The sequence below is a fragment of the Parafrankia irregularis genome (assembly GCF_001536285.1).
Lineage (GTDB): Bacteria > Actinomycetota > Actinomycetes > Frankiales > Frankiaceae > Parafrankia > Parafrankia irregularis.
Genome location: NZ_FAOZ01000030.1, coordinates 1 through 57,671, shown reverse-complemented (window position 1 = coordinate 57,671; position 57,671 = coordinate 1). Strand labels below are relative to the sequence as shown.

Annotated in this window: 47 protein-coding genes (1 of these 47 running past the window's edge); 15 read left to right on the top strand and 32 right to left on the bottom strand. The window is 71.5% G+C overall.

The window, feature by feature from the left end:
- Positions 1–635 carry the 5' portion of an iron-containing redox enzyme family protein gene (locus AWX74_RS30690; RefSeq protein WP_091283903.1) on the bottom strand. It extends 121 nt beyond the left edge of the window, so only the first 635 of its 756 coding nucleotides appear in the window; it begins with the start codon at positions 633–635; its stop codon lies beyond the left edge, outside the window.
- Positions 636–691: 56 nt separating this feature from the next.
- Positions 692–964, bottom strand: coding sequence for a 2Fe-2S iron-sulfur cluster-binding protein (locus AWX74_RS30685; protein ID WP_006545839.1), 273 nt, complete (start codon positions 962–964; stop codon positions 692–694).
- Positions 965–1,733: 769 nt separating this feature from the next.
- On the opposite strand from AWX74_RS30685, the gene AWX74_RS30680 reads away from it, so the two are divergent.
- Positions 1,734–2,576 carry an SDR family oxidoreductase gene (locus AWX74_RS30680; RefSeq protein ID WP_091283902.1) on the top strand — a complete coding sequence of 281 codons (843 nt, stop codon included), beginning with the start codon at positions 1,734–1,736 and terminating at the stop codon, positions 2,574–2,576.
- Between the two features lie 68 nt (positions 2,577–2,644).
- On the opposite strand, the gene AWX74_RS30675 is transcribed toward AWX74_RS30680, so the two are convergent.
- Entirely contained in the window at positions 2,645–3,733 is a 1,089-nt protein-coding gene (locus AWX74_RS30675) for a hypothetical protein (RefSeq protein WP_091283900.1), read from the bottom strand.
- A 65-nt stretch (positions 3,734–3,798) separates the two neighbouring features.
- Between AWX74_RS30675 and AWX74_RS30670 the strand changes: the two genes are divergently transcribed.
- Positions 3,799–4,392, top strand: coding sequence for a TetR/AcrR family transcriptional regulator (locus AWX74_RS30670; protein WP_091283898.1), 594 nt, complete (start codon positions 3,799–3,801; stop codon positions 4,390–4,392).
- A gap of 19 nt (positions 4,393–4,411) precedes the next feature.
- Here AWX74_RS30670 and AWX74_RS30665 read toward each other — a convergent pair whose 3' ends face one another.
- From AWX74_RS30665 to AWX74_RS30650, 4 genes are all read right to left on the bottom strand, one after another.
- Complete coding sequence (locus tag AWX74_RS30665) at positions 4,412–6,199, bottom strand: DUF2207 domain-containing protein (protein WP_226931300.1); 1,788 nt, start codon at positions 6,197–6,199, stop codon at positions 4,412–4,414.
- A gap of 189 nt (positions 6,200–6,388) precedes the next feature.
- Positions 6,389–6,814, bottom strand: coding sequence for a type II toxin-antitoxin system VapC family toxin (locus tag AWX74_RS30660; protein ID WP_091283895.1), 426 nt, complete (start codon positions 6,812–6,814; stop codon positions 6,389–6,391).
- Complete coding sequence (locus AWX74_RS30655; RefSeq protein ID WP_242666488.1) at positions 6,811–7,041, bottom strand: type II toxin-antitoxin system Phd/YefM family antitoxin; 231 nt, start codon at positions 7,039–7,041, stop codon at positions 6,811–6,813. Before AWX74_RS30655 ends, AWX74_RS30660 begins: the two co-directional genes overlap by 4 nt.
- 248 nt (positions 7,042–7,289) lie before the next feature.
- Positions 7,290–7,721: a winged helix-turn-helix transcriptional regulator gene (locus AWX74_RS30650; protein WP_091283893.1), complete on the bottom strand. Its 432-nt coding sequence runs from the start codon at positions 7,719–7,721 to the stop codon at positions 7,290–7,292.
- Between the two features lie 48 nt (positions 7,722–7,769).
- Between AWX74_RS30650 and AWX74_RS30645 the strand changes: the two genes are divergently transcribed.
- Entirely contained in the window at positions 7,770–8,666 is an 897-nt protein-coding gene (locus AWX74_RS30645; protein WP_091283891.1) for an MBL fold metallo-hydrolase, read from the top strand.
- A gap of 226 nt (positions 8,667–8,892) precedes the next feature.
- Here the strand turns inward: AWX74_RS30645 and AWX74_RS30640 are convergent, their stop codons facing one another.
- A complete protein-coding gene (locus AWX74_RS30640) occupies positions 8,893–9,447 on the bottom strand; it encodes a DUF3592 domain-containing protein (RefSeq protein WP_165615849.1) in 555 nt (184 codons plus the stop codon).
- Between the two features lie 426 nt (positions 9,448–9,873).
- Here AWX74_RS30640 and AWX74_RS30635 point away from each other — a divergent pair, with 426 nt between their 5' ends.
- Complete coding sequence (locus AWX74_RS30635) at positions 9,874–10,485, top strand: class I SAM-dependent methyltransferase (protein ID WP_091283887.1); 612 nt, start codon at positions 9,874–9,876, stop codon at positions 10,483–10,485.
- 296 nt (positions 10,486–10,781) lie between these two features.
- On the opposite strand, the gene AWX74_RS30630 is transcribed toward AWX74_RS30635, so the two are convergent.
- The 6 genes from AWX74_RS30630 to AWX74_RS30605 form a co-directional block, all read right to left on the bottom strand.
- Positions 10,782–11,804: a zinc-binding metallopeptidase family protein gene (locus AWX74_RS30630; protein WP_091283885.1), complete on the bottom strand. Its 1,023-nt coding sequence runs from the start codon at positions 11,802–11,804 to the stop codon at positions 10,782–10,784.
- 61 nt (positions 11,805–11,865) lie between these two features.
- Positions 11,866–12,369 carry a hemerythrin domain-containing protein gene (locus AWX74_RS30625; protein WP_054569513.1) on the bottom strand — a complete coding sequence of 168 codons (504 nt, stop codon included), beginning with the start codon at positions 12,367–12,369 and terminating at the stop codon, positions 11,866–11,868.
- 504 nt (positions 12,370–12,873) lie between these two features.
- Complete coding sequence (locus AWX74_RS30620; RefSeq protein WP_242666487.1) at positions 12,874–14,232, bottom strand: winged helix-turn-helix domain-containing protein; 1,359 nt, start codon at positions 14,230–14,232, stop codon at positions 12,874–12,876.
- Positions 14,233–14,615: 383 nt separating this feature from the next.
- Positions 14,616–16,100, bottom strand: a complete 1,485-nt coding sequence (locus tag AWX74_RS30615) for an AAA family ATPase (protein WP_091283882.1) — start codon at positions 16,098–16,100, stop codon at positions 14,616–14,618.
- Positions 16,101–16,293: 193 nt separating this feature from the next.
- Positions 16,294–16,749 (bottom strand): nitroreductase family deazaflavin-dependent oxidoreductase, encoded by a 456-nt coding sequence (locus AWX74_RS30610; protein ID WP_091283880.1) that lies wholly within the window; start codon positions 16,747–16,749, stop codon positions 16,294–16,296.
- Positions 16,746–16,973, bottom strand: coding sequence for a hypothetical protein (locus AWX74_RS30605; protein WP_165615848.1), 228 nt, complete (start codon positions 16,971–16,973; stop codon positions 16,746–16,748). The genes AWX74_RS30610 and AWX74_RS30605 overlap by 4 nt, the downstream gene beginning before the upstream one ends.
- A gap of 182 nt (positions 16,974–17,155) precedes the next feature.
- On the opposite strand from AWX74_RS30605, the gene AWX74_RS30600 reads away from it, so the two are divergent.
- A complete protein-coding gene (locus tag AWX74_RS30600; RefSeq protein ID WP_131799577.1) occupies positions 17,156–17,512 on the top strand; it encodes a hypothetical protein in 357 nt (118 codons plus the stop codon).
- Between the two features lie 43 nt (positions 17,513–17,555).
- On the opposite strand, the gene AWX74_RS30595 is transcribed toward AWX74_RS30600, so the two are convergent.
- From AWX74_RS30595 to AWX74_RS30585, 3 genes are read right to left on the bottom strand one after another with little or no spacing between them, the layout of a single operon-like run.
- Entirely contained in the window at positions 17,556–18,176 is a 621-nt protein-coding gene (locus AWX74_RS30595; RefSeq protein ID WP_091283874.1) for a dihydrofolate reductase family protein, read from the bottom strand.
- Positions 18,176–18,682 carry an SRPBCC family protein gene (locus AWX74_RS30590; protein WP_091283872.1) on the bottom strand — a complete coding sequence of 169 codons (507 nt, stop codon included), beginning with the start codon at positions 18,680–18,682 and terminating at the stop codon, positions 18,176–18,178. Before AWX74_RS30590 ends, AWX74_RS30595 begins: the two co-directional genes overlap by 1 nt.
- A gap of 3 nt (positions 18,683–18,685) precedes the next feature.
- Entirely contained in the window at positions 18,686–19,036 is a 351-nt protein-coding gene (locus AWX74_RS30585; protein WP_226931297.1) for an ArsR/SmtB family transcription factor, read from the bottom strand.
- Positions 19,037–19,296: 260 nt separating this feature from the next.
- On the opposite strand from AWX74_RS30585, the gene AWX74_RS30580 reads away from it, so the two are divergent.
- The gene (locus tag AWX74_RS30580) at positions 19,297–19,725 is read left to right on the top strand and encodes a hypothetical protein (protein WP_091283870.1); all 429 of its coding nucleotides are present in this window, start codon (positions 19,297–19,299) and stop codon (positions 19,723–19,725) included.
- Positions 19,726–19,923: 198 nt separating this feature from the next.
- Here the strand turns inward: AWX74_RS30580 and AWX74_RS30575 are convergent, their stop codons facing one another.
- The 6 genes from AWX74_RS30575 to AWX74_RS30550 all read right to left on the bottom strand — a co-directional run bounded on the left by AWX74_RS30575 (position 19,924) and on the right by AWX74_RS30550 (position 26,359).
- Positions 19,924–21,378 (bottom strand): lamin tail domain-containing protein, encoded by a 1,455-nt coding sequence (locus tag AWX74_RS30575; protein ID WP_091283964.1) that lies wholly within the window; start codon positions 21,376–21,378, stop codon positions 19,924–19,926.
- A 208-nt stretch (positions 21,379–21,586) separates the two neighbouring features.
- Entirely contained in the window at positions 21,587–22,906 is a 1,320-nt protein-coding gene (locus tag AWX74_RS30570) for an acyl-CoA dehydrogenase family protein (RefSeq protein WP_091283868.1), read from the bottom strand.
- Positions 22,885–23,898 (bottom strand): branched-chain amino acid transaminase, encoded by a 1,014-nt coding sequence (locus AWX74_RS40295; protein ID WP_091283865.1) that lies wholly within the window; start codon positions 23,896–23,898, stop codon positions 22,885–22,887. The genes AWX74_RS30570 and AWX74_RS40295 overlap by 22 nt, the downstream gene beginning before the upstream one ends.
- Before the next feature lie 18 nt (positions 23,899–23,916).
- On the bottom strand, positions 23,917–25,542 hold the full coding sequence (locus AWX74_RS30560; protein ID WP_091283863.1) for an AMP-binding protein: 1,626 nt from the start codon (positions 25,540–25,542) through the stop codon (positions 23,917–23,919).
- Complete coding sequence (locus tag AWX74_RS30555) at positions 25,539–26,114, bottom strand: ferritin-like domain-containing protein (RefSeq protein WP_165615846.1); 576 nt, start codon at positions 26,112–26,114, stop codon at positions 25,539–25,541. Before AWX74_RS30555 ends, AWX74_RS30560 begins: the two co-directional genes overlap by 4 nt.
- Positions 26,111–26,359 carry an acyl carrier protein gene (locus tag AWX74_RS30550; RefSeq protein WP_091283859.1) on the bottom strand — a complete coding sequence of 83 codons (249 nt, stop codon included), beginning with the start codon at positions 26,357–26,359 and terminating at the stop codon, positions 26,111–26,113. Before AWX74_RS30550 ends, AWX74_RS30555 begins: the two co-directional genes overlap by 4 nt.
- A 181-nt stretch (positions 26,360–26,540) precedes the next feature.
- Between AWX74_RS30550 and AWX74_RS30545 the strand changes: the two genes are divergently transcribed.
- The 6 genes from AWX74_RS30545 (at position 26,541) to AWX74_RS30520 (ending at position 35,112) form a co-directional block, all read left to right on the top strand.
- Positions 26,541–26,789, top strand: coding sequence for an acyl carrier protein (locus AWX74_RS30545; protein WP_091283857.1), 249 nt, complete (start codon positions 26,541–26,543; stop codon positions 26,787–26,789).
- Positions 26,786–27,565, top strand: coding sequence for a thioesterase II family protein (locus AWX74_RS30540; protein WP_207550451.1), 780 nt, complete (start codon positions 26,786–26,788; stop codon positions 27,563–27,565). Before AWX74_RS30545 ends, AWX74_RS30540 begins: the two co-directional genes overlap by 4 nt.
- Complete coding sequence (locus AWX74_RS30535; RefSeq protein WP_207550450.1) at positions 27,562–28,395, top strand: SDR family oxidoreductase; 834 nt, start codon at positions 27,562–27,564, stop codon at positions 28,393–28,395. The genes AWX74_RS30540 and AWX74_RS30535 overlap by 4 nt, the downstream gene beginning before the upstream one ends.
- A 38-nt stretch (positions 28,396–28,433) precedes the next feature.
- Positions 28,434–31,391, top strand: coding sequence for a non-ribosomal peptide synthetase (locus tag AWX74_RS30530; RefSeq protein ID WP_091283855.1), 2,958 nt, complete (start codon positions 28,434–28,436; stop codon positions 31,389–31,391).
- Between the two features lie 10 nt (positions 31,392–31,401).
- Complete coding sequence (locus tag AWX74_RS30525; protein ID WP_091283853.1) at positions 31,402–34,569, top strand: non-ribosomal peptide synthetase; 3,168 nt, start codon at positions 31,402–31,404, stop codon at positions 34,567–34,569.
- Between the two features lie 273 nt (positions 34,570–34,842).
- Positions 34,843–35,112, top strand: a complete 270-nt coding sequence (locus tag AWX74_RS30520; RefSeq protein ID WP_091283852.1) for a hypothetical protein — start codon at positions 34,843–34,845, stop codon at positions 35,110–35,112.
- On the opposite strand, the gene AWX74_RS30515 is transcribed toward AWX74_RS30520, so the two are convergent.
- From AWX74_RS30515 to AWX74_RS30490, 6 genes are all read right to left on the bottom strand, one after another.
- Positions 35,040–37,385 (bottom strand): lantibiotic dehydratase, encoded by a 2,346-nt coding sequence (locus AWX74_RS30515; RefSeq protein ID WP_091283850.1) that lies wholly within the window; start codon positions 37,383–37,385, stop codon positions 35,040–35,042. The genes AWX74_RS30520 and AWX74_RS30515 overlap by 73 nt on opposite strands.
- A complete protein-coding gene (locus tag AWX74_RS30510) occupies positions 37,382–38,704 on the bottom strand; it encodes a condensation domain-containing protein (RefSeq protein WP_091283848.1) in 1,323 nt (440 codons plus the stop codon). The genes AWX74_RS30515 and AWX74_RS30510 overlap by 4 nt, the downstream gene beginning before the upstream one ends.
- Positions 38,701–40,077, bottom strand: coding sequence for an MFS transporter (locus AWX74_RS30505; protein WP_091283846.1), 1,377 nt, complete (start codon positions 40,075–40,077; stop codon positions 38,701–38,703). Before AWX74_RS30505 ends, AWX74_RS30510 begins: the two co-directional genes overlap by 4 nt.
- A 4-nt stretch (positions 40,078–40,081) precedes the next feature.
- A complete protein-coding gene (locus AWX74_RS30500; RefSeq protein ID WP_165615844.1) occupies positions 40,082–44,782 on the bottom strand; it encodes a non-ribosomal peptide synthetase in 4,701 nt (1,566 codons plus the stop codon).
- A 116-nt stretch (positions 44,783–44,898) separates the two neighbouring features.
- On the bottom strand, positions 44,899–49,461 hold the full coding sequence (locus AWX74_RS30495; RefSeq protein WP_091283842.1) for a non-ribosomal peptide synthetase: 4,563 nt from the start codon (positions 49,459–49,461) through the stop codon (positions 44,899–44,901).
- A 60-nt stretch (positions 49,462–49,521) separates the two neighbouring features.
- Positions 49,522–49,794, bottom strand: a complete 273-nt coding sequence (locus AWX74_RS30490) for an MbtH family protein (RefSeq protein WP_091283840.1) — start codon at positions 49,792–49,794, stop codon at positions 49,522–49,524.
- 684 nt (positions 49,795–50,478) lie between these two features.
- Here AWX74_RS30490 and AWX74_RS30485 point away from each other — a divergent pair.
- Both AWX74_RS30485 and AWX74_RS30480 read left to right on the top strand, forming a co-directional pair.
- Positions 50,479–53,469 carry an AfsR/SARP family transcriptional regulator gene (locus tag AWX74_RS30485; RefSeq protein WP_131799575.1) on the top strand — a complete coding sequence of 997 codons (2,991 nt, stop codon included), beginning with the start codon at positions 50,479–50,481 and terminating at the stop codon, positions 53,467–53,469.
- A gap of 113 nt (positions 53,470–53,582) precedes the next feature.
- Positions 53,583–54,677 carry a sulfite oxidase gene (locus AWX74_RS30480; protein ID WP_165615843.1) on the top strand — a complete coding sequence of 365 codons (1,095 nt, stop codon included), beginning with the start codon at positions 53,583–53,585 and terminating at the stop codon, positions 54,675–54,677.
- Here the strand turns inward: AWX74_RS30480 and AWX74_RS30475 are convergent.
- Positions 54,623–55,180 carry an MmyB family transcriptional regulator gene (locus AWX74_RS30475; RefSeq protein ID WP_226931296.1) on the bottom strand — a complete coding sequence of 186 codons (558 nt, stop codon included), beginning with the start codon at positions 55,178–55,180 and terminating at the stop codon, positions 54,623–54,625. The genes AWX74_RS30480 and AWX74_RS30475 overlap by 55 nt on opposite strands.
- Before the next feature lie 510 nt (positions 55,181–55,690).
- On the opposite strand from AWX74_RS30475, the gene AWX74_RS41655 reads away from it, so the two are divergent.
- Positions 55,691–56,200: a hypothetical protein gene (locus AWX74_RS41655; RefSeq protein ID WP_226931295.1), complete on the top strand. Its 510-nt coding sequence runs from the start codon at positions 55,691–55,693 to the stop codon at positions 56,198–56,200.
- 298 nt (positions 56,201–56,498) lie between these two features.
- On the opposite strand, the gene AWX74_RS30465 is transcribed toward AWX74_RS41655, so the two are convergent.
- Together AWX74_RS30465 and AWX74_RS41650 are read right to left on the bottom strand one after the other, a co-directional pair.
- Entirely contained in the window at positions 56,499–56,966 is a 468-nt protein-coding gene (locus AWX74_RS30465) for a hypothetical protein (RefSeq protein ID WP_207550449.1), read from the bottom strand.
- A gap of 35 nt (positions 56,967–57,001) precedes the next feature.
- The coding region (locus tag AWX74_RS41650; RefSeq protein ID WP_242666485.1) for an RHS repeat-associated core domain-containing protein at positions 57,002–57,671 on the bottom strand (670 nt) is incomplete at its 5' end.

The following is a 57,671-nucleotide window of genomic DNA, read 5'->3' as shown; positions in this document are numbered from 1 at the left end:
ACGAAGAGGCTGAGGATGTTCCACATGTCCTGGGTGTGGTCCTCGACGAGGTCCGTGTTCAGGTGCGCGGCCTGGCCGACAATCATGTCCTTGCCGAGCGACGTGCGCATGGCCTTGATCTGCTTCGGGGTGATCTTCTGCGTGGTGTATTCCACCAGATAGCTGTAGCAGATCACGCCGAGCACCTTCTCGTGCTCCGCGACGAAGTACAGGTAGCCGGCCAGCAGGCGGGTGTAAAGATTCGGCTCGGTCGCGAAGATGTCCTCGGCCGAGAGCCCCACCTTCTCGGCGTCCTTCATGAAAAGGACGTCGTGCAGCATCTCCTCGTCCTGATAGGCGGCGTAGAGCTTGGCCGCCTCCGCGTTGACGCGGGTGATCTTGTGGAGTGCGTAGGACTGCGCGGTGCGCATCAGCCGGATACGCCAGGCGTGCTCGATCAGCGTCTGCCGGTAGTACTGCATATGAATCTCGGTGCCTTCAAGGTGTCTCGCGAACGGTACGGTCGCGTTCCACTCCTCGATCTTCGCGTCCAGGAAGGCGTCGATGTCCTGCTTGGCCCGGGCGCTGTCGGCGCTGGAAAGGAACGGCTTGCGGCGCAGCAGGGCGCTGTGGGTGAGGCGGTTCGAGGTCTGCATGTCACTACTCCCGGTGCTGGTAGAAGCTGGTAGAAGCTGGGTTCGGGGGGTCGCGCTCAGTTGATCTCGTCCAGGACGGCGTCGCCGTAGGCCCTGCTCTGACAGGCCAGGCGCATCGCTGGGCTCTCTTCGCCGAGGAGCCCGAAGAGGCGTTCCTCCCGGGCCGTTCGCGGCGACAGGTTCTCGCCGCCGCTCACGATCCGTACGACGCAGATCCCACACCTGCCGGATCTGCAGCCGAACGTGATGATGTCGTCCATCTCGATGAGCTCAACACAACCATCGAATTCGACAGTCTCATCGGCGTTGACAAATTTCAGACTTGGCATTCGGCACCTCCATGCCGTCCGGTCGGGCCGTCAGCCGACCAGCCAGACGCAGAACCGTCGTCGACCACAGTGACTCCTTCAGTGCTCCGGCCCGGCTCCCCCACACAGGGGAGATCCGGCGCCTTCTCTTCGGACAGTCCCGGTGACTACAAGATCTTCTGAACCGATCGCGCCCGCTTCGGCATCCGGCAGAACATCACGGTAGATGCCGCGCAAGGAAACACGACAACGCTTGGCAATCCCTTTTGGTGAGCGGCCTTGAATACGCCGGAACCATTGCCGCATGCACTGTCCAGGAGGTTTTCCGTAACCGCCTTTCGGCAGACCCGGGTAGCGTCGGCCAGCTACACCGAAACCATCCGGGTCATCGTTCGATGACGGGCTACGCGAATTACTTTACGTGCCGCTCCCCGGAACCATCAGCTGACACGGCGTCACACGTCTGTCCAGCGCGTGACACGCCGGGCCAGATGGACCCACGATCGGTGGGTTAACAGGCTTGACAGGACACGGAACCCGGCCACCGGAGCGTCGCTCTGTCTTTGTGGGTCCTTTTCGGGTCGGGCCGTCGGCCCACCGAGAACGGGCCGGTTCCGGATCCTGTCGTGGGCACGACGATCCCCGACGCCTGGTGGCCTCGGGTCACCGTCCACATCGCCGCCACCGTCCACGCCCGCCGACCGTTCGCCCCGCGGCGCGTACACCCGGACAATGGGGAAGGGCCCACACATGACGCCCGAAGGGCCCGCCGGAGGACACGGAGGACACCATGCCGAAGACCGCTGTCATCACGGGCGGCGCGGGCGGCATGGGGCTCGCGACCGCCAGAATCCTCGGCCACGACCATCGTGTGGTCATCAGCGACGTCAACGGGCAGCGGCTCGACGACGCCGTCACCGAGCTGAAGGAACTGGGCGTCGAGGCGGACGGCGTCGTCTGCGACATCACCGACCGGGCCGCGGTCACGGCCCTGTTCACCCGCGCGGGCGAGTCGGGACCGGTCACGGCCGTCGTGCACACCGCCGGCGTCAGCCCGCAGATGGGCTCGGCCGACACCATCATCCGGATCAACGCGCTCGGCACGATCCACGTCACCCAGGCCGCGCTGGCCGTGGCGGGCGAGGGCTTCGCGCTCGTCAACGTGGCCTCGATCGCCGGGCACATGCTCCCCGGCTTCCTCATCCCGAAGCGGGCCTACAAGCTGGCCGACGTGGACGTCGAGAGGTTCACCCAGAAGTTGGTCGCGGCCGCGAGCCGCGGCCCGAAGGCGTCACGCCCCGGCTCGGCCTACTCGCTCAGCAAGAACTTCGTCATCTGGTACTCCCAGCGACAGGCCGCGGCGTTCGGCGCGAAGGGCGCCCGCATCCTGTCCGTCTCCCCCGGCTCGTTCGACACCGCCATGGGCCGGCTCGAGGAGGCCAGCGGCGCCGGGAAGCTCCTCGACCACGCCGCCCTCAAGCGCTTCGGCCGGGCCGACGAGATCGCCGAACTGCTCGCCTTCTGCGCCGGCGACCGACCCGGCTACCTCACCGGCACCGACATCCTCTGCGACGGCGGGACCAGGGCCGGCCTCACCCTCAAGGGCATGATCGCGATGGCCCGAGGCGCCTGAACGGCCCTGGCGCCGCAGCAGCCCGGCGTGGCCAGCAGCGGCCAGAAGCGGGAGAACACCGACACTCGTCATGCGACGGCGGGGGTTTCACCGATGGCCTCCTCGATCTCGGACTCGAGGTGCTCGGACTCAAGCTGGTCGCGGTTGCGGCGCACGCCGAGCCAGAAGCACAGGCAGCCGCCCGCGAGCCAACCGAGCAGGACCAGGAGTGGCTGGGTGCTGCCGTGGCCGTCGAAGAGGGCGAGGTCGCGGAGCAGCGTGCCGACTGCGCCCGGCGGAAGGAACTGGCCGAGGGCACCCCAGGGCCTCGGCAGCATCTCGGGCGCACTCGCCAGGCCCGAGAGCGGGTTGCCGAGCACGACGAGAGCGATGGCGGCGATCCCGAGACCGAGTCCGTTGAGCAGGTTACGCAACCCGAGGACGGTCATGGCCGTGGCGGCCAGCCCGAGCATCGCCCCCGTCGAGGTGATCAGATAGTTGGTGTCGAAGGTCCCGATGACGAACCGGATGACCGCGGTGAGCGCGAGACCGCCCGCGACCGCGAGGCCGAGAGCAGCGGCGACGCGGCGGCCCGGCGTCTGGATGAGGAGCATGATGACGACCGCGCCGATCCAGCCTCCCAGCGCCATCGGCAGGGCGCCAGCCGAGAGGCCGGCTCCACGCGTGTCGTCAGCTGGGAAGGGCCGGACGTCCTGGACCGTCGTGGTCGCCCCCCGCGACGAGGCCACGGCGCCGGCCGCCTGCTCAACCAGCTGGGCGGCGGAGTAGCTCGATGCCGAGGCGACCTGCACCCGCACCGTGCCACCCGAGCTGAGGTCGAGGGCGCCGTAGATGTCACGGCGCAGGATCGCGGTCCGGGCCGCGGCGGCGGTGTCGTACCGGGTCACGGTGAAGCCGTGGAGCTGGTCCGCGGCCTGCTCGGCCCCGGCGACGTCGGCGACAACGCCGATCGGGACACCGTGCGCCCCGGTGTTGGACGCCGGGAGCCCGAACGCGAGCAGCAGCAGGGCCAGAAGGGCGGTCAACCCGAGGACAACCGTGACGATCTTACGTACCGATACCGATACCGAGGCTGCGGCTGCGGCGCTCACGGCGGGGGCGGTCTCCGGCCCGGTCTGGCGGTCATCAACGGGCGCGGCAGGTGGAGTGCTGGCCATGAGACGCCTCCCCATAAGAAACGGATCGTATCTTAATTTAGAAACGTAGCGTATCCTACAGGGCTGTGGCGAAGACAACCAGACGACGTGGCGAGGCCCTGGAGCAGGCGATCCTCGAAGCGGTCACCGCCGAGCTCGCCGAGCACGGCTACGCCGGACTCACCTTCGAGGGCGTCGCGGCACGCGCCGAGACCAGCAAGCCCGTGCTCTACCGCCGCTGGCCGACCAAGGCCGAGATGGTCGCCGCGGCCACCGTGCGAGCGAACGCGACGACAATCGTGTCGCCCGACACCGGGAGTCTCGCCGGCGACCTGCTGGCGCTGCTGGAGCAGGTGCGAACGGTCGTCGACGCCAGTGACCGCTCTGTGCTGCTCACTCTGATGGCCGAGCTGCCGCCCTCAGCCGCCGAGTCGTTGCGGGAGCTGCTGGTGGCCCGTGGCACCCAGCTGGTCCAGCCGATCGTCGACCGCGCGCGGCAACGCGGCGAGCTCGGCGACGCGCCCCTGCCCAGCCGTCTGCTGGCACTCCCGATCGACCTCGTCCGCCACGAGATACTCGTGACGGGGACACCGTCGGACGCCGCCCTGCGGTCCATCGTCGACGTCATCCTCATGCCGCTGCTCCGAGCAGCCGCCGGTCACGGCCGGCGGCCCGGCTGACCAGTGCCAGGTGGAACGGCTACGAAGGCGATGCCGGCGACGGCCGATCCTCTTCGGTGCCGGCGGGGCCGGCGGTGTCGACAGGGCCGGCGGGGCCGGAGTGGCCGGAGAGGGCTGGAGGAGGGTCGCCGACGGGCGCGCCGAGCCGGGCGGCGATGAGCCAGATCAGGGCGGCGATCGTGTCCTGTCGATCCGTCCTGTGCCGGTCGATGGCCAGCACGAGAGCGGTGACGTCCCCGACACGGACGATGGCATGGTGGCGGCCCGCGACGTCCGCCGTGCCGGGTGTGGGCTGGTGGCGGCGCCGGCCGCCCAGCGCCAGCAGGAGCCTGCCCGGCGGGCGCCGACTCCCCCACAGGCTGACCCTGATCAGCACGGTCGGCGCCTGCGGATGACGGACCACCCATCGCCCCCAGCCGTTACTCCTGGCCTTGCCCCCGGGTAGCAGCCGCTCCAGTTCGGCGATGGACAGAAGGTCGCGGAGTGCCACCCAGGACACCGGTGGTCCGGGGGCGTGTTCGAGGGTGCTCACCACCCAGGTGGTCTGACCGCTGTGGCGGGTCAGGCGTACCCGGGCGTGGCGTCTCGGCAGGGGGCCGACGAGGCCGCCGATCGGGCGGGCGGGTGTCCGGTCGCCGCGGCCGTCGGCTTCGTCAAGCGCAACCCACATTCCGGACGAGTCGGTCCACGAACGCAGCACGTGGCCGACCACGGTCTCGGAACCAGCGATGTCCGCGTCGGTGGACGGCGACGGCGACGGCGACGGCGACGGCGACGGCGACGGCGACGGCGACGGCTGGTCGATGGTGACGAACCGGGGTGTCCCTCCGTGGGAGGTCCAGGATCCTGTGCCGGATGCGGCGGCGCGGGTGAAGGGAGCGGCCGCGGCGGGAGCGCGGCCGAGCGCGGCCGCGTACACGAGTGCGATCCCGAATCGCTCGATCTCGTCCGCGGTGGCTGTCGCCAGCGCGGGTTCGGCGTCGATCGCTCTCGTTGTCCGCTTCAGCTGTGCGTGGTGGAGCGAGCGGCGCCACCCGCTCGTCCAGGCGTAGAAAACGCCGGTGACCACCGCGGTCAGCAGCGCTCCCCAGAAGAATCCGTTGAACCACGCCTGAAAGCGTGAGTTCAGCGTGTCCTCCGTGCGGACCTCGGGGGCGACCCAGAAGTCCGCCTCGATCAGACCGTTGATCATCGCGTAGGTCAGCCCGAACAGCGCGGATGCCACCCAGAGCTTCGTCACCAGCCGCTGATACTGCCGTGGCCGGTGCAGCGCATCGGCCGTGACCCGGTCGTGCCATTTCTCGCCGTCGGGCTGAGCCTCGGTGAGCAGGACGTCGGCGGGAAGCGGGCCGGTCGCCGTCTCCGCGCTGATGAGGTCGAGCACGGTGCTCTCGTGCCCGGCCAGCGGTTTTTCGACGGGCTTGGCTGACCGCTGGACCAGCAGACCATGTCGGGCGTCCCGCGAGATGTGGAGGTAGCCCCGGTGCGCCAGGTCCAGGACGGTCGCCGCGACAGCCGGCCCCCAGAACCTGTCCCTCCATTCGGCTCTTCGCCGGGCGAGTTCCGCCTCCAGCCGCTCCTCCCGTTCGCGCGCCTCCGAGCCCTCGCCGCCATCGGTGTTCATGGAAGGCTCCGGCGGCGCGATCTGCGACGGGGGTGGCCCCCAGCGGAGGCGGAACCACAACGCGAGCCGCAGACGCAGGGCCATCAGTTTCAGCCCCAGGACGAACAACACGAGTGCGGGGCCGGCCAGCACGACATGGCTGACCACCCCGAAGGGGCTCCACGAGGAGAAAGCCTCCGACATGGCGACAACCATGACCGGCACGGGCGAGGTGCGCAATGTCGGGAATACGTCACCGACCCGCATCCCACACCATTGATTCCGCGACTCCGAGTCAACGACAAAAAGGGATACCTGCATTGCTCCCACTGACCCGCGCACGGTCAGGGATGCCGCGACTCCACCTCGATGAGGAAAGAAGCTCGGGTCCGCCTATGGCTGGGACGTCCAGGGGTTGACGAGTGCGACACCCATGGGAGCGAAATCGGACTCGTTGCGCGTCACGAGCACGAGGGCATGGACCTGCGCCGTGGCGGCGATCAGCGCGTCATGGGCGGGGCGCCGGTCAGGCACGTGGAGCCTCGCCGCCGAGTCGGCGACGGCCTGGTCGACGTTGAGCAGCCGGCCTACGTAGGCGGGAAGAACGCCATGGTCCAGCCAGGTATCCAGGACAGCCGCCTGCCGGGCATCCTGCCGCCGTTTGTTCTCGATACCGGCGCGCAGCTCAAGCAGGGTGATGACCGAGAGGAAGGTGTCCGACGGCGAGAGGCTCTCGGCCCAGGCGTTGAATCGGTCATCCCTGCGTTTCGCGGGCTTGCGGAGCTCGGAGATGACGTTGGTGTCGAGCAGGAAGCTCACAGGTCAACCCCGCGCGCCGAGTCCCTCGGCCGCACCGGCTCGAAGTCGATCTCCTCGTCCAGAATGAACGCATCCGCCAGACTGCCAGCGGTGCCGGTGAGCCGCTGGTACTCGGCGAACGACAGCAGGACGTGCGACGGCCGGCCATGATCCGTAATGATCACGGGGCCGCTGGCGGCGGCGCGCTTGACCGCGCTCACGTCCCGGTTGAACTCTCGCGAGGTCACGATGGCCACCACAACCGCCTCCCGGTAGGTACGTACCTACATTATGCTCCGCGCGTCGTTCGGGCGGCGGACCGCCGAGGCCAGTTCGCGCTTCTCGTTTCGACCAGGGTCGCGCGGCCCCAGCCGCCTCTGTAGTCCCGCTGCTGACGGCCGGCGACGTGCCGCCACCGCCCATCCGGTGATGGCCCTCGGCCCGGAGGATGCCCAGGCCGTGCGGACCGCAGACTGGATCGACCCGACGACTCAGCTCAGTCGGAGGTCGTCTCGGCTTCGAGGACGGGACCCGGGCGGTGGGCGATGGCCCACTGGCCGAGCACGAAGAGCAGTTCGCGCAGCGAGGCCCCCTGATCGGTCAGCGAGTACTCGACCCTGGCCGGAGGAGCGCCGAGCGCGGCGCGCCGGACGTATCCCTCTGCTTCCAGCGCCCGCAGCGTCCGGGTCAGCACCCGGCGGCTGATGCCCTCGATGGCACGGTCGAGCTCGTTGTAGCCGTGGGGCCGCTCACCCAACAGCCGCAGGACCGCAGGGCTCCATTTGTCACCCACTCGGCGCAGTACCGCGGTCACCGGGCATTCCTCACGCTGCCGCCCCGTCACGACCGTCCGCTCGCCGGGCGTCGAAGCAACGACCGGCCGGGCACCGGGATCACCGACCGCAGGACCGGCTGCGGCAGTGGACATCAAAGTGCCTTCTTCTCGATGCGCCCTGCGCCGGCCAGGCTTCCCGCCATGGACACCCTCCAGGTGGGCGACGTCTCGCTGACGCGTATCCCGCACATTGAACACTGGACGCTGACGGCGACCGAGTTCTTCCCCGACATGAATCCGGGCACCTGGACCGAGCACCGCGACCGACTGGCACCCGCGCACTGGAACCCGGCGACCGAGCAGGTCCGGATAGCCGTGCAGACCTGGCTGCTACGCAGCGACGATCGGCTCGTGCTCGTCGACACCGGCCTCAGCGCGGCGACCACACGGCCTAACGCGCCAGCGGGCGGCGACCTGCCCGCGGCCCTCGCCGCCGTCGGTGTCACGCCCCGCGACATCGATCTGGTGATCTGCACGCACCTGCACGCCGACCACGTCGGCTGGAACACCCGGCCGGACGGCGACGGAGGCTGGACACCGACGTTTCCCCTCGCGCGTTACCTGTTCTCCGAGCCCGACCTGCGCTTCTTTCACCCCGACACGCTCGTCGAGCAGCCAGGACGCTCGGCCGCCGTCTTCACCGAGTCGATCGAGCCCGTCCTCCGCGCCGGCCGGGCCGACATCTGGGACAACACCCACACGATCGACGGCAGCCTTCGGATCGACCTCGCTCCCGGCCACACACCCGGCACCGGCGTCGTCACGGTCGACTCGGCCGGCGACCGGGCGCTCCTCGTCGGCGATCTCCTCCACAGCCCCGCCCAGTTCTGGGAGCCGCAGGCGTCCAGCTGTTTCTGCCATGCCCCGAGGCAGGCGGCCCAGACCCGTCAACAGATCCTCGGCCGCGCCGCGGACCTGGACGCGCTGGTCATCCCGGCCCATTTCGCCGGGGAGCGGGCGATGCGCATACGCCGTGACGGCACTCGGTTCACCCCCCAAGCGGACCATCGCGCGTTCGGCGGCGGACATCGGCCGTAGGAACGGATAGAACCGGCCGAGGTCGAACGGGGACACCGATGGGCCGGGAACCGCACCGGCCGCCGGGGCCGCCGGGGCCGTCGAGTCGCCGCCCGCCGTACCGGCCATCAGCGTGGCCAGCTCAAAGGTGGGGACGCGGCCCAGCCGCGCCCGATCGTGGGTGAACAGTTTCCGCTTGTTGCTCAGTCCACCGCGACGGCATTTCTCGCGGCGGATTCCGGCACCTTTATTCACCAACATCCGGCGAAAGATCGAGGACCCGGCCGCCGCCGAAGTGGACCTCGTCGACACCGATCAGGATCAGTACACCGAGACTGGCCATCGTCAGGCCACCGGCGACGAGGAAGGGGAAGAACAGGATGATCCAGAGGCCCTGGGAAAAGTCCGCGACGAAGACCTGGGTCTGGTCGTGCGGCCGGTAGAAGACTCGGACACGGTCCCCCACGCTGCACTCATTGATCGTCGCGTACAGCACCTTCTCGACCCGCCGTTCACCCCTTCGAGTGACGAATTCAACCGTCGGCGTGTACTGCGTGTAGCGGTCCGGATCCTCGACCACATCGACGTCGACCACGGTACCGGTCACATAGTTGCCCCGGACGCGTAGCCAGATACGTTCCAGGAACGCTTTCATGCCAGCGACGGCGTTAAGCACCAGGGCGCAACCAAAGCCGATCATGATGATGCATCCGATGACCTTTCCGATCAACCCCATACCGGAATAATAAAATCCACCGGCCGGACGGCGTCCGATTCCTGGCCGGGAAAAGGTCCGGCCCACGCGGCGCATCCGATCGCGGGCAGGAATCCGGCCCGCCGCAGCGACTCCACCACTCGACCGACAAGCCCGTTCGTCCCGGAGAGACTTCGACACCCACCAGGCCACCGACCTGCCGCGGCTCCTCGCCCTCGTCGCCCTCCAGGTCACCACCACGGTTCTGCCGCACTCGATCGCCACCCGCTACCCGCGGCCACGTATCACCTACGTACCGATCACCGACGCCCCGCCGGCGACACTCGCCATCGCCTGGCACGAGCACTCCCGCTCCCGAGGCATCGCCGCGCTGGTCCGCGCCGCCAGCGCGACCGGTGCCCACAGCGCGAATGCGGGGCATCCCGCTCACGAGCAGCCTTGCGCCGGCCCGCCGCCTGCTGTTACCACATGAACACTGATCCGGCCGACGGCGATCCGGGTAAGGAGCGGGGTATGGGGTTCTACGACGACCAGGTGCTGCCGCGAATCATCGACGTGGTGCTCGGGCGAATGGTCGACCCGGCACGGGCCCGAGCGGCCGCCGGGCTGAGCGGGGAAGTACTGGAGATCGGTTTCGGCTCGGGGCGCAACCTGCCGCACCTGCCGGCGCAGGTCACCCGGCTGCTGGCGGTCGAGCCGGCGGCAACCGGCCAGCGGCTCGCGCAGCGGCGAATCGCCACGACGGCTGTACCGGTCGAGTTCGTCGGCCGGGACGGGCAGCGGCTGGACCTGGCCGACGCCTCGGTCGACCACGTGCTGGTCACCTGGACGCTGTGCACGATCCCCGACGTCGACCGGGCGCTGCGGGAGGTCCATCGCGTCCTGCGGCCCCAGGGGACACTGCATTTCACCGAGCACGGCCGGTCCCCGCGGGCGCGGGTCGCCCGCTGGCAGACACGGCTCACCCCGGCGTGGGGCCGGCTGTTCGGCGGCTGCCACCTCGACCGCCCCATCGACGAGCTCGTCACGAAGGCCGGGCTGACGTTGGAGAGCCTCGACAACTACCGGATCGGCCCGGAGATCATCGGGTTCGGCTACGAGGGCGTCGCGGTCCGACGCGACTGACCAAGCCGGTCATCTCTGTCCACCACCTCCACCGGCGGCTGGCCACCGACCGACCCTGATGGAATCAATCGACCTACCTCGACGACGTGCACAGCCCGTTCCTCGGCCGACGGGCTCGTCGAACGCCGGCGCATCTCCTCGATCACCAACCGGCTCGACCCTGGCCGGCGTCGTCGCCGACCACAGCCCACTCGGGTGCGACAGCCTCACCGACCTCTGTGACCGGATCCTCACCCGCGTCGCCGAACCAGCCAAACGGGAGGACGACCTCTGCCTCCTGGCCGTCCAGTGATCTCTCACGCCATACTCCCGGCGTCACGCTCGGCGGTGACAAGCTCGTGCACAAGGCGCATCTTGTCCAGCGCAGGGGCCGGGAGGACGAACGGATAGAGGTCCGGGCGCCCCATCGACCTGTTGATCATATTGAGTGACCACGCGAGCGGTAGCCACAGGTCGACGATGCGGCCGAACCCGACCGCGCCGGGCAGCGGCGTCGTCAACGCGGCGGCGGCGGGAGCGAGTCCGAACGCGGCGGCGGTGTCGAGAGCGTCGCGAACATGCAGGTAGTGCGCGAAGGTCTCGGCCCAGTCCTCGGCCGGGTGCATGGTGGCGTATGCGGAGACGTAGGTCTGCCGCCAGTCGCACGGAGGTCCTTCCTGATAGTGGCGGTCCAGGGCCGCCTGATAGTCGGCGTCGGGATCGCCGAACAGCTCCACAAACCGGGCGTGGCCGGCTGCGGTTTCGGCCAGCATCGTGAAGTAGTAATGACCGACCTCATGCCGGAGGTGGCCGAGCAGAGTGCGATAGGGCTCGCCCATCGACACCCTCAGCTGCTCGCGGTGCACGTCGTCGCCCTCCGCCAGATCCAGGGTGATCACCCCGCCGGCATGGCCCGTGACGACGGGCTCATGGCTGCTGGAGAGCAGGTCGAAACACAGTCCGGTCTCGGGATCGACGTCCCGCCCGCGGATCGGCAGGCCCACCTCGATCAGCTCGAAGATCAGTCTCCGTTTGGCCGTTTCGGCCTCTGCGAAGGCCGGCAGCGCACGGAGATCGGCGTCCGCGGGGCGCGTGCGGGTGAGCGCGCACGACACACACAGCCCGGACGACCGCCCGACCGGAGCGAGCCAGTTACAGACGGCGATCTCGCGGTTCGCGCACCTGGAATCGCCGGAGCCCCCGGCACGCACCCCCTCCGGCGTCAGGACGGCGAACGAGCGCGTTTCGGGGTCGAAGCCGACGGTGCTCCGGCAGCCCAGGCACAGCGAGTTCTCGAACGTCAGCCGCTGCCCACAGCTGGGGCAGAGAAATTCACGCATCGCCGCCTTTCCTCCTCAGGTCCGCCCGGCGTCGGCGGCCGAACGCCACAGCCCCGGCCGGTCAGCTGTTGACCTCGATGTAGCGCGCGGCATCCCTGCTTTCCGTGTTCACCCCAGCCCCGGCCTGGTGCTCGGCGTAGAACCGCAGCCATCGCATCGCCAACTCGTGGCGCAACTCAGGCCCGGTGCTCTTGATGAAATCCGGGAACGCCTCGCGCTCCTCCTCGTCCAGATGCTCTCCGTTCTCCGTCCGGGCCCTGCCCACCGCCTCGAACCAGGCCCTGCTTCCGACGCCGTGCGAACGAGCGTCGGCGACAGCGGCGCGGATCTTGTTGTGGTCCTCGATCGCGTCCTCGGTCTCGTCCTCCGGCTCACCGGCCTCCCCCTTCTTCAGCAGAGCCGGGTAGAACACGGTCTCCTCCGCCTCGGCATGGGTGTCCAGCCGGGTCGCCAGTACCTCCCACACCGCCTTCAGCTCGGCATTGCTGGTCGCATAGTCCAGATACAGAAAATGGCGCCGCAGCCAATCGTGATCGGCATAGATCAGATCCACGATGTCAGCCATTCATCTCGCCACCTCATATAGGTCGAGATCCTCGACTACCTTGAGATCATCGCTAACATCCGCGATCACGCCGCAAACGCCTCCGGGCTTGGCTGAACGGCTGATCCCGGACTCCTCAGACCTGTCTGCGCCCTCAGTAGCGCGGGTTACGGTCCGGGTGCTCGGTACGCCGACGACGACGCAACCGGACTCGCCGTATGTCGCCCTTGAGACGTTCCAGAAGTTTCATGGTGATTCCTCTCCGATCGACGGTATGCCGGCTTCTGTCCCCTCTGATCGGCCACTCAACCCTCCCGACCGGCAACCGCCGATCCCCGCCGGAGCGGACGGCCCCCCGGCTGATAGCCGAGTCGCTGCCGATCTCGTGCGGGCTTTGGAACGGCCCTTCTACGACCCGGCCCAGGTGCAGGGTGAGAGCGGCGTCGACAGCCGCGTGATCAAGCTCGAGACCGCGGGTGAAGGAACGGGGTGGGCACGCAGCCAGGCCTCGACTGACCAAGCCGATCATCCACCTCGCGCGGCCGGAGACGCAGCCAAGGCGCGGCGCAGCGGGCCTGCGAGAGTGCCCCGTGCGGTCACCTCGACCGGGCCGAGTTCCAGCCAAGCCGACATGCCGAGCAGCTCGGTGGCGAGCGCCTCGACCACCACCGCCGACGACGGCTGCCCACCGGCCGGCGGCGCCGGGGCGCTCGCCACCACAGGGGCCGCCGTCGGCGCACCGGCGGCGAGTTCGGCTGGTTCGGTGGGATCATGTGCCCAGGCGGCGAGAACCCGCAGGACACCGGCGGCCCGGTCGGCTTTCAGGTCGACCCGTGCGACGAGCTGGTCACCCAGCAGGAACGGCAGCACGTAGTAGCCGTAGCGACGGCGCGGTGCCGGCGTGTAGATCTCGAGCTTCACCTCCATGCCGAACAGCCGCCTGGTCCGCGAACGCTCCCAGATCAGCGAGTCGAACGGTGACAGCAGTGCGGCGGCGTCGACACGGCGCGGTATGACGAGCCCAGGGCGCAGGTAGGCCGGTGACGACCAGCCCTCCACCCGCACCGGCAGCAGGTCACCGGCCTCGACGAGCTCGGCCAGCCGGGGCCGGGCCAACCTGGCCGGGAGCCGGAAGTAGTCGGCGAGGTCACCGGCGGTGGCCACGCCCAGCCGGTCCGCCGCGTGCAGCAGCAGAGCGCGGTGGGCCTGGGCCGGCTCCGGCGTGGGCACGGCGAGCACGTCGGCGGGCAGCACCCGCTCGGGCAGATCGTAGACGCGCTCGAAGGTCGCCCGGCGCCCGGCCGCGCACACCTGCCCGGTCCAGAACAGGTATTCCAGCGCCCGTTTGCCGTCCGTCCACCCCCACCAGGAGCCGCCGCCACGACCCGGGCCGGGCAGCTCGGCCGCGGTGATCGGCCCACGTCGGGTCACCTCGGCGAGTGCCGCCGCGACGTAGTCGGCGCGTTCCCGCCCGAAGGCCGCGACGCCTCGCCACATCCCAACGCCTGCCAGGGCCGCCTCGGCTCGCCACCGCAGCAGCGGCTGCCAGGCGACCGGCACGACGGACGCCTCGTGCGCCCAGTACTCGAAGGCGCGGCGCTCCCGGTGGACGTAGTCATCCAGGGCGGCCCGCGGGTACGGCCCGAGGCGCGACCAGCCCGGCAAGTAGTGCGACCTGGCCAGCACGTTCACCGAATCGATCTGGAGGAGGCCGACCCGGTCCAGCAGCCCGCGCAGGTGGCGGCGCCCAGGCGGCGCGGTGGGCCGGGGCCGCCCGAAGCCCTGGACGGCGAGCGCGAGCCGGCGGGCCTGCGCGGCGCTGAGCTGTTCGGGCCTCACCCGGGGCGCCCGCGGGCCCGGCGGCACCACCGGAACCGGCTCCACCACAGGCTCCGGCGCCTGGGCCGGCAGCCGCCTTCGCGCCTCGGGCGGTGCGACGGCCAGGCCCTCGCCCGATGCCGCCGGTGGGGGCACCATGGGCATGGTGGGTTTACCAGCCGAGTCGCCGGCCGCCTCGCAATCACCCCGAACAGTCACAGCCGCACCGTACGACCAGGCACCGACAGGACGCCGCCACCCGGCCTCAACGCATGACGATTCCGCGCGGTGCGGCGGTTTGGTCCAGTTCCGCTGATGACCGACACCACCCGCCGGCACCGGAGCCGTGCCACAGATGGTCCAGCGTCTGCCGGATGACCATCCCGCACGAAGCGCGCCCTGCCACGATCACGCCGACATCCGCGCGCTCGTGGGCGGGGCTTCATGCGTCACGCGCCCTGAAGTGGTGACGGCACCTCGTAGAGCTGGTCAAGGGTGATGGCCGCAGTACGGTCGGCCGTGGAGGCGGTGGCCGACGGGTCGAAGCCGGAGCCGCTGTAGCAGGTCAGGGTCGTGTCTCGGGTGTCGTAGCCGCGGGCGGCAAGCAGGTCGCGGGCGCGGCGGAGTCGATCGACGTGGCGGGAGCCCATGACATCGCCCCATTTCGCCTCGCCGAGGGACAGGACGCGGCGCGGTTCGCCGGGCACCTGTGGCGCCAGCACCGCCACGTCGATCTGGATCTGGGTCCTGCGCTCGGGGTCGGCGACGACACCGGCACCGACCTCTCCCGGGAGCTCGCCGAACAGGTCGGACGGAGCGAAGGCCGCGTGGTCGCGACAGAGCTGCTCGAAATGGGGGCCGAGGACCTGCGCGGAGAACCGAGGACGGGCGTCACGCCAGACCGCGGCGGCCCGCCCACTCTCCAGGAAGCCCCAGCGGGGCCTCATGACGACCTGGTAGAAGACGATCAGCGGCTCGGCGATCCGGTATACCGCACGGCCCTGGCGGAACAGGTCCTCCTCCCTTCGCAGCAGCCCACAGTCCTCCAGGACGCCCAGATGGTGGGAGATGTCGGTGGCCTTCCGGCCGACGTAGCTCGCGATGCCGCCGCGGGTGTTGGAACCGCTGGCGACAGCCGCGAGCACCGAGTGGTACATCGCCGTATCCCGGACGCCGGCCTCCTCGTCGAGGAGGTAACGGGCCTCCCGGAACAGCGGGCTGCCCGGGTTGAGAACCGTGCGCAACACCCAGTCGTCGAAGTCGCCCGGACCTGCGGGGACGTCGTCGTTGACGAACCTGCGATACGCCGGGGTGCCGCCGACGACGGCGTGCTGTGCGACCGCCAGCCGCGGATCCGTGATGCCCCAGAACCGGGCCGCCAGCGGGTACTCGAACGGGCGGACCACGATTTCCAGGTTCGCCCGGCCACGCAGCGGCGCGCTACCGGCCAGCAGCCGGCCCATCACCGACAGCGCCGAGCCACACAGCAGCAGGGACAGTCCCGGCTCGCCCCGCTGTACTGCCGAAGCGGCGCGGTCGAGCTCCCGCTGCAGAATCGACGGCAGCGCCGGCGACGCCGCGCTCAGGTAGGGGAACTCGTCGATCACCACCGGACCCGGAAGGGCCGCACCGACCGAGAACAGGTACCGAACGGCCTCGTCCCAGGTTGCGAACCGCGGCGGCGCCGGCAGCCGGGTCGCCTCCGCGAGCGCCTCGCCGAACAGCGCCCGCGACTCGGTCTCGGTCGCCTCGGTGGCACCGAAATAGAGCCCACCGGTCTGGCGGGCCAGTGCCTCCAGCAGGAACGTCTTACCCTGCCGCCGCCGCCCGCTGACCACCCCGAGCTGCGCGGGCCCGCCGGCGCGGGCCGCGAAGCGAGCCAGGTGGCCCCACTCGAAGTCGCGATCGAACACGTGCGCAGGCTTTTCGATCACATCCGTCACCACCGCTCACAGACAAGCTAGAACTGTACTTCTAAGAAGCGTACTTCTAGATCTCTGGAGGCCCCGCGCCCATGCGGCCCGCCTCGGGCGCGATGCCGGGCTGGCACCGCCTCAACCACGGCGACCTACACCCGGCTTCGTCCGCCTTGCCTGTCAGCCGGTCCCCGGCTCGGCTCGGCTCAGCTCAGATCCGTTCGAGTAGCACGATCGGGATGTCGCGATCCGTACTGCTCTGGTATGCGTCGTAGTCCGGCCAGAGCGCCGTCATCGTGGGCCACAGGCGGGCTTTTTCAGCGGGCTCCGCCACGCGTGCCTTCGCTGGGAATCGTTCCGCCCCGACCTGCAGCTCGACCTCCGGGTGGGTGAGCAGGTTCAGATACCACAGCGGATGCTCGGGAAATCCGGCCTTCGACGCGACGATGATGTAGTCGTTCCCATCCCGGCCGTAGATCAGGGGTGTGCGGCGCAGCTTGCCGCTGCGACGGCCCCGCGTCGTCAACAGCAGCGTCGGGGCTCCCTGGGTGAACGAGCCGTCGATGCCGTGCCAGAGGTGCCCATCGGTACCGTCGCTGTCGAGATAGCGGCGGGTGTGATCGGCAATCCAATCCATCGGGCTGTCGCTGGGAGTCGTCTCGGTCATGCGATCTCCAGACGAGTTGGCGGCGCCGCCATCGCGGCGACGGCTCCGGTACCGCTGATCCTCGCATTCGCTGTCGGGGCGCGGTGTGGCGTCACCGCGATGCCCCGGGCTCGCCCGCCGGCGTACCTCCGGTCGCTCACGGTACGCAGCATGCTCCGTTCCAGCGCCCCGTCCAGGCCGCCGGTCAGCATGTCGTGGGCGACCGGAGGCTCGATGCGGCGCACGACGGTGCGCCACACCGCCGCCGCGGGTGCGGACGTCGGGAGCCCCCACTCGAGGATCCCGATCAGGCCGTCGGCTGCCAGCCTCTCCCGGGCGCTTGTCAGAACCCGCGCCCGGGCCTCGGCGCCGAGACCTGCCGGGGCCGGCCGAGTTCGCCGCGTCCTTCGCCCGGCTGCTGGTCGAGGTGAACGACGCGCCCGTGCACCGCGTCACCTACAACAACGCGCCGCCGCTGCCCCGCACGCAGGAAATGACCGAGGCCCTGGTCGCCGAACTGGCCGACGAAGTGGCGATCCACCTCCGACGCTGGAAAACGCCCGGCCCGGCGGAACTGCGCGCCAGGACCCTCGTGATCGCAGTACTCGCCGTCATTCACGAACTGGTCATCCAGACTCCCCCGGGGCCGGCGAGAACGGCCGCGCAACAACAGGCGGCCGAACTTGCCCGCGGTTTCATCACCCCCGCTCCCTCGGGCAGCCGGCACGCGCCAGAAGACGCAACGGTCGATGCGGCGCGGCGAAACGAGTACGACGTCCAATAGCAACGCTGCGGGCCTCGGTGGGAGAGCGATGGGGTCGGGGCAGTCACCGCTCCCGGACTGCGTACGTCAGGTGCGTCACCCGCGGCGAGGTCTCCGCGCGAACCGGCTCCAGGGCGACGCGGCCCGCGTCCACACCCTCGAACAGGCGGATTCCGGAGCCGAACAGCACAGGTGAGAGCGCGATCGTGAACTCGTCGACCAGGCCGGCGTTCACATATTCCAGGATCGCTGCGCCGCCGCCCGCGATGCGGACATCCCGGTCGCCGGCGGCCTCGCGAGCCTGGTCGAGCGCGGGCTCGATGCCGTCGTTGACGAAGTGGAAGGTGGTCCCGCCCGGTCGTTCCCAGGGGTCACGCCTCTCGTGGGTCAGGACGAAGACCGGCGTGTGGAACGGCGCCTCCTCCGGCCACGCGTGCTCGCCGGCATCGAACATTCGCCTGCCCATGACGCTCGCGCCGGTGCGCTCGAACGTCTCCCGCGCGATGTCGTTGTCGCGGCCCTCCTCACCGCCCTCGCCGAGCTTCAGGTTCTCCCGGAAGAACCGCAGCGGGAAGGCCCACTGCTGCAGTTCCATCCACTGCCGCCCCATCAGCTCCTCGGCGGACCCGGGCGCGATGAACCCGTCCAGTGACATGGAAACGCTGAAGAACACCTTCCCGGCCATCAGCGCTCCGTGCCCTTCGCAACAATCTCGGTGACGTACGCAGCCAGGTTGCCCAGGGTCTGCTGGCCGCCCTCGATCGCGTGGTACTTCTCGACCGCCTCGTCGCGCAGTTCCCTGGTGGGGAACACTGTGCGCATCTCGATCCGGGTCGCCGCACCGGCGGGCTCGAACGTCAGAACCGACTCGAAGGCGTTCGGGTCGCCGCGCCGCTCACCGTGCAGCAGCGCGATCCGCTCCGGCGGGGCGATCTCGGTCCAGGAGATCCACTCCTGGTAGTCCGTCCCGTCCGGGCCGTGCATCACGAAGTCCCACTCCGCGCCGACGCGGAACTCGAACGCCCGCGTGGTCGTGGTGAACCCCTCCGGCCCCCACCACCGCGACAGGTGCCGCACCTCGGTGAACGCCTCGAACACCAGCTCCCGTGGGGCGTCGATGACCCGGGAGATGACGATCTCGCGGTCGGCTGTCGCGGACTGCGCCGGCGCTCCTCGTCCCGTCGTGCCCATCAGCTACTCCTCCTGCCTTGCCTGCTTGAGGTCCTGCACGTATGCGTCCAGCCGGTCGAAGCTCTCGTTCCAGAACCGCTCGAACCCGCCGATCCACTCGTGGACCGGCCGCAGCCCGCGGGCGTCGAGGCCGTACAGGCGCTGCTTGCCCACCCTGCGGTCCCGCACCAGCCCGACCTCCCGGAGCACCCGCAGGTGCTTGGACGCTCCCGGTTGGGTCATCCCCAGTTCCTGGGCCACCTCCGTCACCGGCCGCTCACCCGCCCGCAGCAGCACCAGGATCTGCCGGCGCTGCGGCTCGGCGATCGCGTTGAAGACGTCCGACGTCGTCGCTGCTCGCGCCACGGTCGACATCATATTCCCATATCGGCATGCGTCAACCCGGGGGCACGGGGTGCCACTGGTGCAGCCCGTGGTGCTTTGCGTGCGTTGGGCGGCCTCAGCGTTCATGCTTGATGCGGATCGTGATGATCCGATGTCATGCGCGCGACCTCGACCCCACGAGGCAGGAGGCGGTTCCGGGGCCGCCTCGGGCGAGGTCGGACGGACGTATGGCCTGTTTCCGCGGCTCCCGGTCCCTGCACAGGCAGGATCTCCGCTGGAGGGGAAAAGTCATGCGTCCACGTGCTGCCGTCGTCGTCGCAGCCCTGTTCTTCGCGCTGTTGTCCGTCGTGCTGACGTCTCCCGCGCACGCGTCCGGAACCTGTTCGGGGGCTGCCAGCCTCCCCGGCTGGTCGGTCACCGTCTCCAAGAACCCGAGGTCGTGGTCCGGGAACCCCGTCCTGGACGCCGGCATCCAGGTGCAGGTGCTGCAGAACACGACTACCGGGACGAAGATGATCCGTTTCCGGAACATCTCCACTGTTCCCCGGTCACCGGTGAACGGTTCCGCCTACGCCACACCGGGCGGAAACGAGTACGGGCAGACGAGCACGATCGTGGCGGGCCCCGACGGGGGATGGTGTTCCGACGAGGCTCCGGCGAACACCACGATCTACGGGTTCCTCGGGTACGGGAACCTGTTCGCCGGCGTCAGCGGCTGACCCGCGGGGTCGGTGGATGACGCCGGCCGCTCCCCTTGCTCGGCGAGCTGACGGCGTCAGGTCGCCCGCCAGGCCTGGGAGCCCCTGACCGAGAGCGGGGCCGATCGAGCGGGACCGCGAAGAGGGGCCTCGACGACATTGTCGAGGCCCCTCGCGTTCGGCGTGGACCGAGGTCAGGTCATGCCGGTGGATCGGGGCTCAGTACACCGTTCCGTCGGCGCGCTGGCCGGGCGAGTTGGACAGCGAGCTGATGGTGTTGTGCTTGACCCAGGCGCCGGTCGCCGAGCCGTCAGGGCTTCGGTTGAGGGAGACACCGTCGGAGTTCACCTGGCTCGAGGTGTAGCTCAGCGACTGGATCGTCGTTCCGGCCGAATCCCGCAGGATCACCTGGTCACCGCTGTTGGACAGGTTGAGGTCGCCGGTGCTGGCCGCCACCGCCACGATGCCGCCGGGGATCGCGGAGCTCGCGCCGAACACGGTGATCGCCTTGCCGGGCTGCAGCGTCGTACCGGCGGCGAAGGTGTGCCGCAGTGCCGAGCTGTCCCGGACGGTCCAGCCGGCGATGCTGATCGCCGTGCCACCGGTGTTCACGATCTCGACGGCCTCGCCGGCGGTGCTGCTGCCCGGTTCGTTGGCCAGCACCTCGTTGATGATGACGTTGGCGGGTGTGCCGCCACCGCCGCCACCGCCGTCACCCCCGATGACGTAGTTGTAGCGGGCCAGCACCGGGTAGTGGTCGCTGGTCGTCGTCGCGTAGTTCGAGACATAGGCCTGGGGCTGGAAGGCCTTCGCCGAGCCGGCGACGTACTTCGCCTGCACCTCGTTGGTGTTGAGCTGGTGGTCGATGAAGTCCGAGTAGCTCGCCGTCGACGCCACGCCCGCCAGCGACAGGGCCCGCGTCGGGAACGTGTAGCGCGCCGTGTCGTTCACGAAGTTGGCGTAGGGCGAAGCGTTCCCGGAGGTGATGGAGGTGTCGACGTCGTCGTTCCAGTCACCGATGACGAAGACGTCCTGCGTGGGGTAGGTCGTGTCGAGGTAGGACTTGAGAGCCTGCGACGCGGGGTTGCGCAGGTTCCACGCGTCCTGGGTGGAACCTGCCTTCGCGTGCAGGACGATGAAGACGAGGTCACGGGTGACACCGTCAAAGGTGCCGCGCAAGGTGAACTCCACCGGCGGGCGGCCGGCGAAGTTGCTGTTCTGGCTGGTCAGGATGACCTTCGCGCTCACCAGGGTGGCAATGCTGGAGCGCCAGACGAGGGCGACCTTCTGCTCGGTGTTGCTGAAGTCCGAGTAGTACTGCGCACCGTTCGTCACGATCGGGTCGTTGGCGACGACCCCGGTGTACCCGGGCATGCCGGCCACGAGTGTGTTGAACGCCGAGGTGCTGACGACCTCGGAGAGGCCCCACACGTCCATGTCAGCGCCCGCCAGGACGTCGCGGACGTTCTGCTGCTGAAGCGCCTCGTTGGTCGGGCCGTAGCCCGTCGCACCGAACCATTCGACGTTCCAGTTGCCGACGTCGAGCAGTGTCGCCGATCCCTGGGACGGAATCGTGGCGGCATTCGCCGCGGGGGCGGTGGCGAGCGTGGTGAACGTTGCCAGCGTCACGGCGGCGGCCAGGGCCGCCATGAGCGCACGGAGCCTGAGTTTCATCGACGAGAAACCCTTCCGAGTCGGCATGCGAAACTGGCCCGCGACCTGCTGTGGGCGGGCTGAGGGAAGTGTCCCGACCCGTCCTCGGGGGCACATCGCGCATGCTGCAACGTTCAGCCATGTGTGGGTGAACATTCGCCTGCCGGACCCTGGCCACCATCAATGGCAACCTGTTCTGGGCGTTCGCCTACAACTTCTGGGCGTTCGCCTACAACGTCGGGGCGCTCCCCCTCGCCGCCGCGGGCCTGCTCGGCCCGTCCTGGGCATACCGGCGGCCCAGGTTCGGCAGGTCGGCCGAGGCCGCGCGGTCCAGCGCCGCCTCGGCTTCCAGGTCGGGCCGGTCGAGCACGCCCGCGACGGCGTCCGCGAGCACTTCGTCAGTGCCACCGCCGATGCGCGCGATGCGGGTGTCGCGCAGCAGCTTCTCCAGCGGGTACGCACTGGTGTTGCCACGAGCGCCGAACACCTGCATGCACATGTCGACGATCTCGCTGACCGCCTTGCCGGACGTCAGCTTCAGGGCTGCGATCTCGTGCCCCGGCATGCGTCCCTCGGTCACGGCGATCTCGACCAGGGCGGCCAGGCGGCTCTGCAGGTTCCAGAGCTCGGCGCGGCCGTGCGCCAGCCGGTGCCGGATCACCTGCTTGTCCATCATCCGGACACCACCCAGCTTTCGCCGCCGGGCGTAGGCGGACGCCAGGTTCAGCGCCGTCTCCGCCGCGCTGTGCAGTTGCGCGCAGATCGCGAGCCGCTCGAACTGCAGCATGTGCGACGCGTACAGCAACCCCATGCCGGGGCTGCCGAGCAGGGCGCCGGACGGAAGCTCGACGTTGAAGCTGATCTGGCCGACGTCGCAGGCCTGCACGCCGGCGGTGTCGAAGAAACCGTCGACGCTCACCCCGGGCAGGTCCAGCGGCAGCACGAACAGGCTGAGGTCGTCGGCGTCCGCCGAGTCCGAGGCCCGGGCGGTCACGATCGCGTGCGAGGCGCTGCCGACGTTGGAGACGTAGCGCTTGGTCCCGGTGAGCCGCCAGCCGTCCGGCAGCCGGCTCGCGACGGTGAGCCGGTCGGAGAGGCTCGAACCGCCGTGGGCCTCGGTGGCCGCGAAGCAGCCGATCGCCCGGCCGTCGAACGCCGCCGCCAGCAGCGATCTCTGCTCGTCGGTGCGGGCGTGGCGGTGCAGCGCGCCGATGAACGCCTCGCTGTGCGCCATCGCGGCCAGCGCGAGTCCGCTGTCGCAGCGGAACAGCTCCTGCGACAGCACGATGAGATGCGCCAGCCCGCCGGTGGCACCGCCGTCCCACCGCCGCCGGAACAGGCCGGCGTCGGCGAGTTCGACGATCGCCGAGGCCGGCACGTGCCGGTCGAGCACCCATCGCTCGGCGCCGTCGACGCTCCGCGTGCCCGCGGCGCGGACCAGTTCCCGGAACTCGGCTTCCCGGAACTCGGCTTCCTGGAACTCCGCGACGTCCTGCGCCGCCGACGGCGTCCGCAGGTCCGGGCGGCTCAATGCAGGTACTCCCGCCACTGGGGGTGGGCCTCGGTGGCGCCCGCCGCGACCGCGGTCACCAGGTCCGCGACGGTGCGGGTTACCGGGCCCGGCGCGCCGCCGGTCAGCACGCGGTCGTCCACGGAGGAGACGGCGACCACGCCGGCGGCGGTGCCGGTGAGGAAGCACTCGTCGGCCAGGTACAGGTCGGAGCGCGCCAGCGGACGCTCGGCGACCGGGATCCCCCGCTCCGCGGCCAGCGTCAGGACCGTGTCGCGGGTGATGCCGGGCAGGCCGCCGCTCCAGACCGGGGGTGTGACCAGTTCGCCGTCGGCGACGACGAACACGTTGTGCGCCCAGCCGTCCGCGACGAAGCCCGCCTCGTTGAGGAGGATCGCCTCGCCGTAGCCGGCCTGGACCGCGGCCCGCTGCGCCAGGAACGCGTTGAGGTACTGGCCGCTGGCCTTGGCCGCCGGCGGCAGGGTGTTGGCGCCGTAGCGCTGGAAGGCGCTGATCTGGGCCCGCACGCCGCCCTCCTTCGGCGGCCCGACCAGCGGGCCCGCCGCGCTCGCGGTCACCGAGCAGCGCAACGGTGCCTGGAGCGGGTTCGGTCCGGCGCCCAGGAACACCAGCGGCCGGAGATAACAGTCGGTGAGCCCGTTGCGCAGCACCACCTGGCGGCAGGCCTCGGCCAGTTCCCCGGCGGTGTGCGGCAGCGCGACACCGTAGACCGCGGCCGACCGGGCCAGGCGGCGCAGGTGGTCACCGAGCCGGAAGAAGGCCGGGCCGTCGGGCGTGTCATGGCAGCGGATCCCCTCGAAGAAGCCGATGCCGTAGTGCAGGGCGAGTGTCGTGACGTGGACGGTCGCGTCGGACCAGTCCACCAGCTCCCCGTCCAGCCAGGCGAACTTCGGCGGCGCGGGGACGTCCAGGGCGGAGGCATCCGGGGCTGAGGCGTCCCGGGCTGAGGCGTCCCGGGCTGAGGCGTCCGGGATGGAGGCGTCCGGGATGGAGGTCGGCGTGGGTGTCATGTCGGTAGGTCCTTCCGGTCAGTGCACCGCGGTCAGCAGCCGCCGCTTCAGGCCGCCCTCGGCGTGCAGCTCCCGGCACTCGGCCCGCTGCACCTTCCCGGACGTGGTGCGCGGAATGGTGCCGGGCCGCACCAGCAGCACGGTCTTCAGCCGGACGCCGAGCGTCGAGCTCACCGCCGAGCGCACCTGCGCGCCCAGGACGGCGACCTCCTCCGGCGAGCGCCTCGGCCGCACCGGGACCTCGACCATGAGACCGAAGTCCTGGTCGGCGTCCTTGAGGCGGAACGCCGCGCAGGCCTTGACACCGTCGCTCTGCGCGTCAAGGACGATCATCTCGATGTCCTCGGCGAACACGTTCCGGCCCGCCACCGCGACCACCTCGTTGCGCCGGCCCAGCACGTAGAGCTCGCCGTCGTGGACGAAGCCGTCGTCGCCGGTGTCGAACCAGCCGTCGCTCGGCGCCGGCCGGAAGCCGTCGACCGTGTGGTAGCCCTCGTACACCCAGGAGCCGCCGAGCTCGACCGGACCGCCCGGCGGCCCGTCGGGGGCTTCCAGGGCGACCCCGGGCAGCGGGCGGCCGACGCAGACGCGTCCGCCGGGTCCCTGGATCGGGCCGCGGCCCAGCGGCGCGGTGGTGGTTCCGACGACGCCCTCGGCCAGGCCGTAGCTGGGCATGATCGCACCCCAGGAGAAGCCGAGCGGCCCGACTGCCTCGTGGAAGGCGGTCAGGGTCTGCCAGTTCACCCGCTCGCCGCCGCTGAGCGAGACCCGCACCCTGGAAAGGTCGAGCCCTTCCTCGTACGGAACCGCGGCCGCCATCCGGTAGGCGAAGTTGGGCGCGGCGGTGACGGTGCCGCCGAGCCGGCCGAGTGTCGTCAGCCAGCGCGCCGGTCCGGTGGCGAACCGGGTCGGCGGCATCAGCACCAGGTCGGTACGGGTCACCAGCGCAGTCATGAACATCGCCAGAAGGCCCATGTCGTGGTACAGCGGCAGCCAGGAGACGACGCGGTCGGTCTCCGGGTCGAACCCCAGGCTCGCGGCGACCGCGGCCACGTGCCCGGCCAGCGTCCGGCTCTCCACGGCCACGCCCTTGGGCGCCGAGACGCTGCCGGAGGTGAACTGGATCAGGGCCGTGCCGTCGATGGCCACGTCGGACCCCGGCAGCGCCGTCAGGTCCGCGCACAGCCGGCTCCGGGACAGACTCGCCAGTCCGAGACCGTCGATCGGGTTCACTCGGTCGTCGTCGTGGTCCGCGACCACCAGCTCGCAGCCGGTGGCGCGCAGGAGGTCGCCGAAGTGCCGGGCGTACCAGGGCACCGCGCGCCGCGACGCCGGCGGCACCGACACCACCGCGGCGCCGGCCGCCCAGACACCCATGGCGGTCAGCACCGACTCGAGGTCGTTGCTGATCGTCATGGCGACGCGGGATCCCGGCCGCACGCCGTGCGAACGCAGCCGGACGGCCACGGCCGCCGCCAGGCCGGCCAGTTCGTCGTAGGAGTAGCGGCGGTCGTCACCGCCGTCCAGGAAGGTGATGCCGCGGGTGGCGACGCCGAACGGACGTACGGCCTCGGCCAGGCTCAGCTCGCCGGCCGGCAGTGCCGGGCCGGTGAGCCGGACCCGGTCTGGCGGGGCGGCGTTCACACCGCGGCTCCGGCGGTCAGCGGGCTGACGGCGTCGCCCTCGAGGGCCAGCTCGGCGACGGCTCTGGCGTCGGCGTCCTGGGCCCGGTCGATGACGGACTGAACCGACGGGTCGAGGCGGCCGCGGCGCTCAAGCTCCTCGCGAATGTAGGCGACGTGCCAGGTCTCGTCCTTGAGGATGGCGCGCAGCGTCCTGCGGATGTTCGGCGGGACGTCCTTCAGGTTCAGGTGGCTCTCGTACTGTTCGACGCCGCGGCTCTCCGACACCCACGTCAGCGCCAAAAGGTCGGTGAGCGTGCGTGGGATACCGAAGTGCGCGCCGAGCCGGGTCTGGTATGGCTCCTCGACATCGAAGATCTCGCCGTCGATGTCGCGCAGCGCCCTGGTCCACAGCCAGGCGTGCACCGCCTCGTCGCGCAGGTGGCGGCTCAGATCGGTGCTCAGCGCCAGGTCGTCGGCGAGCCGGCTCATGCGCAGGATGGCACCGGCACCATGGATCTCCGCGGCGCGGTACTGGTTCAGCACCCAGACCGGGTCCAGCTCCTCGAAACGGCGTCCGGGCGTGGTCATCATGAACCCGCTCCCGCCGCGACGAGATGCCTGGCGATGCCGGCCACGGTGCTCAGGTCCGCCAACGAACAGACCTCCACCTCGCGGCCGGTCTCCTTGTGCACCGCCGCGAGGATCTCGGCGGCGTCCAGCGAGTCGAATCCCAGGGTGTCGGCCAGATCCGCGTCCGGCGGCACCTGCGATGCCTCGACCTTGCGGAACCTGCAGATCAGAGTCGTGACCAGCGCGACGGCCTCGTCCTCGCCCATCGATCTCCTCCCTTTCCCACGGTCCGTGGCGCCGTTCGGCGCGAGCGCAACGTCTCCCGGCGGGCTATGCGGCTCCTATCCTTCGGCGGCCACCGAACCCGATAACGCGGCGATAGAGCCGCCGCACACAGTCGTCGTGCCGGATCGGGCCCCGAGGGAGAGGGAAAAGGCAGTGACGACGATGGGATTCCGGGACGTCTACGAGGAAGCAGTGATCGACGCGTTCGTCCGGTCGCTCGCGGACTCCGGGGCCGTCGTGACGCCGGCCAGCGACTTCTTCCTGCTCGGAGGCACCTCGGTCCTCGGTGCGCAGCTGGTCGCGTCGCTCCGGCAGACGCTGCCGGTGAAGGTCACCATCCGGGACCTGTTCCGGGCGCGGAGCGCCGGCGCTCTGGCCGACGTGCTGCGAGCCCGGGCGGCGCAGTCGTGAGCCCCCAGCTGAGCGGTCCGGAGCTGAGCGGTCCGCCGCCAACGGTCGGGTCCGCCGGCTCGGTTCCGGTGATCTGCCTGCCGCACGCGGGCGCCGGGGCCAGCTTCTTCTGGCCGTGGCAGCGCCGCTGCCCGGAGCTGGACCTGATACCGGTGCAGCTACCCGGCCGGGAGGAGCGGATCGACGAGAAGCCGCCCACCGACCTGCGCGCGGCCGTCGACACCGTCGTCGCCGATCTCGTCGGCGGTGTGCTGGGCCGCTGCACCCAGGTCGCGCTGTTCGGCCACAGCCTGGGCGCCGTCCTGGCCTATGAGGTCGCCCGGCGGATCGAGGCCCGCGCGGGTGGCCGCGTCACGCGGCTGTTCGTCAGCGGCTCGCCCGCGCCGGACGCCATGCGCGAGCGGCACGCGACCGGGCTGAGCGACGACGACTTCCTGGCCCGGGTCGAGGAGTTCGCCGGATTCCGCCACGAGGCGTTCGACATCCCGGAACTACGCGAGATGCTGCTGCCGACCATCCGGGCCGACGTGGAGCTGCACGAGTCCTACGTCCCGCTGCCCGGGCCGCGCCTGCGGGCGCCGATCACCTGCCTGCGCGGCCACGACGACGCGCTGGTGGCGGCCGCCGACACCGCCGGCTGGCGGGAGGCCTCGGAGAGAGGCTGTGAGACGGTCGAGCTGCCCGGCGGCCACATGTATCTGGCGGACGACCCGTCCGCACTGCTGCGGATCATGGGCGAGCGGCTGGCCGAGCCGACCGGGGCGGTGGCGCGGTGAACTCGCTGAGGCTGCACGACAAGGTCGCGCTCATCACCGGAGCCGCGCGGGGCATCGGCCGTGCGTGCGCCGTCCGTTACGCCGCGGAAGGCGCGGACCTGATCCTGCTCGACATCGCGCGCGACGTCGACGACGTCCCCTACCCGCTGGGCTCCAGGCGGCAGCTCGCCCAGACCGCGGACCGGTGCCGGGACCGCGGCGCGGCGGCGCTGGCCGTCCCCGCCGATCTGCGCGACGCGGCGTCCCTGGCCAAGGCCGTTGCCGCCGGCCTTGACCGTTTCGGCCGCATCGACATCCTGGTGAACAACGCGGGCATCGCGGCGCCGTCCGGCCGGCCGGCACACGAGATCACCGAGCACGAGTGGGCGGTGATGCTGGACGTGGACCTGACCGGAGCACTGCGGATGATCCGCGAGGTCGTGCCGGCGATGCTGGAGCGGCGCTCGGGCAGCATCATCAACATCGCCTCGACCGCGGGCCTGGTCGGTTACCGGCACTTCGCCGCCTACGTCACGGCCAAGCACGGCCTGATCGGCCTGACGAAGGCGACGGCCCTCGACTACGCGCCGATGTCGGTCCGGGTCAACGCCCTGTGCCCGGGCTCGGTGCGCGACGACCCGACGCTGGATGGCCGGATGCTCGCGGAGATCGCGCGTTCCCTGGACACCGACGTGGCCGACCACGAGGCCACGTTCGTCCAGGCGCAGCCGATGAACCGGCTGATCGAGGCCGAGGACGTCGCCGGGGCCGCGGTCTGGCTCGGCGCCGACGACTCGGCGCAGGTCACCGGCAGCGTCGTCACCGTCGACGGCGGATTCACCGCGCGCTGACCGCGAGCATCGAGGGGACTGAGAGGAGCAGAAGAGCCATGGAGTCCGAGTCCGTGGACGGCGGCCACGCCGGGCGGGTACGGCGACGGGAGTGCCACAGTCTGGTGGTCGGCCTGCCGGCCCCGCCGGCCGAGGAATGGATCGGATCCGGGCTGCGGATCTGGGAGGAGCCCACCGGCCGCGCACGCACGGACGAGCGGACCCGGGCGCTGATCGCGCGCGAAGCCGCCCGCGGGCTTTCCCCCGACGGGCCCGCGCTGCGGACGACGGTTGTCTGCCATGCCGACGGCACGGCAGACGCGGTGCTGGTCGCGGACCGGGCGGTCGTCGACCTTGCCGAGATGCTGCGGATCGGTGCCGGGCTGCGCGGTGCCGGACTGCGTGACGGGGGCGGACTGCGTGACGGTGCCGGGCTGCGTGACGGTGCCGGACTGCGTGAGGGTGCCGGGCTGCGTGACGATCGTCAGGCCCCCGCGGCCGCACTCGCCGGGCCGCGCCGCGCGGACGCGGTCGCCGAACGCGGCCCCGGCGAGATCCGCACCGCCGTCGAGTGGGGCCTGCCCGATCCCGTCGGCACCGACGGCTGCATCCCGCTGGACATCGTGGACGTCACCGGTTCGGTGAAGCTCTCCGCCGCCGTGCTTCTCGCGGCGTCGGCCCTGACCCTCGCCCGCTACGACGCCGCGACGTCGGCTGTCCTGGCCCTCGGTGACGGCTCCGTCGACATCGGTGTCGACGAAACCGAAGCGGTGGGCGCGTTCCTGGAGCGGGTGGAGCGAGCCGACGCCGGACCCGACGGCACGCCGGCCGCCGTCGAGGTCGTCTTCACCGCCCACGATCCGGACCTGGCCTATCGGCCGTATCTGACGACACCCCGCCCGATCGTGCTCCACGTCGAGCTCGACGGCGACACCGCGGTGTCAGGCTCCTGCTACCACGCCGCGGCGGCGGTCTGCACTCCCATCGCCCGCGGCTTCGCCCGTCATCTGGTGCACGTCGCCGGGCAGCTCGCCGCCGCCGCGCCCGACCGCCCGCTGTCCGACATCGAGCTGATGCCTGCCGAGGAGGTGGCCGCGGTCCTGGCCGCCGGCGCCGCGGCCGCGCCGAGGGCCGACGTGTCGGTCACGATCCACCGGGCGCTGCGCGATGTCGCCGACCGTTTCCCGAACCGGCCGGCGGTGTCGGACGCCGAGCGTGTCCTGACCTACCGCGAGCTGGTGCTGGAAGCCGAGCGCAGAGCCCTGGGCCTGGTCGCGCTCGGCGTCCGGCCCGGCCACTTCGTCGGCGTGTGCGCCGAGCGGACCTCGGACCTGGTCATCACCCTGCTCGCGGTGCTGCTTGCCGACGCCGCCTACGTGCCGCTGGACCCGCACAATCCGGCCGACCGGTTACGGTTCATCACCGAGGACGCTGGCCTGCATCTGGTCGTCGCGGACGAGGGCGCCTTCCCGTCCGACGGCCCGGCCAGGGTGGTCTCGCCGTCGTCGCTGGCGTTCGGCGCGCCTCTCGTCGACTACGTGGCGCGTCCCGGCGGCGCGACGCCCGACGATCCCGCCTACGTCATCTACACGTCCGGTTCCACCGGGCGCCCCAAGGGCGTCGTGGTGCCGCACCGCAACGTGGCCGCCCTGGTCGCGGCGGTCGAGGACTTCGAGCTCGACGAGACGGACGTCTGGACGCTCTTCCACTCCAGCTCGTTCGACTTCTCCGTGTGGGAGATCTGGGGCTGCCTGCTCACCGGCGGCCGGCTCGTCGTGGTGCCCCACCTGGTCGCACGCTCACCGGCCGAGTTCCGCGAGCTGCTGGTCCGGGAGCGGGTCACGGTGCTGAGCCAGACCCCGTCGGCCTTCGCCAACCTGTTGGACGCCGACGCGCGCGGCGGCGACCGGCTCGCGCTGCGCCTGGTCGTCTTCGGCGGGGAGCCGCTGGACGTGCGGATGCTGCGGGGCTGGTTCGCCCGGCACCCGTCCGCCGACTGCCGCGTGGTCAACATGTTCGGCATCACCGAGACCACGGTGCACGTCACCGCCAGGACCGTGACCCCGGCCGACGTCGAGCCGCGCTCGCGGTCCGTCGGCCCGGCGCTGCCAGGCTGGTCGGTGTCGGTGCGCGATCCCCTCGGACGTCTGGTCCCGCCCGGCGTCCCCGGCGAGATCCACGTCGGCGGCGCCGGCGTGGCCATCGGCTACCACGGCCGCGACGACCTCACCGAGGCGCGCTTCGTCGAGGACCGGTACGGCCGCGGCCGGATCTACCGCTCCGGCGACCGCGGCCGGCTGCGGCCCGACGGCGCCCTGGACCACCTGGGCCGGCTGGACAGCCAGGTCAAGATCCGCGGCTATCGGATCGAGCTCGACGAGATCCGCTCAGTCATGCAGGACGACCATGCCGTCCAGACCGCCGCCCTGTGCGTGACGGCCGCGGACGACGACCCGGCCGAGGCGCGGATCACGGCCTACGTCATCCTGCGCGACGGCGCGACCGGTCCGGCCGCCCGCGAGGCCGCCCGCGCGGTACGGCGACGGATCGCCGAGCTGCTCCCCGACTACATGCTGCCCGCGTCGATCACGCCGCTGTCCGAACTGCCGCTGACCGCGAACGGGAAGCTCGACGTCACCCGCCTGCCGCCGCCCCGCGCCGTCGAACCCCGCACCAACGAACCTCGCGCGGTCGAACCCGGGGCCGTCGAACCCGGCGACGCGCGGCCGGAGGCCGGCGATCGGATCCCGGACACCGTCGTGCGGGTCTGGCGGCGGGTGCTGGCACAGCCCGTCGGCCTGGACGACGACTTCTTCGACAACGGCGGCAACTCGCTGGCGGCGGTCCGGGTCCTGAACGGGATCGCGCAGGCCGGTCTCCCCCGGCTCGGCGTGCCCGACCTGTACCGGTGCCGCACCGCCGCGAAGCTGGCGGCCCTGGTCGAAGAGCGCCGGGCCCGGGAACACGGGTCGGACCAGTCCGCAGTCCGCCGGAAGGCGGAACCCGAAGGAAGATGAGGAAGCTGCGATGTCGGCACCGGTCTCCCGCGTCCAGAGGCACATGTGGTTCGGCGAGCAGGTCGCCGAGAACCCGGTCGGGCACCTGATCCCGATCCACCTGCGGCTCATGGGAGCCATCGACGAGACCGCCCTGGGCGACGCGCTGCGCGACATCGTCGGGCGCCACACCGCCCTGCGGACGTCGATGGGTATGTCGGCGGACGGTGAGCCGGCGGCCGTCCTGCGGCCCGCGTCCGCGTTCGAGCTCGACGTCGTCCAGGTCGGCGCCGCCGCACTGGACGCCGCCGGCGGCCTGGACGGCCTGCGCCTGTCCGAGGCCACGGCGCCACTCGACCTCGCGGCGGGAATCCCGTTCCGGGCCCGGCTGCTGCGGCTGCCGGACGCCACGGCGGTGCTGTGCCTGACGGTGCATCACACCGCGTTCGACGACTGGTCCCGGTACCTGCTGTTCGACGAGTTGTCAGAGCTCTACGAAAGCCGCCGTGCCGGGCGTCCGGCGTCGCTCCCGCCTGCTTCCGGCTACGCGCAGTACGCGCAGCGGCGGGACCGGGAGCTGGCGGAGGACGCCGACCGGCTGCTGGGCTTCTGGCGCCTGCGTCTGGCCGGCCTGACACCGTTCGAGCTGACCGCGGACCGGCCGCGTCCGGCCCGCCGTGCCGGCGTCGGCGCGGCCACCGTGTTCGGTGTCCCGGCGTCGGTGATGGCCGGGCTGGCGGAGATCGGGCGCGACGCCGGGGCCTCGACGAACATGGTCCTGTTCGCCGCGGTCCAGGCGCTGCTGCGGCGCTGGTCGGGACGGGACGACATCACGGTCGGGACGACGTGGGCCGAGCGGGCCGAGCCCGATGCGCGCCACGTGGTCGGCCCGCTCCTCAACCTGCTCGCGCTGCGCTGCGACACCGCCGGGAACCCTTCGTTCGCCGAGCTCGTCGCCCGCACCCGCGACGTCTGCCTGGACGCGTTCGACCACTGCGAGGCCCCTTTCGGCTGGCTGGCCGAACAGCTCGGCGTGCCTCGCGACGCCTCGCGCACACCACTGTTCCAGGTGCTCGTGGGCGCCGGCAGCGGCACGCGGCGGGCGCCGATCCTGGCCGGCGTCGAGGTCGAGGAGATGCCGGTGACCTGGACGACGTCGAAGTACGACCTGAGCGTCTGGTTCGAGAACCACGCGGACGGCTCGGCGGACTGCGAGGTCGTGTGGGACACGGCGCTCTACCCGGCCGAGTACATGGAGCGTCTGGCCTCGCACCTGCGCTCGATCCTCGCCGAGGTCGCGTCGCGCTCCCAGACGCGGATCAGCGAACTGCGCATGGTCGACGCCGACGAGTTCTCGGCGCTGACGGTGGACTACGCGGCGGGAACGGCGGTCGCCGCCACCGCTTCCACCCTGCACGGTCCGTTCGAGGCGCAGGCCGCACGGACACCGGACGCGGTGGCGGTCGTCGCTCCGGACGCGACCACGGTGACGTACGCCGACCTGGACGCCGCGGCGAACCAGCTGGCGTGGTTGCTGCGGCAGCGCGGTGTCGGGCCCGAGGTGCGCGTCGGGATCTGCGCCGAGCGGTCGGTCGAGCTGGTCGTCGCGCTGCTCGCGGTACTCAAGGCCGGCGGCGCCTTCGTGCCGCTCGACCCCGACTATCCGGCCGACCGGCTGGCCTTCATGCTCCACGACGCGGCGCCGCCGGTGGTGCTCGTGCAGCAGCGGTTCCGCGACCTGATCGCATCGTCGGACCCCGGCATGTCGGTCGTCCCGCTCGACGACGCCTCCGCCTGGGCGGACCTACCGCCCGAGCCCCTGACACCGACGCCGCCCGTCGTCGCCGACAACGCCGCCTACGTCATCTACACGTCCGGCTCCACCGGTCGGCCCAAGGGTGTCGTCAACGCGCACCGCGGCATCGTCAACCGGCTGGAGTGGATGCGCGGCACGCACCCGCTCGGCCCCGACGACGCGGTCCTGCAGAAGACGCCGACCAGCTTCGACGTCTCGGTCTGGGAGTTCTTCTGGCCGTTGTGGACCGGCGCCCGCCTGGTCCTGGCCCGCCCCGGTGGCCACAAGGACGCCGAGTACCTGCGGGACGTCATCTCCGCGCAGCGGATCACGGCGACGCAGTTCGTGCCGTCGATGCTCGCCGCCTTCCTGACGCTGCCGGACATCGAACGCTGCGCAGGCCTGCGCGACGTGTTCTGTTCGGGTGAGGAGCTGCCCCTCGCCTCCGTCACCGCGTTCCTGGCCCGCCTACCGCACTGCCGCATCCACGATCTCTACGGCCCCACCGAGGCCGCGATCGAGGTCACCGCCTTCACCTGCGACCCCGCCGCGGTCGCGGCACTGCCCGCGATCCCCATCGGCGGCCCGATCGACAACGTGCGGATGTACGTACTCGACGAATGGCTGAACCCGGTCCCGGCCGGGGCCGTCGGCGACCTGTACATCGGCGGCGTCGCGGTGGCCCGCGGCTACCACCTGCGTCCCGGGCTCACCGCCGACCGGTTCATCCCGGACCCGCACGGGACCCCCGGCAGCCGCATGTACCGGACCGGCGACCTCGCCCGCTGGCGGCCGATGCCGGGGCCCCGGCCCGCCGTCATCGACTTCCTGGGCCGCGTCGACCGCCAGGTGAAGCTGAACGGCGTCCGCGTCGAACCCGGTGAGATCGAGCACGCGCTGCGCCGTCAGCCGGGCGTCACCGAGGCCGTGGTCGTCGTGCGCGAGACGGCCCCCGGCGACCAACGCCTGATCGCCTACGCGTCGGGCGGCGCGGACGGCGCGGCGCTGCGCCGGGCACTGCGCGACCTGCTCCCGGCGGCGATGGTGCCGGCCGCGGTGGTGATGCTGCCGGCCCTGCCCGTCGGGCCCAGCGGGAAGATCGACCGCGCGCGGCTGCCCGAGCCCTCGTTGGGACCGACAGCAGGCGGCGTCGCGCGCGTGGCGCCGCGCAACGCCGTCGAGGAGGCGGTCGCCGAGGTCTGGGCCGAGGTGCTGGGCGTCGGCGAGGTGGGTGTCGACGACGACTTCTTCGTCCTCGGCGGCCACTCGCTGCTTCTGATCCGCGCCGCCAACCGGCTGCGCGACCTGTTCGACCTCGACGTGCCCCTGAGCCTGCTGTTCGAGAACCCGACGGTCGCGGGCGCGGCCGCAGGCGTGGAAAGGCTCGCCGCCGCCCTGGTCTGACGTCCTCCTCCGGGTGAACCGTCACGCCGCCGGGCGGCGCCGCGTGGCGCCACCCGGCGCCGCCTTGCGCCAATTCATGCCAATAACGGCAAACGGGGCGGCAGATCGCTTGACGATACGCAAGAAAGAAGGATTTCGGTTGCTGCAGCAGCCAAAATCTTTCTTTCTTTCTCGGAAGTAAGCGGCGGCCGCGCTGCAGAAGTACTCCTCGGCGAACGCCGTCCAGCTCCTCAACGACGCGTTCGTCCAAGGTGAATGCCTCGGGACACGGCCATGGACGCGATCCGCGCCGGCGGGCCGGAGCAGGCCTGCGTGGCCTTCTCCTCGGACCCCTCGGAATGGATCGGCTGGGCCGCGGTGGACGCGCTCAACCGTCAGCTCGCCGGCCCGGGCAGCGCCCCGGACGACCAGGGAATCGGCTTCCAGATCGTCGACAGGACGCACAATCTCCCGGAGTCCGGCGCCTACGCCTACACGGTGCCAGTCGACTTCAAGGCCGTTTCGGTGAGGTCGACGGCCACCAGGCGGAGTTCGGAGGCGTAGGCGGCGCCGTCGGCGTCCCGTACCCAGTGGTCGCCGAGGTCCGGCAGCATCTCGGTGAACCCGACCAGGCTGTCGGGTTCCTCCTCGGCCGCGGACCTGACGGCGGCTGCGAGCAGTCTCACCAACGCCACGCTGCTGAAGTCCACGAACAGCGGTTTGTCCTCGACCGCGACCCGGTAGAACGCCCGCGGCGGCAGGCCGGCCGCACGCCGCCACGCCTGTGCCCCGCGATAGCAGCGGGCCGCGTCCTTCTCGAACGCCCAGCGCAGCTCGGCCGGCGCGAACCCCCACGCCTCCCGGGCGATGACCATCCGGTCGATGGTGACGCGCGGGCGGTGGCCGGCCGTGCCGATCGGCTTGAACGCGTTCATCACCGCCGCGCCGATGATCTCTCCGAGCACCTCGAGCAGATCCCAGCACCCGCGGTCCTCGAAGCGGACCCGCAGGACGCCCTGCTCACGATGCACGCGCAGCCCGGCGCCGGGCAGGATCTGCCCGGCGGCTCCGGTGTGGCGGGTGTGCAGCGTCCAGAACAGGTCGTCGGACGATCTCATCGCCGGCGGGTACACCCGGGAGTTGACGCTGCTGGAGGCCTTCGCCGGCACCGGCTGGATGCGCGGGCCGCGGCGGTCGCGGGCGTCCGCTGCGGTCAGCTGCTCCGGCTCGGGGTGCTGCTGGAGCACGACGCGGGCGTCCAGGGTGTTCGCGGTCAGGTGGAGTTCGCCGAGGACGAGGAGGAAGTCGCCGCGGTTGACGGCGTCGGCGCTCGCGGCGGCGACCATGATGTCCGGGCAGTGGTGCACCGCCGACGACCACGGCAGCTCCCGGACCGGGAACGCCGCACGCACCGCGGCGACGAGATCGGCCGATCGGAGCTCGTGGCGCCGGACGCCGGTCGGCACGGCCAGGATCGCGGCCCAGCGGCGCTGGAACTCGGGAATCAGGGCGGCGACCGGGTCGGGGAGCTCCCGGTAGGAGAAGGCCAGGTCCGGGGTCGCCGCCGCGAGGAAGGCGCCGAAGGCGACCGAGGTCGGGTCCGGGGACGCGGCCGAGGCCCCGGAGTCGCCGCCCGCCGCGAGACAGGCGTCGAAAACCTTGTCGAAACGCTCCCGGTAGGCCTGCGCGGCTTCCGCCACCAGCCATCGAGCGCTGTCCAGCAGCAACTCCAGCGGCGCCTCGGCCGCCGCCAGGAACTCCGGCCCGATCCGCACCTCCACGTCGCGGACGGTGTCCTCGTAGACCACCCGACGTCCGGCATAGGCCTCCCCGCCGCGCCGGCTGGCTGCCTCCCCCGCCAGGCGCTCGAAGACCTCGTCGAGCCGCTGCCCTGCCGTGGCCAGCCTCGCCGCGTCCCCGGCGCAGGCCGCGACCGCGTCGCGGGCGATGATCAGTTCGTCCAGGCCGGCCAGCACGCGGTCCCGCACCGTCGCGTCCCCGATCCGCAGCACCTCCTCGCGAAGGCGCACCTCGGGGTCGTCCTCGACCCGCGCGTCGATCTCGAGCATGATCAGGCCGGCTTCCAGCCAGTCCTCGGCCACGGCGTCGAAGCCGGCGATCTCCGCCGCCGTCCGCGACCCGTCGCAAAGCTCGAAGATCTCCGCCTCGTGCCGTGTCAGGGCGATCGGCGCACCGTGCGGCCGGCGGGCGAGTCCGTCCCGCACCACCACCGCCGCCGACCGCCGCGGCCGCAGCCACGGCCGCACTTCCGGATCGGTGCTGATCCGCCGCGCCACCGCGTCGATCGCCCACTGCTCGAAGTACACCCGCCGCCGCGCCAGCAGCGCCGGACCCGGCTGTTGCCGCAGCGCCGGTCCGTCGTCGCCGACGCGCGCGAATCCGACCGGCCCGAAGAACCCGATCGTGTCGTTCTTCAGGGCGTAGCGCTGCAGGTAGCTCACCACCTTGAGCTCACGCCGCCGCCGCTGCCCCGGACGGCTCCGCGTACCTTCGGCGATCTTCGCCACGCAGTCGCGGAACATCGTCGGGTTCTGCCAGGTCACGGCCTCCTGGAAGCGGGGATCGGAGGCCACGCGCCTGGCGACCGTCGCGACCGAGTCCACGGCCTGCGTGTACGCGGCCAGGAACTTCTCCTCGTCGTCGCCGACCGCGAGCTCCGCGAGTCCGGGATCGAAAAGCACGGCGATGTCGGCTGCCGGAAACCCGGCGGTCCGCAGCTCCACCAGATCCCACAACGCCCAGCGCGAGCCGTCACCGATCGGCACCCGGCCCACCGGCCCCGCCGCGTGCGGGGCCCACCCCGTCCCATGGCTCATTTCGCGACCTCCGCGACCATGGCGGCACCAGCACCAGCACCCGCGGCGGCACCAGCGGCGGCACCGGCACCGGCACCGGCCAACGACCGTCCCAGCTCATCGGCGAACGCGGCGCCCGCCGTCTCGACGAGGCCGCGCCCCCACTGCACCTCGCACTCCAAGGTGTCGCCCCGGTCCAGGAACCGGAGCGAGATCTCCGTCTTCGGCGTCGGGAACGGCTGCTCAAGCACCGCCCGACAGGTCACTCCGGCACCTGTCCACCGCATCGTCCGGGGCAGCTTCCGGTAGCCGACCATGACGCTGTCCAGGCGGGCCGCCGACGTCCCCGCCGGATCGGCCCGGCGTGCCAGCTCGGCGAACGGGAAGTCGCGCCGGCGCAGGTCGGCATGCCAGCCGGCGCCCTCCCGCAGCACGATGTCGGCCACCGTGTCGGAGCCGTACCGCGCCGCCGGCAGCGGCACTTCGTTGATGAAACAGCCGATCAGGGAGTCCGCCTCCCCACCCGCCGGACGCTGGGACGCCGCCGTGCACACCACGCTCGCGCCGCCGTCGTCGTCGGCCGGCAGCGCATGGTGCACCGCACCGATCAGAACCTTGAACAAGCTGGTCTCCAACCGTCGGGCCAGCTCCCGCAGGCCTCGTGTGGTCCCCGCGTCAACGATCACCACCGTGCGCCCGCCCCGCGAGACGGCGCCGTCCCTACGGCACGGCAGGCGGGTCCGCGCCAGGAGATCCTCGGGCAGTCGCGCGAACGAGACACCGCGCAGCTCGGCGGCGGCGCGCGTCTCCCGTTCACGGATCCGCCGGACGAGACCGACGTAGTCCCGGCCGTCGTCCTCCGGCAGATCGCCGACCACACACCGCGCCAGCCGCTCCGCGAAAGGCATGTGGCACAGGCCGTCGGCGACCAGGTGATGGAACACCACCGCCAACGTCGCCGCCGCCCGCCCGGTCCGCAGCACTCCGAACCGCGCCAACCCGCCCTCGTCGATGTCGATCGCGCGGCGCGTCGCGGCGTCCACCGCGTCTGCCACCGCGTCCGGTCCGGCACCGTCCAGGTCGACGACCTCGACGTCCGGCAGCTGGTCGTGGAACCAGGAGACGATCTCCCCGGAAACGTCGTCGATGCCGAGCCGCAGCCGCAGCGCCGGGATCGCCCGGTAGGCCCGATGCGCAGCCGCGACCAGGCCCGCGTCCGGCACCGGGCCCTCCACGTCGATCGCGAAGGCCATGTTGTAGGCGCCTTCCTCCGGGCACATCGCCTCCGCGAAGTACAGCGAAGCCTGCGAGTGCGTCACCGGGACGGCGGCCGTCCTCATGTCTGGTCCTGGAGGATCAGGTCCTGATTCCCGCTGCCGGGGACGGAGCCCGAGCCGGCGCCCCCCGAGCCGGCGCTCTCAGCGCCGTAGCCGTTCTCAGCGCCGTCGCCTTTCTCAACGCCGTCGCCCTTTTCAGCACCGCCGCGTTTTTCAGCGCTGTCGCCGTCCGGCGGGCCGTCGCCGTCCTCGCCGCCAGCGGATACCCGCTCGCGCACCGTCCACAGCCCGGACGCCGCGATCAGCAGTGCCGCCGCCGCTCCGCCGAACAGCCACCGGAAGTCGACCACCGACACCAGGACCGCCCCGGCGGCGATCGACGCCGTCTGCGGCGCCCCGACCAACAGGTCGGTGGCCGTCGACACCCGTCCCATCAACGGCGCGGGAGTGCGGCGCTGCATCAGCGTCGTGAAGGCGATCGCGACAACCGAGACGCCGAAGCCCACGACCGGCGCGACCGCGAGCCCGAGCCACAGGCGCGGATAGACCAGCGCCGCGAGCCCTGCGCCGAGCGCGCCCAGGCCGACGGCGACGGCCGCGGACTCCCCCAGCACCCTGACCAGCTTCGGGGCCGCGAGCGCGCCGAGTACCGCGCCGAGCCCCATCACCGTCATCAGCACGCCGACGAACGTGGCGGGCCTGTGCAGGCCCTGGTCCACATACGCGAAGACGCCCGGGTTCACGGCGCCGAACACGAGGAACGCCAGCCCCATCGCGATCGCGCAGCGCAGCAGCGCCGCCTCGCCCGCCAGATGGCGGAAGCCGGCGCCGGCCTCGGCGGCCCAGTGCAGCTCGGTCGGCCGCGGCCGGTCCTCGACGACGCGCATCGCCGTCAGCGTCACCGCCGCGATGACGAAGGTCGCGGCGTCCACGATGACCACCGCCGAGACGCCGGCCCAGGCGTACAGTCCGGCGCCGGCCAGTGGCCCGAGCAGCCGTGAGCCCTCGCGCACCGAGCGCAGCAGGCTGTTGGCCTCGACCAGCCGGTCGCCGGCGACCGTCACCTTGAGCAGCCCGGCCAGTCCGGCCGTGTTGAGGCTGAAGGAGAAGCCGTAGGCCACCGAGACCGCGAAGACGATCCAGACTTCATGCCGATCGCGCACCGCGAGCAGCGGCAGCAGGGCGACGGCCGAAAGGAGGTTGACCCACAGCAGGAACGGCCGGCGCCGCACCCGGTCCACGGCCCAGCCGAGCAGCGGCGCGACCAGCGCCGGGGCCGCGACGGCCAGCACGACCGCGCCGGCCTGGCCGCTGGACCCGGTCAGCTCCTTGACCCAGATGGCCAGCACGATCAGCATGATCGACTCACCGATCATGCTGGTGACCTGGCCGACGAACAGGAACGCGAACTCGCGGTTCCGGAGCAGCTCGCGCATGGGGCTACCGCCTGATCTCGGTGGTGGTCGTGGTGGCTATCAGGGCCCGGAGCTCGGTGCGACAGGCGTCGGCGAGTGACGCGACCGTGGCCGCGTCGTACTGCGCCGAGGAGTACGTCCACGTCACGCGCAGGGATCCCGCGACCACGGCGGCGGTCACCTCCAGGCGGTAGGGACGCAGGGCGGTGCCCTGGATCTCGGGGCCCGCCGGGGCTCGCAGGCGCCTGACCGCGCCGTCCGCGCCGCCCGCGCCGGCGGCGATCTGCCCGTGGTAGTTGAAGACCAGGCGTGCCGGGCTCGGCGGCACGTCGCCGCCGTCCACGCCACCACGCAGGTAGCGCGCCATCCCGTAGCCGACGCCCTTGTGCGGGATCGAGCGGAGCTGGTCGCGGACCGCGGTGAGGCGTTCGACCGGGTCGTCCGACGCCGGCGGCTCCAGCCGCACCGGGTGCAGCGCCGTGAACCAACCGACGGTGCGCGACACGTCGAGCCCGGCGTCGGGGACGACCGGCTCGCGGCCGTGGCCTTCCAGGTCGATGACGTGCGCGGCCGCACCGGTCCAGCCGCTCAGCGTGGTGGCGAGCGCGGTGAGCAGCACCTCGACCGCCTGCGCGCCGTGCGCCGCCGGCATCCGGCGCAGCAGGGCCGAGGTCTCGTCCTCGGTCAGGTCGACGCCCACGGTCGCCTCGTCGGCGACGGTGTTCGAGCCCGCCGGGCGGTCGGCCGGCAGGCGGCCCTCGTCGTCGTCACCGACGAGGTAGTCGGCCCAGAACGCCGCCTCGGCGTCGAAACCGGCACTGCGGGCGTGGGCGCTCAGCGCCTTCGACCAGCGCTGGAACGAGGTCGTCTTGGCGGGCAGCGACGGCTGCCGTCCCGCGGCGACGTCCGCGTGGGCGGTCGCGAGGTCCTCCAGCAGGATCCCCCACGACACGGTGTCCACGGCCAGGTGGTGGATCGCCAGCACGAGCTGGGGGCCGGCCTCGGCGCCGCGGAACAGCACCGCGCGGACCAGCGGTCCGTCGGCGGCGCTGATGGTGTCCTGGGCTCGGGCCGCGGCGGCGAGTATCGCGGCCTCCTGATCCCCCGGCGCGGTGTCGTCGAGATCGATCACCTCCAGCACGTTCTCGGCTTCCTCGGCCTCCACCCGCTGCTGCCAGACGCCGTCGGAACGGGTGAGACGCAGCCGCAGGGCGTCGTGGTGGGCGAGCAGGGCGTCCAGGGCTCCGGCCAGCGCGGCCGGGTCGGGCTCGGTGTCCCAGGCCAGCCGGACGGCCTGGTTGAAGCGGCCGTTCGCGTAGTCCTGGCGGGTGAACCAGTGCTGGACCGGAGTCAGCGGAACCTCGCCGACGACCGGGCCCTGTTCCGGGTCGACGGCCGGGCCCCGATCCGGGTCGACGGCCGGCCCGGACGGCCCCGAACCGACCGACGTCTCGGCCAGCTCGGCGATCGTCGGATGGTCGAAGATGTCCGCCGAGGCGAGGACGAGTCCGGCCCGGCGGGCCTCGGAGGCGATGCGGATCGACTGGATCGAGTCACCGCCCAGGTCGAAGAACCCGTCGTGGACGCCGACCTCGGGCACGCCGAGCACCCTGCTCCAGATCCCGGCGAGGATCTCCTCGACCGCGGTGCGCGGCGCGGTCCGGTCCGCGGCCACTGAGTCCGGCAGTCCGGCGGGGTCTGGCAGGGCGTCGCGGTCGAGCTTCGCGTGGGCGGTCAGCGGCATCCGGTCCAGGACGACGATCGCGGAGGGTGTCATGTACTCGGGCAGCGCCTGCTGGATGAAGCGCTTGGCCTCGGCCGCTCCCGGCGCCCGGGCTCCGGGCGGCGCGACGATGTAGGCGATCAGCCGCTTGTGCCCGTCGGCGTCCGGGCGGGCCACCACAGCGGCCTCGGCGACGCCGGGGTGCAGGGCCAGCCGGGTCTCGATCTCGCCGAGCTCGATCCGGAAGCCCCGGATCTTCACCTGCCCGTCGATCCGCCCGACGAAGTCCAGCATGCCGTCGGTACGCCAGCGAACCAGGTCGCCGGTCCTGTACATGCGGGCGCCGGGCACCGCGCTGAACGGGTCCGGCAGGAACCGCTGCGCGGTCGCGGCCGGGTGGCCCAGGTAGCCCCGGGCGAGTCCGTGGCCGCCGGAGTACAGCTCCCCGACAACCCCTGCCGGGACCGGACGGAGGGCTTCGTCAAGCACGTGGACGGTGCTGTGCGGGGTCGGACGTCCGATCGGTACCCGGGTGCCGACACTCGCCGGGTCCACGTAGTCGATGGACGTCGTGATCCCGGTGTTCTCCGTAGGTCCATAGCAGGCGATCACCTGCAGGTCGGGGAGAGCCCGCAGCGCGGTGGTGAGGGCCGCGGCGGCCATCGAGTCCCCGCCGACCAGCAGGTGGCGCACTCCGGCCAGGGCATCGACGTCGCCCTGCACGATCTGGTGGAACACCGGTGTGATCAGGATCAGGGTGGTGATGCCGTGGCGGCGCAGCAGGTCGGCGACCACCGGAATGTCCAGGCGCCCGGGTTCGGGCACGACCAGCCGCGCGCCGTTCAGCAGTGAGCCCCAGAGCTCGATGAGCGAGACGTCGAACGCGATCGGGGCGAGCAGCACCGCGGTCTGGCCCGGGCCGTAGACGGCGGGGTGGTGGCCGCGCGTCAGCCGGACGATGCCGCGGTGGGTGATGCCGACGCCCTTCGGGGTGCCGGTCGATCCGGAGGTGTAGCAGACGTGGGCCAGGCTCGAGCCGGTGGCACTGGCACTGGCGGTAGTAGTGGCGGTGGTGGTCCGGGCTTCGGGACGTACCTCCTCGGTGACGCGCCCGCGGCCGCCCTCGTCGTCGAGGACGATCACCGCGCGGCCGGCGGCGGCGTCGCCGAGGGCGGCTTGCCAGGCGTGGCCGGCGATGACGACGGCCGGGTCACGCTCCGCGATCAGCAGCGCGTTGCGCTCGGCCGGGTTCGCCGGATCGAGGGGCAGGCAGGCGCCGCCGGCCTTGGCGATGGCCACCATCGCGACGACCATGTCGACCGAGCGCGCCACGGCCACGCCGACGCACGCGTCCACGGTGGTGCCGAGCCGCCGCAACCGGTCCGCCAGCTGGTCGGCGGCGGCGTCGAGCTCGGCGTAGCTCAGGGTGGTGGCACCATCCCCGGATGTCAGAGCTGGCGCGTCCGGCTGCCGCGCCACGATCTCGTCGAAGAGCTGCGGAATCGTGGCGTCGAGGGCGAGGTCCCCCAACGATCCGCGCCATTCGGTCTCCCGACGCCGCTGCTCTTCGGCGGTCGCCAGCGGCACGTCCCCGACGAGGGTCGCGGGGCGCGCGGCCAGGTGGCGCAGCGCGGTGGCGAAGTGGCCGAGGAGCAGCTCGGCGGTCTCCGGCTCGAACAGGTCCCGCTCGCAGATGATCTCGAACTCGATGCCGTCCGCGCCGCCGACGCCGCCGCCGACGCCGACGAGCGTCACGTCGGCCTTGGCCGATCCGTGGCCCAGCGTCACCGGCTCCGCTTCGACGCCGGCCAGCCGCCAGCCGCCGCCGGCGGCGTCCTCGGCCCACTGGACGAGCACCTGGCAGACCGGATGGCGGCCCATGCTGCGCGGCACACCGAGCTCGCCGAGGACGCGGTCGAACGCCACGTCCTGGTGGTCGAGCGCCTCGACCACCGAGGCGTGGACCGCGCGCAGCAGCCGGTCCGCCGGGGCCTCGGGGGCGACGTCGAGCGGGATGGCCACCGTGTTGGCGAACAGCCCGATCAGCGGTTCGGTCTCCACCCGGCTGCGCGCGGACACCGCGGTGCCGAACGCGAACCGCCGCTGCCCGGCGTGCCGGGCGAGGACGAGGGCGAAGACCGCGGTCATCGCACTGAACGCGGTGACGCCGTGGTCCGCGGCCAGCCGCCGGAAGGCCGATGCCTCCTCGGCGGTCAGGCGGAGCGCGCGGCGATGGCCCACATGCGACGGCCGCGCCCCTCGCGGCCGGTCCGTGGGCAGGTCGAGGGTGTGCGGCAGATCGGCGAGGGCTTCACGCCAGTACGCGAGCTGGCGGTCGGCCAGCCCGTCGGCCAGGCGTGCCACCTGCCAGGCCGCGAAGTCGCCGTACTGGATGGCGAGGTCCCCGACCGCGGCGCCGTTGTAGAAGGCGTTCGCCTCGGCGATGAGGTTGCCCAGCGCCCACTCGTCGGCCAGCAGATGGTGCATGCTCAGGACGAGCAGGTGCGTCCCGGCGTCGACCCGGATCAGCGCGGCGCGGAACAGCGGGCCCTCGGTGGGGTCGAACGACCGCCCGGCCTCCGCCTGCGCGACGCGCATCGCCTCAGCCCGCCGCCGTGCCTCCGGGAGCACCTCGAGATCGTGCAGCGGCAGCTCGAACCCGTCGGCGGCGCGCACGACCTGCCGGGGATCGTCCACCCCGGCGAACACGGTGCGCAGGATCTCGTGCCGTTCGACGATCGCCCCGAGCGCGGCCCGCAGCCGCACCGGGTCCAGGCCGCCGCGCAGCCACACCAGATGGCTCAGGTTGTAGACGCCAGAGTTGCCGAGCATGGCGTCGGCGATCCAGACGCCCCGTTGGGCCGCGGAGAGCGGAGCGTCGGCGGACTGACGGGACGGGATGCCGCCGCCTCCGGAGCGGCGGTCGGCCGCCGCACGGAGGCGGCGTTCTGCCGCCGAGGGGCCGGTCGCCGCCAGGCCCTCGGCACGAACGTCGATGCTCATCGGCACCTCCTGAAAGGCCCCGGCCGCCATGCCGAGGACGGAACGAGGACGAAACGGGGACGGGTCGGGGACGGGTCGGGGACGGTCGGGACGGTCGATACACGGCGGGTGGGACGTCAGGTGAACTTCCTGGGGCCCTGCACCCGCATCAGCAGGCTCGGCTGCAGCTCCCCGAACAGCTCTTCCAGCAGGAGTCCCGCTCCGTCGCCGTTGGCGGCCACCACGACCGCGGTGCGGCTGTCGGGGTCGAGCGCGGTCAGGGCGCGGAAGCCGGGGCTGTCGCCCGGGTGGCCGATCCACCGGCGGCCGTCGGCGGACTTGGCGACGGTGCCCAGCCCGTATCCGTTCGCGAGGTCGCCGGTCAGGGCGCGCGCCGAGTCGCCGGTCAGGACCTTGCCCCGGCCGGCCATCGCGTCGAGGATCTCGACGGCGGCCAGGGCGACGTCGCGTGGTGTCGACCACATGCCGCCGGCCGCCATCGAGGGGGATTTCCGCCAGCCCCCCGGGTACCGGCGGCCGGTGGCGGCGTGCGCGAGGGCGACGTCAGCGCCGCGGTGCTTCGGGAAGTCCGGGTCGAAGGACGAGTCCGCCATGCCCAGCGGCGCCAGGACGAGCTGCTCCATCGCCGCCGCGAAGGCCAGACCGGTGACGTCGGTGACGACCTTCTCGATCACCGCGTAGTTGGCGCCGGAGTACTCGTACTCCGAGCCCGGGGCCCGAACCACGCCGATCGCCGACCCGGCCAGCAGGTCGGAGATCGCCGGCAGCCGTTCGTCCGGCGCATACATGTCGACGTCGATCTGGCTCAGTCCCGAGGTGTGGTCGAGCAGCGTCCGCGGCGTGATCGGGCCGTGCGAAGACGGCAGCTCCCAGCCGCGGAGGTAGTGGTTCACCTCGGTGTCGAGATCGAGCCGTCCGGACTGGACGAGCGCGGACACCGCGAACACGGTGAGGTGCTTGCTGATGGAACCGAGCTGGAAGACCGTGCGCGTGGTCACCGGATCCGACCCGCCCGCCTCGGTCGTGCCGAGGCCCCAGGCCTGGATCACGCCGTCGCGGGCGACGGCCACGCCGGCTCCCGGCGTGCGGTAGCGCGCCATCAGCGCCGACAGCAGTGCCGGATCCGGACCCAACCGGCCCAGCCAGCGGTCCTCGGCCGCCAACGAGAACGAGAACGAGGACGAGGACGAGGACGAGGACGAGGACGGAAGTATGGCTCGCTGGATCGGGGTGGATGGCGGCTCGCCGACGACCGGGCCCTGTTCGGCCGTGGCGAGCGGCCCGGCGCAGGCGCCGCCGGCCACCGCCGCCGCGAGTTCCGCGATCGTCTGATGGGCGAACACGTCCCCCGACGACAGCGCGATCCCCGCTTTGCGCGCCTGCGACGCGAACTTGATGGACAGGATCGAATCGCCGCCGAGCTCGAAGAAGTTGTCATGGACGCCGATCTCCGGCCGCCCCAGGATCCGGGCCCACAGCTCGGCGAGCGCCCGCTCGGTGTCGTCGCGCGGCGCGACCTTCGCCGCCTTGTCGTCCTGCCCGGCCTCCGCCGGATCCGGCAGCTTCGCCCTGTCGACCTTGCCGCTGGAGGTCAGCGGCAGCCGCGGCAGGGGGACGACCGCGGACGGCGTCATGTACACGGGCAGCGTCTGCTGGATGAAGCGCCTGGTCTCCGCGCTGCCCGGGACCGCCGCGCCGGGCGCGGCCACCAGATAGGCGACCAGCCGCTTGTGCCCGGAGGCGTCCGGCAGCGCGATCACCACCGCCTCGCCGATGCCAGGGTGCTGGGTCAGCCGGGCCTCGATCTCGCCGAGCTCGATCCGGTATCCGCGCACCTTGACCTGGTTGTCGGCGCGGCCGACGAAGTCCAGCACCCCGTCGCCGCGCCAGCGCGCCAGGTCGCCGGTCCGGTACATGCGCGCGCCGGGGGCCGGGCTGAACGGATCCGGCAGGAAGCGTCCGGCGGTCGCGGCGGGCTGGTTCAGATAGCCGCGGGCGACACCGTCGCCGCCGGTGTAGAGCTCGCCGACGATGCCGGCGGGGACTGGGCGCAGCGACTCGTCCAGGACGTACACGGTCGAGCCGCGCACCGGGCGGCCGATCGGGACGCGGGCGCCGACCTGCTCCGGGTCGGTCACCGTGATCGACGTGGTGAGGGTCGTGTTCTCGGTGGGGCCGTAGCACGCGATGACCGAGATCCCGGGGTACCTGTGCAGCGGGGCGGTGAAGGCCTCGGGCAGCAGCACGTCCCCGCCGGTGATCATCTGCCGCACGCTGGCCAGCGCCTCGATGTCATGCTGCACGATCTGGTGGAACAGCGCGGTGGTCAGGCCGAGCGTGGTGATGCCGTGCCGCCTGAGCAGCGCGGCGATATCCGGGATGTCGAGCCGGCCGGGCCGCGGCATCACCAGCGTGCCGCCGTTGAGCCAGGTGGCGTAGAGCTCGATCAGCGAGCCGTCCCAGGCCAGCGACTGGAGCTGGCCGAAGACCTCGCCCCGGCCGGACGCCAGGTAGTCCGGCCGATGCGCGAACCGGACGACGGCCCGGTGGTTCAGGCCGACGCCCTTGGGCGTGCCGGTGGATCCGGAGGTGTAGCAGACGTGGACGAACGACAGCGGCGAGGCGACGTCCGCCAGGCGCTCGGCGGATTCGGCCGCGATGGCGGCGGCCGTCGCCGGATCGTCCAGGAGCACCACGGTGCGCCCCGCGGCGGCGTCGCCGAGCCCGGCGGCGGTCTCGCGGCATGCCAGCACGACGGCCGGATCGGCGTCGCCGATCAGCAGCGCGTTGCGGGCCGGCGGGTTGGCCGGGTCCAGTGCCAGGCAGGCGCCGCCGGCCTTGACGACGCCGAGCACCGCGACGGCCAGCGCCTCGGATTTCGGCAGCGCGATGCCGACCCGGCAGTCGCAGGTGACGCCGTGGCGCCGCAGCGTTCGCGCGATCCGGTTGGCGGCGGCGTCCAGCGCGGCGTAGGTCAGCTCGGAGTCCCCGACGGCGAGCGCCACCGCGTCCGGGTGGGCGTCGGCGGCCTGCTCGAACAGGCCGCCGACGGTGGCATGGCGCGGGTAGGCACCGCCGGGGGCGGCCCAGTCGCGCGTCACCAGTCGCCGTTCCTCGGCGCCGAGGAAGGAGACCTCCCCCAGCGTCCGCTGTGGGTCCGCCACCAGGTCGGCGAGGGCCTGCTCGACGTGGCCGAAGAAGCGCTCGGCGTCGGCGCGCGGCACCCGGCCGGGCTCGTAGGCGAACTGGAGCAGGAGCCCGTCGCGCCGGGAGACAGCGGTGACACCCAGCGGGTAGCCGATCTGCTCGTAGGCCCGGACCTGGCTCACCCGCAGTCCGGCGACGGGCTCGGGGTCGGGGGCCGCGAAGGCGGTGAAGTTGACGACGGTCTCGAACAGTTGCTCGCCGGCCATCACCTCGGAGCGGCGCCGGACGTCGGCGAGCCCGGAATGCTCCAGCTTCCGCAGATCGTTGAGATGGCGCTGCAACGCGGTCAGCCACGGCACGACCCGCGCCGCGGGGTCGACGTCGACGCGGACGGGCACCGAGTTGGCCAGCAGGCCGACGATCGACTCGACGCCGGGCTGCCCGCCGGAACGGCCGGACATCACCGCGCCGTGCACAACGTCTCGCCCGCCGCTGTGCCGGCTCAGCACCAGCGCCCAGACGCCCTGCAGGATCGTGTTGACGGTCAGCCGGTGCTCCCGGCCGAAGTCGCGCACCCGGGCGAACAGCTGCTCGGGCACCTCGCGAAGATCCTTGACCACGGTACCGAGACCGTCCGGCTCCGCCGCGCCGACGAACGGCAGGCGGGTCGGGACGCCGAAACCGGCCATGGTGCGGCGCCAGAAGGCATGCTCCGCCTCCCTGTCGCGGGCGCCGAGCCAGTCGATGTGCCGGCGGAAGGGGACCGGCGCGGCCAGCCGCGGGCGCTCGCCGCGCAGCAGCGCCGCATACGTCTGGTACACCTCGTCGAGGACGACGGAGGCGCTCCAGCCGTCGAAGAGGATGTGGTGCTGGTGCCAGGCCAGCAGGTGCTCGGCGGCACCGGTGCGGATCAGGTCGAAGCACATCGGCGGCGTGTGCTCCAGGTCCAGCGGACGCGCGCGTTCAGCGGCGAGCAGGTCTTCCAGCGCCGCGGCGGTGGCGTCCGGGTCCGCGGCGGCGACGTCCGGGTCCGCTGACCGGCCGCGCCAGTCGGCCCGGCGGATCCGCGGCACCAGGCCGCGGTGGACGATCTGGACCGGATGCGGCAGATCGGCCCAGGCGAAGGTGGTGCGCAGCGCCGGATGACGCTCCAGGACCTGCGCCCAGGCGCGGACGAAGACCTCGGCGTCGAGGTCGCCCTCGATCCGGTAGGCGTTCTGGGAGAGGTAGTCGTTGCGGTCCGGCCGGTGCAGGGCGTGGAACAGGATGCCGGTCTGCAGGGCGGACAGGGGATAGACGTCCGCGATCGCCGCCGGGTCGAAGGGCGCCAGGACTCGGGCCAGTGCGGCCTCGTCCAGCCCGGCGGCCGGGAAGGCATCGGACGTCGCGGCAGACGTCGCGGCTGTCGTCGCGGCAGACGTCGCGGCTGTCGTCCCGGCTGTGGTCTCCACGCGCTCGAAGCCGGAACCGGCGGTCTCGTCCGCACCGTCCAGCATGACGCCCCCGCGGGCGCCGCCGACCGGCAAACTCATCGTCCACCCCTGTCGCTGTGTCAGGCCGTTGCTGGTTGGAGAGCCGGTTGGGGCGCCGGTTCAGGAGGCGGTGACCCGCGCCATGTGCTCGCGCAGGCTCCGCGGCCGCATGTCGGTCCAGACCCGCTCGATGTGGTCGAGGCACTCCTGCCGGCCGCCACTCGTGCCCTCCTGGAACCAGCCGGCCGGGCACTCCCTGTCGGCCGGCCAGATCGAGTACTGGCCTTCGCTGTTCACGACCACCTGGAATCCGGGTTCGGATCCGGTCGCCGCGCCGGCCCCGGCGGCCTCGCCGGTCTCAGCGGCCTCGCCGGCCGATGCGGTCAGTCCCATGGCGTGCCCACCCCGCTCCCGGCGCTCACCATGGTGGCGGCGCCGGCGGACTCCACCATCAGAGCCGCGACCAGGCCAGGCGCTGGAAGCAGACCTTGCCCTTTCATGAGATTCCCCCTACGTCGGTGCCCGGTGAGCTGACGTCCGGAAAGCTAGGAGGCCGTGCTTCCGCGGCTCTATCGGCCGCCGCTATCGTCCGGGCGCGGGCTCCGATAGCGCCGCGATGGGGCGCCGTCGACCGAAGACCGCGAGTCGCCGTGGAACATCGCCGCGCACGGCGCCGGGGCCCCTGCCTGCGCGAACGTGCGGTTCATTCGTGCGTTCTCCACGTCACCCGCGGAGCGTGGCACCGATATTCACCAGCGCATCTTCTGGCATACGTCGGTTCGACGCTCCAGGTTCCGACCCTCGCATCAGGGTCCTGGTATGTGGACGCGCGTTCGAACCCCGGGGCCTCGGCAAAGTTGTCTCCGCGTCGGCAAACTTTCCGGGGCTCCGGTTCGAACCCCCCTTGTCAGATTCGGGTGAGACACGACGGATTTCACTCGACGCGCGACCGATCACGGGAGTGGACGATGGGGAGCAGGATCCGCGCGGTTCCAACGGTTCGGCCTACACCACGGTCGGGACGGAACTCGCCCGCCTTACTGCGGTCCGTCCGGCGGACGTTTCTCGAGGTGAGCCGTGGCTGATCTGCGATTTCGCATGCTCGGGCCTTTCGAGGTCGTCCGCGACGGAGTCCCGATAGCGATCACGGCGCGGCGCAACCGCATGATGCTCGCGGTGCTGGCAGCGCAGCCGAACCGCATCGTTCCGCTGGACCGCCTGATCACAGCGCTGTGGGACGAGAATCCGCCACGCACCGCGCGGGCCCAGGTCCACATCTGCGTCTCGGCGCTTCGCTCCGTGCTCGGCGATCCGGACAGCATCCACACCCACCCCGTCGGCTACGCGCTCAACGTGCCGGACGAATCCGTCGACAGCCGGCTGTTCGAGCGGCTGATGGACGAGGTGAAGGCGCTGGACCACGGCCGGGAGCCGGAGCAGGCACTGCGGCTGCTGGAGCGGGCGCTCGGGCTGTGGCGCGGGCCGGCCTACGACAAGCTGTCCGGCCCGGTCGCCGAGTCGATGGCCGTGCTGCTGGAGCAGCGCCGGGTGAAGGCTGTCGAGCAGCGGGCGGAGATCCGGCTGAAGCTCGGCAGGGAGGACCCCGACGAACTCGCGGCGCTGTGCGCCGAGTTCCCGCTCCGCGAGCGCCTCCACGGCTTCCTCATGGTGTCGCTCTACCGCGCCGGGAGGCAGGCCGACGCGCTGGCGGCCTACCAGAACGTCCGCTCCATCCTGCGCGAGGAGCTCGGCATCGAGCCGGGACACGAGCTCCAGGCGACAGAGCGGTCGATCCTGAACCAGGATTCGTCGTTGAGCCTGTCCCGGATGCATGGACCGGGGGCCCACCGCATCGTCCTGGTGCCCCACCAGCTTCCCGGCGCGGCGCCCGACTTCACCGGCCGCGACGAATACGTCGCGCAGCTGCGCGGGACGCTGCTGCGAAGCGGGGACACCACGGCGCACCGCACCCCGCTCGCGCTCGTCACCGGCATGTGCGGGATCGGGAAGACGGCGCTGGCCGTCGAGGTCGGGCACCTGCTGCGCAACGACTTCCCCGACGGCCAGCTGTTCGCCCGGCTGGACGGCTCCACCCCCCGGCCGGCCGAGCCGGCCAACGTGCTCGACCGCTTCCTGCGCGGCCTCGGCGTGGACGCCCGCGAGATCCCGGACGACCTCGACAGCCGTGCGGACATGCTGCGCAGCCTGCTCGGCGGCAAGCGGATCCTCATCGTGCTGGACGACGCGGACTCCGAGGCGCAGGTGACGCCGCTGCTGCCCGGGCTGGCCGGCTGCGCCGTGGTGATCACCAGTCGGCGCCGGCTGTTCGGCCTGCCCGGCGTGGTGCAGTTCGAGCTCGGCCGGCTGCCCGCCGACGCCGCCGACGACCTGCTGGGCCGGATCGTTCCCGGCGACCGGCTGCGCGCCGACCCGGAGGCGCTCCGGGAGATCGTCCAGTTCTGCGACGGCCTGCCGTTCGCGCTGCGCGTCGCCGGCTCGCGGCTGGCTTCGCACCCGCACTGGGGAGCCGCCGAACTGGTGCGGCGCATGGCCGACGAGAAGCAGCGCCTGGACCAGCTCACGCACGGCGACCTGGACATCAGGGCGCTGCTGGCCGTCGCCTACGAGACGCTGTCGGCGCCGGCCCGCCGCACCCTCCGGCTGCTGTGCCTGCTCAACGTGCCGGACTTCGCGGCCTGGCACGCGGCCGCGACTCTCGGCGCCAGGACGGATGACGCGGCCTCGCTGATGGACGAGCTGGTGGAATGCCGACTGGTGGAACCCGACCTGCGGCAGTCCGGGTTGGTGGAACCCGACCTTCGGCAGTCCGACAGCGTCCGGTTCAGGGTCCACAGCCTGGTCCGGCTGTTCGCCGCCGAGCGCTGCGCGACCGAGGACGACGCCGCCGACCGGCGGCGCGCCGTCGACGACGTGCTCGCCGCCTGCCTGGCGATCCTGCGCGAAAGCCACCGCCGCGGCTACGGCGGCGAATTCGTGACCCTCGGCGACCCGGTCCCCGCCTGCGGGCTCGCCGAGGCCGACCTGGACAAGCTGCTGCGGGACCCGACCGGCTGGTTCACCGACGAGCGCCCGGCCCTGTCGGCCCTGGTCGCCCAGGCCGCCAACACCGGCCGCCCGCAGGCGGCGTGGAACATAGCGGTCGGCTCGGTGGTCTTCCACGAGACGCTGGGCTGCTTCGACGACTGGCGAACCACGCACGAACTGGCGCTGACGGCGGTCCAACGGCACGGTGACACCCGCGGCGAGGCGGCGGTCCTCTGCTCGCTCGGCTCCCTGGGCATCGCCCGCGGCGGCGCCTGGGCCGAGGGCGGCCTGCTGCGCGCCCTCACACTGTTCGAGAGCATCAACGACGCTCTCGGCCGCGCGCTCACCCTGCGCAACCTGGCACACCTCGACCGGGTCCACGGCCGTCACGACAGCGCCTTCCAGCGCTACCGCGCAGCCCTGGCCGACTTCCAGGAGGCCGGCGACCCGGTCGGCGAGGCACATGCGCTGAGCGGCCTGGCGCAGACCTACCTCGAGGTCGGCGACGTGGCGAGCGCGGAGCGGTATTCGACCGACTCGCTCCACCTGGCCGAGTCCCTCGGGAACCTGCGTCTGGAATCCCAGGCCCTGTACCGCCTCGGCAACGTCCTCGTCGCCCGCGGCGACTCGACCGGCGCCCACGCCTACCTGAGCAAGTCCCTGGACATCGTCCAGACGGCGGGAGACCCCGTCGGCCAGGCGCACGTGATGGCCGCGACCGCGGCGGTCCTCGTCGACCTCGGCGACCTGGACGCCGCCGACGAGATGCTGGACACCGTCACCGAGCTGTGCGAACGGCTGCCGGACGGAAGGGTCCGCGGCCGGGTGATCCTGACCCGCGCCCGGGTCCACGAGGAGCGCGGGAGCTACGCCACGGCCGAGACGCTGCTGCTCTCGGCATCCGCCGTGTTCAGCGACAACGGCGACGCGGTGTGGCAGGAGCGGGCGCTGGAGGCCATGAGCAGACTGCGACGGCGGTCAGCCAGGAGCAGGCAAGGCCCGGCGGAGCCGCAGCAGAACTGACCGCCGGGCGCCGCAGCACCGCGGCCGTGTCGTCCGCTCGGCGGATACCCGCAGGTCAGGACGGGGAATGCCCGCTGGGGAGCGGACGACGGCGGGACGGGGTGGTGACGTTGATGTGGGGCAAGCGGGACGACATGGTCGTCCATGAACGGGAGCCGTTCAACGCCGAGCCGCCGCCCGGGGTGCTGGCCGATGCCCCGATCACGCCGGTCGAGGCGTTCTACAGCCGGAACCACGGACCCGTCCCGGGCACGGATCGGGACAGCTGGCGGCTTGCCGTGGCCGGGCTGGTGGACCGCCCGCTGAGTCTCTCGTTGTCCGATCTGCGCCGTGACTTCGAGCCGTGCACCCTGGCGGTGACCCTGCAGTGCGCCGGCAACCGGCGGGCCGGGATGGCGGCCGTGCGGGAGATTCCCGGGGAGGACCCGTGGGGCGACGGCGCCACGTCCACCGCCGAGTGGACCGGGGTCCGGCTCGCCGACGTCCTCGCTGCCGCCCGCCCGACCGGCCGCGCCGCGCATGTGGCCTTCGAGGCGGTCGACGTCTCCCCCCTCGCCAGGCCCGCACAGCCCTACGGCGCCTCGATCCCGTTCGCCAAGGCGAGCGCGCCGGAGGTGCTGCTGGCCTGGGCGATGAACGGCCGGCCGCTGCCCGCCGCACACGGCGCACCGCTGCGGGTCGTCGTGCCGGGCTACATCGGGGCACGCAGCGTCAAATGGGTCCGGCGGGTCGTCGTGCGGGCCGAGCCGTCGGACAACTACTTCCAGGCGGTCGCCTACCGGCTCCTGCCGCCAGACGCCGATCCCGACCGGGCAGGCCCGGGAGACGGCCTGTCGCTGGGACCGATCGCGCTGAACAGCGCGATCCTGCGCCCCGCCGACGGGACGTCGGTACCTCCCGGCCGGACGACCGTGCGCGGCTACGCGCTGGCCGGGGAGCACCGCCGGGTGGCCCGGGTCGATCTGTCCGCCGACGGCGGCGCCAGCTGGCGCCAGGCGGAACTCGACCCTGCGGCCGGCGCGTACACCTGGCAGCTCTGGCACGCCGACGTCACGCTTCCTCCCGCCTCGGACGTCGAGCTGATCGCGCGAGCCTGGGACGACACCGGGGCGCTGCAACCCGAATCGCCGCGGGCGCTGTGGAACCCGAAGGGCTACGCCAACAACTCCTGGCCCCGCGCCACGATCCACACCTCGCCCCGCCCCTGAGCCGAAGATCCGCGATCCCAGTCACGACCGCCGCATGCGTCGGCGCCGGAGCGAACGGCGGCCTGCTCACCCCCGCCCTCGCCACCGGCGCGACCCTCGGCGGAGGCCAGCAGCGCCAGTTTGTCCGCGGCACTGGAGCCCTCATCCGGGTGATACACGACGAGCATCAGGCCCTCGGTGCCGCTGATTGCCAGTCGTTCCCGGTTGAGCGTCATCTCCCCGACCTGCGGATGGTTGATCCGCAGCGGGGTTCCGCGCTGTCCACGTACATCGTGGCGGGCCCAGAGCTGACGGAATCGCGGGCTTGCCAGGGACAGTTCCCCGGTGAGTTCGATGAAGCGGGGATCGTCGATGTCGGTGCCCACGGCCTGCCGCAGGTTCGCGACGAAGCATTCGGTGACGTTCTCCCACTCCGGATGCAGCGCCTGCTCGGCCGGCTCGAGGAACAGGTCCCGCAGCTGGTTGCCCCCGGCGGCCAGGCCCGGTGAGAGTGCTGTGGCCATCCGGTGACCCGTCGCGGCTTGGCACGTCGAGCCCATTCAACATCAAACTCAAGTCGCTCAGGCTCGGCGACTTCAGCCCGGACGAGGTGGCGGAGCTCTACGGGCAGCACACCGCCACCACCGGCCAGCCGTTCACGCCGGGCGCGATCGAGCACGCCTACGAGCTCACAGACGGCCAGCCGTGGCTGGTCAACGCGCTGGCCCGCGAGGTCGTCGAAGAGATGGCCGTGCCCGCCGCAGAAACGATCACACCTGAGCATCTCGAAACCGCGAAAGAGCGGCTCGTCCTCGCGCGCGCCACCCACCTGGACTCACTGGCCTCCAAGCTGGCCGAACCCCGTGTCCGTGCGATCATCGCCCCGTTGATCGCACGGGGACCCGCTCGTCCTCGACCCGTACGACGACGACGTCAGCTATGTCCGCGACCTCGGCCTCATCGCGCCCGACCCACCAGTACGGGCCGCGAACCCGATCTACCGCGAGGTCATCGTCCGCGTCCTGTCCTCCTCCGTGCAGGAGAGCATCACCACCGATCCCCGCACCTTCGTCCGCCCGGACGGCAGTTTCGATCTTCCGCGGGTCCTCGCCGACTTCGCGGCCTGGTGGATCGAGAACGGCGAGTTCCTCACCAGCCGCGGCTACTACGACGAGGCCGCGCCCCAGCTCATCCTCATGGGCTACCTCCAGCGCGGCGTCAACGGCACCGGCCAGGTCGAACGTGAATACGCGCTCGGATCCGGCCGCATAGACCTCCATCTCCGCTGGCCCTACGCACCCCTCGGAGGACCGCGCCACGTCCAGCGCGAGGGTCTCGAGATCAAGGCTTGGCGCACCGGCAGACCCAACCCGCTCAAGACCGGGCTCCTCCAGCTGGACCGCTCCCTCGACCGACTCCAGTTGCCGACCGGCACCCTCGCGATCTTCGACCAGCGCACGAACGCGCCCCCCATCGACGAACGCACCACGATCACCACCGTGACCAGCCCAGCCGGGCGCCGCATCACCCTCCTCAACGGATAACCGAAGCGGCCACACCCGAGATACCAGGACGAGGCACGGCGAGGTTGCCGCGCGCCACGTGCCCGGATCGCCAAGGAGAGCGGTCAGGGAGCCGGCTTGCCCCAGCAGCGTGCGACCTCCGCTCAGGGACTTGGCTGACGCTCCCCGTCACGACGCCGAGCCACGTCGCGGCGATTAGGGAAGAACAGGACGCCCGTGCGCAGTAAAAGCGCCGGTCTCAACCGAGACCGGGGCGATTCGCCGCAGTCGAGTCCGGCCTCGGTAGCCCGCCCCGGCCTTCACCGAGACCGGGGCCGGTTCACCGCTCCAACAATTCCGCGGTATCGACTGACTTCTGCCGCCATTCGGCCCGCAAATCGGAGCATTCGATGGTAATCGATCCACCTGTGAACTTAATCTCATGCGAACATCCGCCAGGAGTCGGGAGGAGTTCGTCGAGCTGGATGTCTCCGAGTCGTCGACTTGCAGGCCAGATACGCGCACCCTCACCGATCGGAGATGCGTCGAGATTAAATTGCGTCACACCGATATATAGAATAGAGAGACCGACCTCATGCTTCCATGGGTTAGCACCAAAAGTGAGCTCTACATCTATCTGCGCACCGCCCGATTCCCGGATGTTAATAGTTTCAAACCGCAAGTCCTTCACGCACCGTGACCCCACGAAGTTGTAGTGCTCGGGATCCGTGGCGAAGGAACGCGCACCGTCCGGAAGTCGTGGAGACAGCTCAGGGAGCACCCGGACATAAACCTCCGGGTCGAGCACCCAACCCTCACCATCCCACTCGACCCGGATAAACCTCATGGACAAGGATCCGATCCGATCATAGGACGCTTCCAAGCATCGCCCGCAATGTCGACACCAGACGCAATCTGGCCAATTTTACGCACCCAGTCAACAGCGATACCCTTCAGTCGATTATTAACTTGCTCCGGAGAATCCGCTGCGGTCGCTTTCAGGCCGTACTTATTAAAGAAGCCGTTACTTCCGTACATACCAACCTCCGGCCCTCCCCGGTAGACATGGATCTCGAACGAGGTGTACCGGTTCGCCGCCGCGGTCCCGCTGATGGGCAGGCTCGCCGTGTCACGGCTCGCGAACGTCCCCGTGCCCGGGGTGTACCAGCGGGCCTGCGCGGAGACCCGGTCGGTATCCGGATCCGTCCAGCTGCCCTGGAAACCCACATGCACCGCCGGGTTCCCCGCCACGACAGGATCACCGAACGGGTCGTAGCTACGGCTGTCGGTCAGCGCACCGGCGGTCGTGAACGCCGCGACGAGATCACCATGGGTGTCGGTGAGCGTCGCCCAGTTCCCCGCCGACGAACCGACCGCGACCAGGTCACCATCCGGATCACGGGAGAACGACGACGAGTAGTCCGTCGCCGGTTCCTTCTCCAACCCGGCGTACGTGAACGGCGCACTGTTACGGGTCGCGAGCCGGTCCAGACCGTCATAGGTGTAGTTCTGC

Excerpts from the sequence above, each read along its gene's own strand:
- AWX74_RS30685 (WP_006545839.1), bottom strand. The coding sequence starts at position 964 with ATGCCAAGTCTGAAATTTGTCAACGCCGATGAGACTGTCGAATTCGAT.
- AWX74_RS30680 (WP_091283902.1), top strand. The coding sequence starts at position 1,734 with ATGCCGAAGACCGCTGTCATCACGGGCGGCGCGGGCGGCATGGGGCTC.
- AWX74_RS30675 (WP_091283900.1), bottom strand. The coding sequence starts at position 3,733 with ATGGCCAGCACTCCACCTGCCGCGCCCGTTGATGACCGCCAGACCGGG.
- AWX74_RS30665 (WP_226931300.1), bottom strand. The coding sequence starts at position 6,199 with ATGTCGGAGGCTTTCTCCTCGTGGAGCCCCTTCGGGGTGGTCAGCCAT.
- AWX74_RS30650 (WP_091283893.1), bottom strand. The coding sequence starts at position 7,721 with ATGTCCACTGCCGCAGCCGGTCCTGCGGTCGGTGATCCCGGTGCCCGG.
- AWX74_RS30645 (WP_091283891.1), top strand. The coding sequence starts at position 7,770 with ATGGACACCCTCCAGGTGGGCGACGTCTCGCTGACGCGTATCCCGCAC.
- AWX74_RS30635 (WP_091283887.1), top strand. The coding sequence starts at position 9,874 with ATGGGGTTCTACGACGACCAGGTGCTGCCGCGAATCATCGACGTGGTG.
- AWX74_RS30630 (WP_091283885.1), bottom strand. The coding sequence starts at position 11,804 with ATGCGTGAATTTCTCTGCCCCAGCTGTGGGCAGCGGCTGACGTTCGAG.
- AWX74_RS30625 (WP_054569513.1), bottom strand. The coding sequence starts at position 12,369 with ATGGCTGACATCGTGGATCTGATCTATGCCGATCACGATTGGCTGCGG.
- AWX74_RS30610 (WP_091283880.1), bottom strand. The coding sequence starts at position 16,749 with ATGACCGAGACGACTCCCAGCGACAGCCCGATGGATTGGATTGCCGAT.
- AWX74_RS30595 (WP_091283874.1), bottom strand. The coding sequence starts at position 18,176 with ATGGCCGGGAAGGTGTTCTTCAGCGTTTCCATGTCACTGGACGGGTTC.
- AWX74_RS30590 (WP_091283872.1), bottom strand. The coding sequence starts at position 18,682 with ATGGGCACGACGGGACGAGGAGCGCCGGCGCAGTCCGCGACAGCCGAC.
- AWX74_RS30585 (WP_226931297.1), bottom strand. The coding sequence starts at position 19,036 with ATGTCGACCGTGGCGCGAGCAGCGACGACGTCGGACGTCTTCAACGCG.
- AWX74_RS30580 (WP_091283870.1), top strand. The coding sequence starts at position 19,297 with ATGCGTCCACGTGCTGCCGTCGTCGTCGCAGCCCTGTTCTTCGCGCTG.
- AWX74_RS30575 (WP_091283964.1), bottom strand. The coding sequence starts at position 21,378 with ATGAAACTCAGGCTCCGTGCGCTCATGGCGGCCCTGGCCGCCGCCGTG.
- AWX74_RS40295 (WP_091283865.1), bottom strand. The coding sequence starts at position 23,898 with ATGACACCCACGCCGACCTCCATCCCGGACGCCTCCATCCCGGACGCC.
- AWX74_RS30555 (WP_165615846.1), bottom strand. The coding sequence starts at position 26,114 with ATGATGACCACGCCCGGACGCCGTTTCGAGGAGCTGGACCCGGTCTGG.
- AWX74_RS30550 (WP_091283859.1), bottom strand. The coding sequence starts at position 26,359 with ATGGGCGAGGACGAGGCCGTCGCGCTGGTCACGACTCTGATCTGCAGG.
- AWX74_RS30545 (WP_091283857.1), top strand. The coding sequence starts at position 26,541 with ATGGGATTCCGGGACGTCTACGAGGAAGCAGTGATCGACGCGTTCGTC.
- AWX74_RS30530 (WP_091283855.1), top strand. The coding sequence starts at position 28,434 with ATGGAGTCCGAGTCCGTGGACGGCGGCCACGCCGGGCGGGTACGGCGA.
- AWX74_RS30525 (WP_091283853.1), top strand. The coding sequence starts at position 31,402 with ATGTCGGCACCGGTCTCCCGCGTCCAGAGGCACATGTGGTTCGGCGAG.
- AWX74_RS30520 (WP_091283852.1), top strand. The coding sequence starts at position 34,843 with ATGGACGCGATCCGCGCCGGCGGGCCGGAGCAGGCCTGCGTGGCCTTC.
- AWX74_RS30515 (WP_091283850.1), bottom strand. The coding sequence starts at position 37,385 with ATGAGCCATGGGACGGGGTGGGCCCCGCACGCGGCGGGGCCGGTGGGC.
- AWX74_RS30510 (WP_091283848.1), bottom strand. The coding sequence starts at position 38,704 with ATGAGGACGGCCGCCGTCCCGGTGACGCACTCGCAGGCTTCGCTGTAC.
- AWX74_RS30505 (WP_091283846.1), bottom strand. The coding sequence starts at position 40,077 with ATGCGCGAGCTGCTCCGGAACCGCGAGTTCGCGTTCCTGTTCGTCGGC.
- AWX74_RS30500 (WP_165615844.1), bottom strand. The coding sequence starts at position 44,782 with ATGAGCATCGACGTTCGTGCCGAGGGCCTGGCGGCGACCGGCCCCTCG.
- AWX74_RS30495 (WP_091283842.1), bottom strand. The coding sequence starts at position 49,461 with ATGAGTTTGCCGGTCGGCGGCGCCCGCGGGGGCGTCATGCTGGACGGT.
- AWX74_RS30490 (WP_091283840.1), bottom strand. The coding sequence starts at position 49,794 with ATGGGACTGACCGCATCGGCCGGCGAGGCCGCTGAGACCGGCGAGGCC.
- AWX74_RS30480 (WP_165615843.1), top strand. The coding sequence starts at position 53,583 with ATGTGGGGCAAGCGGGACGACATGGTCGTCCATGAACGGGAGCCGTTC.
- AWX74_RS30475 (WP_226931296.1), bottom strand. The coding sequence starts at position 55,180 with ATGGCCACAGCACTCTCACCGGGCCTGGCCGCCGGGGGCAACCAGCTG.